Below are 55,398 nucleotides of genomic sequence, written 5' to 3' on the forward strand. Positions count from 1 at the left end.
AGGGCGACGTCGTCGGCAGCTTGCGCCCTTCCAGTCGCAAAGAAGGTGTCGCGGAACGCAGCGGAGAGGCAGCAGCCTAAGCAATTCAGCAAGCAGCAGCTTTACGAGATACTGGCTGAAGCGGTCAAAAATACCGGCTAAGAGGTCACCGCGAGCGCCGTTGCGCTGCGCTCAGTATTCGGCTCGGCTCGGCAGTTCGGGGGTCGTGCACCTTCCCAAGTTCGTCTGCTTCGGGTCACAAGCGGTCCTGCACCGGCTGCGCGCGGCAGGTCCGCTAGGGCCAAGATGCGACGTCCCCGGTTGATGAGCTTCCAGTATGAACGGCACAAAAAGCCCGGATCGTGCCGGAGCTTTGGAATGCACAATGATCAGTACTTCGCGATGGCGGAACCGCGGAACTCGTAGCTCAGACGCCCGGTTGCGGGTCTACACGGTTCCCCCTTTAACAAATGACCAGAGCGATCCTCACGCAGATCGGACACGTGTGTCTGGCGCGCTACAGCAAATCCGGTGAGGTGGGGTAGCGTTTGGCACACGTTCTTAAACCTGAGAGACTCGAAATGAAAAAGTTCCTTCTCGCTACTGTCGCTTTTGCCGCCCTAGCGGGTACAGCATCGGCAGCTGATATGGCCGCGCGTCCTTACACCAAAGCCCCACCGATGGAGGCCTCGCCGATCTACAACTGGACCGGCTTTTACATCGGCGGTCACGTCGGCGGCGCATTCGGCGGCAGCAACAACATTCTGGCCCCCGGCTTCACCGGCACCAGCAGCAACGATGGTGTGTTCATGGGCGGCGTGCAGGTCGGTTACGACCATCAGTTCTCACCGAACTGGGTGCTGGGCATCGAGGCGAACTACAGCTTCCTCGACACCAATGACAATGCCTTCGTCAACCGTGGGCTCGGTTCGGTCACCGGTCGCCTCGGCTACACCTGGGGTCCGGCGCTGCTGTACGTCAAAGGCGGCTACGCCTGGGCCGACTCCCGCCTTACGAACGGCTTCGGCGGCGGCACATTCACCAACAGCGGCGGTGGTCGCGACGGCTACACCGTGGGCGGTGGTCTCGAATACATGTTCGCCCAGAACTGGTCAGGCAAGGTCGAATACCAGTACTACGACTTTGGCACGCGGAACGCTCTCTTCACCAGCGCCGGTGGTGTTGTTACCGCCGTCGGCTTCCGCAATGACGAGCACACCATCAAGGGCGGCCTGAACTACCGGTTCAATTGGGGTGCCGCCTCGGCTTCTCGTTACTGACGGCTTACGTAATATACTCAAAGGGCCAGCCATACGGGCTGGCCCTTTCTCCTAAGCCGGAATGGCTGGCGCGAGTTGGCGCCTTGCGGTTTTGCCAAGCTCTCCAGCAACTACTCGAGGTCAGCTACGGGCAACAGCGGTCCGCGGCGGGGTGCGCGCGGCAAGCTGTGGACCAGAAGCGGACATATGAATTGAAAGAGAAGCCGGGCCCCAACGGGTACGCGGATGCACTTGCTTGCCGCTGGCGGCGGCAGTCCTGGCATTCACTTGGCTGCGAGCCAACTCCGCAGCGGAGCAGTTCGTCCGCTCCTTTGCCGCCCGAGCCAGAGAGCAGATGGCATCGCTTGCCGTCCAATGCGCCTTCGAGCACATCGAACACACTTGCATGTCTGATGCATGGTGGAGCAACCTGAAGCGCCCGATGCGAGCCGCACTTCCCGAGCGGGTCAGGCGCGCAAATTCCCTGGCTTACCGCCGCTCGCCCCGTTGCTTATCCTATCGCATACACTATGCAGACTGGCGTGTTGCGGACATCCGTGGTCACAGCATTCCCTGAGAGCGACCAAGGCCCTCCCCCTCACCTCTCCACCGGCACCCCCGCCCCGCGATGATACCGGCTGGAAAAGAACACCAGCGGCGTGGTGTCGCGATGGTCGCAGGTCGAGACTTCGGCGATGATCAGCGTGTGGTCGCCGACGTCGACGTGCTGGGTCACCTCGCAGCCGAACCAGGCGATGCATCCCCGAAGGCGTGGCAGGCCGTCCACGATGTCGTAATCCGGACTGGCGCCGGTGTGCGGCTGGCTCGCGAAATGCCGCGACAGGTCGCGGCCATGGTCGGGCAGGACGTTGACGCAATAGCGTCCGGTCGCGGAGATCGCCCGGTGCATCCGGCCGAGCATGATGGAGACCAGCACGGTCGGCGGCGACAGGCTGACAGTGACAAAGCTGTTTGCAGTCATGCCGCAGACACGGCCGTGCTCGTCCAGCGCAGTCAGTACTGCGACGCCGGTCGCAAAGCGCGACGCGGCTTCGCGGAACGACGCCGGATTGGCGCGTTGCATCTCAGTCTCCGCTCGCGAGGTGGAGGAGCGTTGCACTATCGATCGTCACGCACTGGCTCTGACGGGCTCAGGCGGCGCCGACATGCGTTCGATCCAGGCCTGGATGCGCTGCGGTGTCGAGATGCGGTCCCATTGACGGTCCGGGAAGTTGAAATTCTCGGTGAACTCGTTTGCCAGCGCGGGATTCTGGCTCATCGCGCCGATCAGCATACCGAGCGCGTCCGTCGGCGGCTGCAGCATCACGTTGGTCCAGCGCGACGCCGCCAGCACGCGATCCTGCCGCTTCAGATCGATCTTCTCGCAAAGACGCGCGTCGAGCGCGTCGGAATGGACAATTTCCTCGCCGAGCACGAAGGCGGCATAGGAGGCGATATTGGCGCCCTGGCCCATCATGGGATCGACAATGGCATGGACGTCGCCGAGCGCGATCGCGCATTTGCCGTCGTCGAACTCGACCACCGTGTGGCGCACCGTGGGGACCACACCGCCTTGCAGCAGATCCTGCGGCTGCGCCAGATCGAAGCGCGCCGTATCGATGCGGTCGTAGGTCGTCGGGTGATGCTTCTCCAGCTTGCCCAGCAGCACCTTCAAAAAGTGCTTCGGGTTATCGTCGTAGCTGAGCGTCGCCAGCTCTTCCATGTCGCCGCCCGGCACGTTTTCCATCAGCAGCGCGTTGGCAACACCGCCGAAGGTGACGGTCGGAATCACGATCATCTCGCCGTGGCCGGGTGACACCGAGAGCGTGACATTCATGGGATCGGGCTGCCGCACGCCGGTGTAGAGCCCGACGCACAGTCGCCGTTGCGGCTGCGAATAGGGCGTGTGCTCCGGACGGTAGGTGAAGAGCTGGCCCAGCGGCCCCTTGCCGGTCGAGACGACCAGCAGGTCGAAGCGCGCGACCAGCGGACGGATGTCGCGCTCTTCGATGCGGCGGTATTCGATCCTGCCGCCGCGGCTGACGAAGTCCTTCATCAACGCGGGAAGATAGATCCGATAGTCGACGGCGCGGCTCGGCTTCGAGAAGTCACCGCGAAAGCTCAGCGGCTGCGGAAAATTGAAGACGTGATCGTGGTAGTAATAATGATCCTTCGGATCGGTCCAGTGATTGACGCCGAGATAGTCCTCGCGCGCGATCGTCACGTGGTGATGCGCGACGGTGTTGAGCAACCGGATATTGCGATAATCATCAGGCGGCCGGTCGGTGATGACAGTGGCGTCCACGCCATGCTTCTGCAGGTAGAGCGCGAGATGCAGCCCGGCGATTCCGGCGCCGATGATGCCGATGTTGCGTGCCACCGTCGTGTCCTCCCCTGTGATTGTTCGTTTCGAGGAAGCCTAGCCGCCCGCTGTGTTGCACACTACGGAATAAATGGGATATAATTTATTCCGGATCGGAATGAATGATGGACCGGATCGATTGCCTGCGCGCGTTCGTTCGCACCCTCGAGGGCGGCAGCTTCTCGGCTGCGGCCAAGGAGCTCGGCATCGGTCAGCCCGCCATCAGCAAGCGCATCGCGATGCTGGAAGGCGAATTCGGCACGCAGCTGTTTTTGCGCACGACGCGCACGCTGAAACCGACGGCTGACGCGCACCGGATCTACGATCTCGCGCGGCAGATTCTCGACAGTTTCGACATGGCGCGATCGAGTGTCGAACAGGCAGCGCCCCGTCCCGCCGGCACGCTCCGGATTGGCGTGCCGTCTTCGTTCGGGCGACGCTACATGATGCCGGTCATCGCCGAGTATGTCCGGAATTATCCGGAGGTTCGGGTCGACATCCGCTTCAGCGAGCGCTTCGTCAATCTGGTGGAAGAAGGCATTGAGCTCGCGTTGAGGATCGGAAATCTGGAGGCGAGCACGCTGGTGGCCCGCCGGCTCGGCACCGTGCAGCGCTATCTGGTCGCGACACCCACCTATCTGCATGGCCGTCCGATGCCGCGGACGCCGGATGATCTCGGCTCACACCAGTGCATCGTCTATTCGCGCATGACGCCGGCGCAGCAATGGGTCTTCGAATCCGAGCATGGCCGTCACGTCGCATCCATCAACGGCCCCATCCACGTCGACGATGCCGACGCGATGCAGGAGGCAACGATGCATCATCTCGGCATCGCCATCCTGCCCGAGTGGAACGCGGCGGACGGCCTCCGCAGCGGCGAGCTCGAGCATCTGCTTCCGGACTACGCCATCGCCGCACTGCCCCTGCATGCGGTTTATCCGGAGACGCAGTGGATGTCGCTGCGCGCGCGAAGCTTTCTGAACCTCCTGGTCGAACGTGCCGAGCACTTCGCGCCGGCCTCTCCGCATACCCGTACCGCCAGCGCCGGCGGTTGACGCCATCCCGGCCATCATTAAATGACGCCCATGAAAAAGATCGGATTCCTCTCCTTCGGGCACTGGACGCCCTCGCCGCAATCGCAGACCCGCTCGGCCGCGGATACGCTGCTGCAATCGATCGAGCTTGCGGTTGCGGCGGAAGAACTCGGCGCCGACGGCGCCTATTTCCGTGTGCACCATTTCGCGCGGCAACTCGCCTCGCCCTTTCCGCTGCTTGCCGCCGTCGGCGCCAGGACCAGCAAGATCGAGATCGGCACGGCCGTGATCGACATGCGCTACGAGAATCCGCTCTACATGGTGGAGGATGCAGGCTCCGCCGATCTCATTGCCGGCGGCCGGCTCCAGCTCGGCATCAGCCGCGGCTCGCCCGAGCAGGTGATCGATGGCTGGCGTTATTTCGGTTATCAGCCGGCCGACGGCGAGAGCGACGCCGACATGGGCCGGCGTCATGCCGAGGTCTTTCTCGACATCTTGCGCGGCGAAGGTTTTGCAAAACCCAACCCGCAGCCGATGTTCCCAAATCCGCCGGGGCTGTTGCGGCTCGAGCCCCATGCGGAAGGCCTGCGCGAACGAATCTGGTGGGGTGCCGGCTCGAACGCGACGGCGGTCTGGGCCGCCAAGCACGGCATGAATCTGCAGAGCTCGACGCTGAAGAACGACGAGACCGGCGAAGCCTTCCATGTGCAGCAGGCCGCGCAGATCCGTACCTATCGCGCTGCCTGGAAAGAGGCCGGCCACGCCCGCGAGCCTCGCGTGTCCGTCAGCCGCAGCATCTTCGCGCTGATCGACGATCGCGACCGCGCCTATTTCGGCTCCGAGCGCGGCGGCGAAGACCAGATCGGCTTCATAGACCCGCGGACGCGGGCGATCTTCGGCCGGAGCTACGCGGCTGAACCGGATGCGCTGATTGAGCAGCTCCGGCAGGACGAGGCGATCGCGGAGGCGGATACGTTGCTGCTCACGATCCCGAACCAGCTGGGCGTGGACTATTGCGCGCATGCGATCGAGGCGATCTTGACGCATGTGGCGCCGGCGCTCGGGTGGAGGTGACGGGAAGGGCAAAGCCAGGCCCGTGTGACCCCGACGGGAGCCGCAGTCGCACGACCTGAAGTCGCGGTTGACTTCAGTCACTACCCTGACAATGATGCCGCCGGGGATTTGGAATTCATCAGGGGCGAAAATGCGGGGTGGTTATCTGGGGGCTCTGGTCGTGGCCGCGTGTCTTGCGGGCTGCGCATCGGGGCCGATGGGCAGTGCGGCTCTCACTGACAACGTCAAGTCAAATACTGCACGGCTTGTGGTCTATCGGACGTCGGCGCTGGGATTTGCGGTTCAGCCCAACTATGTGGTCGACGGGCGCGTGATTGGCGGCAGCCAGGCCGCAGGATTCGTGGCGTGCGAGCTGCCTCCGGGCCGCCACGAGGTCGCCGTCAACAATCTGCCGCTGAGTACCAATCTGTTCGGACAGGGCAGCGAGAAGATGAGCGTCGATCTGCGCGCCGGCAGCACGACCTATCTCTCCGCCCAGCCGCAGATGGGGATCGTGACACCAGGCGCGATCACGCTGATCCAGGTCACGGAGGACCAGGGTCGCGCGGACGTCGCCAGCCTGCATCAGAGCAACAGGTCGTGCGGCAAGGCGTGATTCGAATCGTTCCGCTCTCGAAGCGCTGATGAGACGCCTTGCCCTGACAATCATCCTGCGTCTTGGCCGCTACGCCGTTCTTCCGGTCGTGGCACTGGCCTGCGTGATGCTGGCTGTCTGGCTGATGGCAATGGATCGTTACACGGTCGCGACGCTGGCGACCGCACCAATCGTGTTCTCCATATTCACGGCCGCGGTGGCGGTCGCCATTGGCCTGCTGCTCCTGCCCACGCCGAAGCATCGGAGTTTCGAGGCGAGCGAGGAGACCGCCCCAGGCCTCTGGGCGGCGTGGAAGGAGCTCGACCATGGCTTCGTCCGATCCAACCGCAGCTTGCGGATCGACACCAATTTCAACGCATCGATCAGCGAGGTCAGCCGATACGCCGGGCTGTTCGGACGGCAGATCACGATGATCGTCGGCCTGCCACTGCTGATCATCCTGGATGAGCGTGCAGTTCGCGCGGTCGTCGCCCATGAAGTGGCCCATGCCCGGCTTCGCCATACCTCGGGAAGCATCAACCTTTCGGATTTCATCGCGGCCTCCGAGAACGTGCTGTTCTACGCCGATCCGGACCACACCATCACGGGACGCATTGCCCGAGCCCTGCTCCGCTCCATGCTCGAATGGCTCGACAGGGAATATCGCACCCTGTCGCGAGAGAACGAGCTTTACGCCGATCTCGGGGCCGCCGAACAAATTGGCCGCGCCGAGATGGCGCGGGCGCTGGTCCTGATGGAGGCGTGCGGAACGCGTCTCACCGATCTCATCTACGCCCCTTTGGAGAAAGAGGTGCTGGGCGCCATCCATGCACCCCGCCCGCCCTTCGAGCGCGTCTTGAACCAGCTCGGGGACATCAGGGCGCCTGAGCCGATGACCGCGGCTGCCGTCGCCGGCCTGACGCGCGAGCACGATCCGGACGCGGCGCACCCGCCCTTTGCCAAGCGGCTTGCCAATCTCGGATACACCGGCGTTCCCGATATTGGCGACATCGAGACATCCGCTATCGAGCAGCTTCTCTCGCAGGACGCGGCAAAGGACATCGCGGCCCGCTTCGACGACGAATGGCGGAAAAAGGCGCAGGCTTGGGTGACCGTCGGCTGGTGAGCTACGGGCTACGTCGCGGGCTGGTAGTGTGCCAGTCGCTCCGGGTCGTCATCCGGAACTGAGACCGTCTGCGCCCTGATGTGGCTGCCGATGACCAGCCCGGTGAGCGAGAGCGTGAGCCCAAGCGCCAGCGGCGCGAACAAGGCCTCTTCCTGAAACAATCCATTCAGCAGCACGACCATGACGCCGAAGCCTGCGAGCCCCTGCGTCAAATATCCGGAGAACGCATAAAGACGCCAGGCCTTCAGCGCCACCGCGAAATGAAACGCCAGCGGAACGAGGGCCGCGATGCCCATCTGGTACAGCAGGACGCCGATCGCACTCTCGACGGCGCCGTTGGTCGTTCCGGCGGCCTGCGCGGCGCTCCAGTCGATCGAGAAATAGTCGTCCGAGAGATTTCCGCCAACTCCCAGGCCGCGGCCAAACGGCTTTTCGAGAAATCCGTTCAAGCCGCCCATGAGGCCAAGAACGTGATAGTCGCCGATCTGCAAGCCAACGCGGATCGCGGCAATTGCAAACACGATCAACGCCACGAAGCCGAGCCATAGCGTCACCACGGCGCCGAGCAGACGGGTCGATATCCAGGCCGCAGCCACGAAAACCACCACGATGAGCGCGCCCTTGACGCTGCAAACGATCAGCAGCGGCAACGCCACAAGGGCCAGAACCGGACGCCCTACCGAAAACAGGAAAAGCCCGAAAAAAGCGATCCCGTACGCGAAGCTGATCGGGTGCATATTCGGTCCGTGGATGCGGAGGATCTTCGACAGGCCGAACCCTTCGAGCAGGGGCGTATTGAGGAAGTCGAAGCTGAAGCGATCCTTCAGATCGACCGGTACGTTGCCGGTAGCGCGCATCTCGGCTTCCCAAACGCCGGAACGGGCCGCCTTGAGCTCGTCGAAACCCCAGAACGTGTAGCCGTTGGTGATGGCCAGCCAGAAATCCCGAAACGCAAACTCGACGTATCCGCACAGGATCAGAATGGCTCCGAGCGTCACCAGGAATGGCGTGGCGCGAACCTCATAGGTCGCCGCCGTCAGCAGCGAGAGCTGAAAAAGGAACAGCGGCAGCACGATGTTGCGCAGATAGACCGTTGCCGCCTGGCCATCCTGCACGAAGCCGATCGCAAAATACAACGACACCACGGCGAGGGTCACGACACCCCAGCGCATGATTTGATTGACCTCCGTCGACCTGTTCCTTTGGCCGGCGACGTACAGCCCAAACGTCGTCAGCCACATCACGGAGCAGACGAGAAAATTGTAGCCTTTGATGAAGTCCAGGTCGGACGGCGCCGAAATCAGCGGCGACAGGATCGAGACGAAAAGGTTCTGGAAGAACAGGACGAAGATAGCGATGGCCGGCGCGTAGGCTGGAACCGCAACCACGATGGCGATGGCGACGAGAACTTCGACGGTCAGAGACAGGACCGGGCTCGCCACGTGCAGGACCGGCGCAAAGCCGATGGTTGCGATGGCGATGCACAGCGTCGGGATCAGCTCGCGCCAAGGCGAACGCGAAGACGAACGCGTTGGCTCGGGACAGCCCGCCTGCACGGCTTGAAGATGCGGTGAGGTCCCGCCACTCATGACTCGTCCTTTGGCGCAGCGCGGCGGCCACGATAGCGGCAGGAAGCGTAAGGATTCGTTAACGATGGCGGGCCGGGTTCAGCGCCGGCCGGGCCTGGTCGCGCCGAGCAGCGCGCGCATGACGTCGGGATCGGGCTTGCCTGTGCCGTTTTCGAGCAGGCCGAATCCCTGCGCCAGCTCCCAATGCGTCCAGCCCCAGCAATGCGCCCGCGCATATGCGGTCACGGCCGCGAGCCAGCGCACGCGGCTGTCCCGGGGCGCCGCGGCTTTCAACACGCCAAATTCGTTGATGATGATCGGTCGCCAAAATTGCTGCTGCCAAGCAATCGCGGGCTCGAGCCAGCGGCTGACATCCGGCTTGTCCCTGGCGACGGCAATCGCCGTGTCGAGCATGCCGAGCGCCTTCGTCGCGCCTCTGTCCAGCAAGTCCCGGCGGAGCGCCCGAACCCCGGGATCGCCGGCGCTGATCGGATAAGGCAGATCCGTGATGTCGTGCAGCGGATCCTGCACGTCCCAATGGCCCTGGTGTGTGAACACCATGGGATCGTAGAAATGGATGGCGTAGACGACGTTTGGATCCGGCAACGGGCGAAACCGCGGCAGCGAGTCGGCGCGTTGCCAGTCGACCGGGCCGACGATCAGCGTGGTCGCGGGAAGCAATTGCCGAACGAAGACAGCGAGCGTTTCGACCTGCTTTTGCCATCTATCGGCTTCGATGTCGGGCTCATTGAGCAGCTCGGCGAAGATGCGGTCGGCCGGAAACGATTGAATGACCTGGGCGAGCGTGCCCCATGCATCCTCCAGCTCGCGCAGCGACGCGTCGGCGTCGTCCTTGTGCAGGCGATTGAAACGATCGCCGGGATGAAGATCGACGGAGATTGAATAGCCGAGCGAGATGAGCTGCTTCAATGCCTTGTCGAGCGCCCGGAGCGTCTCATCCCTTTCCGCCTTCGGGGCGAAGCGCAGCATCACGCGCTCGGCCGGTACCGGCAAGCGGACATGACTCATCCCCGCCTTGCGGAGTTGCTGCAGCAACTCGCGAGTCGGAGGCGCGGATTTTTCGCCGTTGATCCAGCCGTCGGCATTGAACCCGCGCGACAGCGCGGCGAGCCTGTCCGGCGCGACGGTCTGCGGGACAGGCAGGCAAGTTTCGGCCGATGCCACTGATGCGAGCGACATTGGCATCAAGATCGTGGACAGCAAGATCGTGGAGAGGAGCAGACGACGGCACGTCGCCATCGTCAAATCGCCCTGCTAAGCGGGCCGCCGCCGGGGTGAGGCGCGGCAGAGCCCGCGGGCGCATGATTGACGACGAGGCCGGTCGGGATGGCGTCGTACTTCGATAGCGCGGCGGTCACCCGTCGCATCGCCGCCGAACCGAGCTCGCCGGCGCGCACCACCGGGATGATCAGGTCCGCGTGCGCGGCGAGCGCGATCGCATCTGGCTGCAAGGCAAGATTGTTCGCATGGACGATGATCAGGTCGAACTCCGAGCGAATGTCGTCCTCTGGCCGCGCATTGGCCTTCCTGCCGGCGCTCAGCAGCTCGTCGATCGACTGGAGCCCCGCAGTGGTGGAGCCGTCCTGCCATTCGGTCACCGGCGGCTGGGCGCCCGCGAATTCCGGCTGCAGCCTTATCAGCACGCTCATCATCCCGCGATCGACCGCCGCGCGGTTGAGGGAGCGCGCAACGGTGTTGCCGCCGGCGCTCTTGCCGACCGACAGCACGAGGGCGACCTTGCAGCCACGCGCCGGGGCACGATCGATACGCTCGAGCAGCGGACGCAAGTAAGTGCCGAGATCGAGTTCGGCTGTGGCGGCAATCGGTCGTTGCCAGACAGTGTTGGGCGCAGCTCCCGACATCAGTTCGGGAATGCGGGACCAGACCGGAAGGTTCGGCATCGCCTCGGGTTGCTGCACGGCCGGAGCCGGACGCTGGACTTGCCGCTTGAGCATCTCCCTCGCCTCCGCATGCGCCGGCGTTCGAGCCGGAGCCTCGGCAGGATCGGACTTGTCGGACATGCTCGTCATTGCCGCAACCGCAGCGGTTGACGTCAGCAGCGAGCCGATCGCGAGCGCGGCGAGCAGCAGCGCGAGCGGCGGACGCGTGGAGCGCAGCGGCGGGATCGCCGGCGAGGCGATCTTGGTCTGCGAGCTCTGAAGCTGACGCTGCTCGTTGGTCGTCTTGAACCGCGACAAGAACTGCTCGTAGATATTCTTGTTGGCATCGGCATCGCGCTGCAGTTCCTGCAGCTTCACGAGCGCCTGGCCGTCCACCAGCATCTGCGTCTCGACCGCCTTGAGCTGCTTCTCCAGCGCAGCCTGCTGCTCAAGCTGGGCCTCGTATTCGGATTTCGCGGTGTCGATGTTCTTCTTGCGCTCGACCTCGATCTGCCTGTTGATGTCAGCCAACTGGCTGTAGGAAATCGCAAGATCAGGATGGCGGTCGCCGTAGACCGCCTTCTTCTGTGCGATCTGGTCGTTCAGGGTCGAGCGCTGCGCGCGCAGCATGCTCAGGAGATCCTGCTTCACCGGACCTTCGACATTGGCCTTGAGATCGCGCTGCACCTGCTCGTAACGCGCCTTGGCTTCCTCGGTGCGCGCGCGAGCGGCGGAGACCTGCTGGTTCAGGTCAGTCACCCGCAATTGCTGGGTGGTGGAATCCTTGCCGGCATTGAGGATCTTGTGCTCGAGCCGGAAGGCTGCGACGGCGTCTTCCGAGACGCGCAGGCGCTCGTTCAGCGCCTTCAGCCGGTCTTTGAGCCAGTCGGCCGCCTCGTCCGTCGCATCGCTGCGGACGCGGCTCTGGGTCGCGACGAACGCCTCTGCGATGGCATTGGCATAATAAGCCGCCCGCTCCGCACTGTTCGAGGTGAACGAGATGGCGATGACGTAGGTCAGGCCACGACGCGAGATATCAAGACGGCTGCGGAGTTTTTCGAGCAGGCGCGTCATGTCGGTATGACCGCCTGCGATATCTTCGTCGTCGGCGATCTTGAGCTTCTCGATCAAGGGCCGGAGAAAACCGTCCGACTTGGCGATCTCGATCTGGCTCTGAAGCGCAGCGGCGTCCTGGCCGATGCCAGGCAGCACGTCCTGATCCGTGGTGACGCGCAGCTCGCGAGGATCGACCACGACGAGCGCCGTCGCGGCATACCGGACCGGCAGCACCATCAGCACGACGAGGCCGAGCGCGAAAAATGCCAGCGCCAGCATCAGGATGCGCCGGCCGTTCTCGCGCAGGAAAGAGAACGCGCCGGTGAGGGCCAGCGATCCCTTGATCAGCGCGGGTGCGGTGTTGTCGGGCGTCGCCGCCGTAGCCCGCGGCGCTTCCCACGAAGCCGCGGGCTCCGTCGGGGCGATGCTTCGCGGAGATGCGCTTCTACCGAACGCCATGGAATTGGACTCGAAATCAACTGACAGGCACAACCTAGAGACTTGCTACACCGTAAATATCCATGGTTAACCCGCGGTTACGGCGGCCGCGAAGCTCGGTAAACGGTTCGTTAAGAGACGACGCACGGCCCTGCGCGTAGAGCGGTCCCGCGCGTCCGGGCACCGGGCGACACCGAATGCACACGCTTGCGAATGAGTTTTCTTGTGCGCTTCGACGACCTGGCGCCGGATTATGCCGTGCCGGGTCTCAAAACAAAGCGGCGCTGGCAGCCTGTCCGTAGATCATTGCGGCCACGAGAGAGAGCAGCAAGCCCGCGCCCGAAAAGATCACGAGGACTTTCAGAGTTTCAACATCAACTTCGGTTCTCGTCGCCCGGGATATCGCCTTTGCCAGTGCAGCCATCATCGCCAGCTCCGAACAGGCCGCGTGGAGGCGCGCCTGATTCCCATCGAGTGTCATTGGGCGCGTTTGCGTGTGAAGCAGATTACAGGTGATGTTGCGTGCCGAACCTCACAGGGCAGCGATGCGCGAAGCAGATCCAACCGGATTGTCTCGCCTTCGCGCCATGATGCGACGGGCAAACAAACGCTGGATCCGGCCGTCAAATCCCGCCGGGTAGCTCAACGCCCGCTTCCGTGAGGTCACGGAGGAATTTCCGCACCAGGAGCATGTTGGTTCTCTGCAGCTCGTGATTATTGCCGAACTTGAACTGGTTGGCTTCGGTGACGATCAGTCCCTGGTCGGTCTCGCGGAAAATGCCCTGCTTCTTCAAGCGATCGGCGCGCCGCCGGACGGTTTCGATCGGCAGACCGAAAAAGCGGGACAGGGCGGCACGGGAAACGCCCTGCTTGATCTTGTCCGGCTCAACCGCCTGGATGCTGCCAAATTGCCGGTCCAGTTCGGGGTTCTTCATGATCTTGAGAACGTTGGCGTTCAAGACCGCATGAATGATCATCAAGTCGAGGGGATCGAAATCGTAGTGGCGGAACATTTCGCTGGCTGCGCACAGCATGTAGGCCAGCGAGTGGCGAGAGACGGTTCGGATCAAATCCGACGCGATTTCCTCGCTTTCAGTCGTACCAATCATGGCCAGTGCCCGCTTCTACGGATTTCCGGTTCGACGCCCACAAACCAGTTCTATGCATCCGGGGCGCACCGCGCGTGAGGCAGGACCGGTCTGCTGTTGACCCCATTATGGGTATGGTCGCAGTTCCATCGGGTCAATAGCTGGCTTGTCGGCAATATCATTTTCACCGATACGAGGTTGAATTGCCGGGCGCGCAATTGGCGCGTGCCAATTGTGGTCATGGGCCAAATGTCATTTATCATCGAAGCTATTAAAGACGACTGCCGCACCGTGGATTTCCGTGACAGCGCGATCGTTGCGGTGATCGTGGCCCGCAAGCACGCGGTGAATGGTTTTGTGGTTTCGATCACGGCTCCGGACGGGCAGCTTTTTTCCGCCGATCAGTTCAGCCGTTTGCTGACGAGCAAGGGGCTCGGTTCGGACCCGGCGGCGCAAGAAGTTGGGCGGCGCTAAAGCGGGCTTTGTCACGGCACGCGGAATCCTGGAAGCAGTGCAATTGATTGTCATCACAGGCGCGCCGGAAACGGGTGCGCCGCCTGCGGACTAAACGACCGGATGCGGGAGATCGGTGTTGATCGCGTATTCGAAATGGCGCGCCCGGAACGATTCGAACGTCCGACCCTCAGATTCGTAGTCTGATGCTCAAAACGGTGGGGGACGCACCAGAACGCTTGAACGCGGTCGGTTCTCGCTTTATTCTCTAGAAATGTCCCCCTCCGTTCCGGTCAGTCCTGCTGCATCCTGCCATTTTGCGTCCCCGCAGTGTCCCCGTGGGGACGCATGAAGAAGTTGCTGACCGACGCCTATTGCCGCGCCGTCGAGCCCCCTGCAAAAGGCAGGCTGGAGGTTGCTGACGTGCGCTGCGCCGGCCTCGTGCTGCGTGTGACGAAAGGCGGCGTTTCGTCGTGGGGGTTCCGCTTCCGCGATCCCCTCACCAGGCGCACGCTGCGGGCTACCCTCGGCAACTATCCCGACATCGGCCTTTCCAAGGCTCGGTCCGACGCCGACGACATGCGTAAGCAGGTAGCCAGCGGGATCAACCCCATTGAAGCGAAGCGAACTGCCAGAGCGGACGCCGGGTCTCGTGACTTCGCGGTACTCGCCGAACGCTACATGGTCGAGCACGCGGAGCGGCATAAGCGCCTCAGGTCTGTCGCCGAGGATCGGCGCAACCTCGATAAGCACGTTCTGCCGAAGTGGCGAAAGCGCGATTATAGGAAGATCCGGCGCGCCGACTGCATCGAGCTGCTTGAGGGCATGGTTGGGGCCGGGACGCCTACGGCGGCCAATCGCGTTCACTCGCTCCTTTCCAAAATCTTCTCGTTCGCGATCGATTGCGACCTGAGAGAAGACAATCCCATGGTCCGCCTGAAGAAACGGGGGGTGGAAAAGACCGGAAAGCGCGTGCTCGATGACAGCGAAATCCGAACCTTCTGGAGGAAGGCGGTCGAAAAGCCGATTTCCCGTCAGACCGGATTGGCCCTTAGGCTCGCTCTCCTCACCGCGGGCCGAGCAAACGAGGTTGCCGGCTGCAATCTGTCTGAGCTTCAGAACCTGAACCAGGCCAGTGCCGCCGGCTGGGCTGTGCCTGCCGAGCGTGTGAAGAACAAGCGGGACTTCTTCATGCCGCTATCTTCCTTAGCAGTGGAGACCATCAAGGAGGCGATATCGCTCTTACCCGAGGGCGCGAAAGTTCTATTCCCCTCCCCACGGTCAAAAGATAAATCGCAGTCGATTAGCGCTCACGCTCTCACGGTCGCGATGGCACGGCTTGCCGAGACTCTTGAGGGAAAATGGAGCGAGGATCCTCCCTCGCCTCACGACCTCCGCCGAACGGTCGAAACTCGAATGTCAGCTCTGGGCGTCAAGAAAGAGGATCGGGATGCCTGCTTGAATCACAAGGCACGCGACGTCGGGTCTGTGCATTACGACATGTATGAGCGACAGAAGGAAAAGCGGGCTGCGTTCAACCGGTATGCGCGGGAAATAGCGCGGGTTTTGGCGGAGGCGCCGAAGAACCGGCACGGCTAGGGTAGCTCCCGAAAAGCTGGTCCGCACCAGCCTGCCGTGTCGTCCTTTGCGGAGCACTAGCGGAGTGCCTATGGCAAGATTTTACCCGAAAGGTTTTGTTGGGTCGGAGAGGGCTCTCATAACCATTGCATCAACACGCGACCCTCAACGCTGGAAGCCCGACGCGATGGTTCCTGAGGAACAAGATGTTTGGGATAAGCTCGGGACTACGTTGAACGCAACGTGGATTTACAATCACCTGCCATATTACGTCGCAGAGACAAGACGCGACGGAACGATGGATCGCTATTGCGACTTCATGGCCGCGCTTCAGGAGCTACGGAAAAGTCTGTTTGCGGGAGAAATAACCGCCTATTTCACGCATGAGGACGGCAGGCTTGACCATATCTTCAAAGAAGGCTGGGGCGGCGACGATGCCGAAGACATCCTTTTAAGTGGCATCGTAGACCTTTCCGGTGGGGTTCTGCGCCGCGTCATCCTGTTCAAAGGAGACGATGTCGCAAAGTTGGCCCAATCGCTGCCGCCGGCATGGTCAGCAAAAGTCGAAACGCGAGATAACGGAAATCAATCTCAAACGATCAAGCGGCCCGCGTCAGAAAAGCGGGAAGCTTTCAAAAATTGGCGCGATTCGCTGAACGGCCGCATCCCAACGTTGGCTGAAGATATCGTGGCTATGAGGAACGTAGGAATAAACCGGGAAGACGCGCGAGAACTGAGAAGAGATCATCCCTCACTTCCTCGTGGTAAGCCAAAAACAAAATCGGCGGAGGCCTAAATAGGCCGCGATCTAAATAGGCGGGGTCTTCGCCTATATTGCCGGCCTATTTTGGGCCTTTTTAGTCTCAGTGCATCCCCGCCGCGTTGGTGGGACCAAGAGCAGGTGCACCGATGACAGGAATCAATCCGCCCCGAGGAAATGGCGTCCAAATCTCGGCAATCCAATTGCCGATTGCGTACACGCCTGAGCAGGCTGCAGCCGCTACCGGCCGAAGCCGTTCCCGAATTTTCAAAGCCATTAAGGACAAGGAGCTGACCGCCCGAAAGGACGGAAAGGCCACCATCCTCGAGGATGCAGAGTTGCGCCGTTGGGTGCACTCGCTGCCCCCGATCGGACGACAGCCCGTAGCCGCCTGAGCCCTGAAACGGAAAGCCCGGCGGCTCGGCTTCCTTGGCGGGATCAGCGAGCGCACCGGGCCTTTGAAAGGCTTTAACTGTGCCAACACATAGCAAGTCACATCACCCAATCCAAGACCTTTCCAGCTTGCCCCTATTTAGCTGGCGCCCGGCTGTAGTCCGCAAGCCGGCAACGAGGGCGGGGCAATTCCTCGCTTCCCGATACTCGCTCCCTCCGGGCCATGCCGATTTGATCGCGGCCCTTGCCGGCATCGGAGGGGCGACCGAGCGATGACCGATAAAATCAGGATCAAGCTGCCTGACGGGTCGCTGCAAACCTTCGCTGGCCGCGAGGCATGGACGCTTCGTCACCTCGTCAATGCAGGGCCTCAAGGCCTCACGACTATAGACCATCCGGCGCCCCGCTGGAGTCACTACGTCTACAAGCTGCGCCGCGCCGGTCTGAGCATTTCAACGGACTATGAAGCCCACAAAGGCGACTTTCCGGGCAGCCATGGCAGGTATCGGCTCGAGACCGCAATTGAGATTGTTCCGATGGAGGGCACGTCATGAGCCCTCCACTGATCTTGAGAACGCTGACTGTCTGCTGCGGTCGTGAGGTGCTCGGCTTCATCCGCGAAATCGGCCGCAAGAAATTCATGGCATCGCTTCAATCAGGCCACCAGTTGCGCGGCGTCTTCCTGTCCCGGGGAGACGCTGCCCAAGCCATCGACGACGCTCGAAAAAAAGAGCGCGCCTGCAAACGACTGGCCTCAAAACCCGAAGGACATTTCTAATGGGCGCGATCAACAACGCCTTCGCCGAGCATGCCGCAACGCGGCCCCAGCGGGTGGACTTCAGTGCGGTGAGCTCGGCCGCCCTTGGCGCGCTCGACTTCATCGTTCCGAAGCTGCTGCCGGGTGGCTACCGATCCGGCGCTGAATGGATAGCGCGAAATCCGACCCGTCCCGACGGCCGTCCTGGCAGCTTCAAGGTGAACATGAACAACGGGGTTTGGAGCGACTTCGCGACCGGGGACAAGGGCGGCGATGCGATCGACTTGGTCGCTTATGTGGAGGGCAAATCCAAGCTGGACGCAGCGCGCGACCTTCAGACACTGTTGAATGTGAGGCCGGCCCAGGGTTCATCAACCCTGACCGGCAACATGCGGTCAGCCCGGAAGCACGACAACAGGGGGGCGGACAAGGTTGCCGCTGAGCCGAGCGGCGCGCGCGGCGCTCCGGCCTCGTTTCCACCTCGCACTCAACCAGACCAGGATGGCAAGCCGCGCTTCGTTGTGGCCGGCGACGAAGGCCCGCGCATTCGCGACGATGAGAAGCGACGGCACAGCTATTGCCGGGGCGGTGTCCCCGTTCGGCTGAAAATCCTTCGCAAGGACGGCAACGCTTTCAATGTGTTTCGGGTGACCGACACGGACGGGCGGACGGGCTGGCAGTATCGCAAGCCGGAGGGCTTCGAGCATGTGCCTTACTTCTCCGGCTCGGATCCGTTCGGCGGCGAGGCGCCGCTGCTGTGGCCGGAGGGCGAAAAGGACGTGGACACGCTGGCGAAGGCGTCATTCAGCGCTTTCACGTTCGGCGGGACTGGCGACGGGTTGCCGGGCGGTTGCGCCGAATATGTGCGGGGACGCCACCTAGTCATCTTGGCCGACAACGACGACGCCGGCAGAAAGCACGCTGAAGAAAAGGCGGCCATGGCTCACGGCGTTGCCGCAAGCGTCCGTGTGCTGCACTTCCCGGACACTCCGAAGGGCGGTGACGTGTCGGACTGGCTCGCGACCGGCAAGACCAGCGCGGATCTTTCAGCTTTGATTGAGGCGGTTTCTCATTGGAAGGCCGAGGAGCCAGCCCAAGAAGAGAAGTCGAACGATGGGGCTTGGTTCGGCGCCGGCGAGGAAGCGAACGAGGAGCATATCGCCGGCCGTGCCGAGCAAAAGAAGCAGTTGCCGCTCGGCTACAGCTTCTCCGATCGCGGCCTCATGCATCAGAACCCCGATGACTTGGACAAGCCTGCAATCTTGATTGCCGGTCACTTCGACATTGTGGCCGAGACACGGGACGGTGACGGCTCCAATTGGGGCGTGCTGCTGCGGTGGAAGGATCACGACGACCGGGAACACCAATTTGCGTTGCCGCGCGCTACGCTTGCCGGTGACGGCTCGGAGGCTCGCCGGGCGTTGATGGAAGGCGGATTTTTTATTGCCCCAAGCCAGACCGCGCGCGGTCTCTTTAACTCGTTCCTGCTCCAGGTGCGCAGCCCAAATCGTGCGAGGGCAACTCAGCGCGTGGGCTGGCATAGCAATTCGTTCGTCCTGCCGGATGATTGCTTCGCAAACGACAAGCGTGACCAGTTGCTGTTGCAGAGCGTCACCGCTCACGAACATTCGTTCCGACAAGGCGGCACGCTCGAGAGCTGGCAGCAGAACGTGGCCCGCTATGCCAGTGGCAACAGTCGCCTGGTCGTCGCCATCTCAGCAGCCTTTGCCGGGCCGCTGGTAGGGCCGTGTTCCTCCGAGGGCGGCGGCCTTCATTTCAAAGGCGCGAGTTCAACAGGCAAGAGCACAGCCCTGCATGTCGCGGGGAGTGTCTGGGGTGGTGGTGATGCAAATGGCTTCGTTCGGTCGTGGCGAGCAACAGCCAACGGGCTGGAAGGCATTGCGCTCAGCCATTCGGATACCGTCCTTTGCCTGGACGAGCTCTCGCAGCTCGCGGCGAAGGATGCCGGAGAAGCCGCTTATATGTTGGCCAATGGCTCGGGCAAATCGCGAAGCACGCGCGATGGATCTGCGCGACGGGCCGCAAAGTGGCGCGTCCTGTTCCTCTCGTCCGGCGAAATCGGCCTCGCCGATAAGGTGGCGGAGGATGGACGGGGCAAGCGGATAGCAGCCGGTCAGCAGGTTCGCATTGTCGACATAGCCGCCGATGCTGGCGCCGGGATGGGCATGTTCGAAAACCTGCACGGGTTCGAGAGCGCCGAAGCACTCGCCCGCCATCTGCGAACGGCGACACAGCAACACTATGGTGTCGCGGCCCGGCATTACCTTGGGTCGATCGTGCCAGCGATTGAGGATCTTCGCCGGCAGATTATGCCGATCATGACGGCTTTCAGCAGCCAATACGTCCCGAAGGGCGCGGACGGCCAAATCGAGCGAGTGGCCCAGCGCTTCGCACTGGTCGCAGTTGGCGGCGAGTTGGCGCAGCAGCGCGGCATCGTGCCTTGGAAGCCCGGCGAGGCCATTGCTGCAGCGGGCAGATGTTTCAACGACTGGCTGGCTGCCCGTGGCGGTCATGATGCGGCAGAGGTTCAGGACGGTCTGGAGCAGGTGCGTTCATTCCTGCTCGCGAACGGTATGGCCCGTTTCATTCCCGCATGGGAGGCTGACCAGGACACGCGCATCCACCCACGCGATGTGGCCGGTTATCGCCAAAAGGTCGGAGACGGCTGGGACTACTTCGTCACAACCACTGCCTGGAAGGAAGAGGTTTGCCGCGGTCTCGATGCTCGCCGGCTGGCGGCCACACTGGCGACCAAGGGCTACATGGACGCTCCCGATCCAGCACGCCGCGCGAAGCACGTTCGAGTGCCCGGTCACGGTCAGTTGCGCCTCTATCACATCGTCTCGCAGCTCCTGGAGGACGGCGAATGACGCATAGCTTTCCGGACTTCACCTCTCACGTGCTCGACCTGCTGAAAAAGACTGGTCCCAGTGGTCCCACTGGTCCCACCCCGAGCAAGCCGTTCAACCGACAGGAAAAACCTGGGACCAGTCGGCGCAAAGAGATGGGACCAGTTGAAAACGACTGGTCCCATCACGGCGCAGTGAGTGGTCCCGGCAAATGTGCAATCGATCAATCACTTAACGCATGTGGGACCAGTGGGACCAGTGGGACCACTAGTTTTGCAGGGGGCGAGGATGACGGCGAGAGAGGCGGTACGCCAGCAGAATGGCATGCAATTTTGGGAGAACTAGAGCAGCGGAATTGTCCCGATTGGATGAGCCCGGAGCGGTGGGACATGCTCCTCGGTGACGCTGAAAACTTCCTCTCTAGATGGGGGCACGCGGCACACTCGATGGGCTGGACAGCCCTTGACCTGTTTGGCGTTCACCCCCTCGCGCCGGCCGCGCGCTTCGACGTGATGGGATTTCTGTTCCTGATCCAGGGCGGTGCCGTGCCAGTCATCACCGTGTCCTCGGCATCGATCCATCGTAGGACGGGCGCGCATCTGACCTACCGGCGACATGACGCGACGGGTGCCGTTCTGATTTCAAAGGTGCTCGCATGAGGGGGGCCGAAGAGACAAATTTTGTTGTCCTGATCCCCTATGATCCTCGCGAGGGGATCAGTCTAGCTGTGGCAGCCAAGCGGGCTGGAAAGTCTGAAACAACGATCCGGAACTGGTGCCCTCAGCATGGTCTTGGGCGTCGTGTCGGAGGCGGCGTTTGGGTCGTCAGCCAGGTTGCTCTTGCGATGTTCCTGGACGGCGACATGGTGGCGCTCGCGGCGTATCATTCCGGCAGCCATTCGATCCCGGCAGTTGCTCAGTACTTTGAACGGTTCGGCTTGCCTCTGCCAAAACCTTCCGCAAGCCGTGGCAGAGCGGACATGCGCCGGCAGATCCGCGAAAACAGCCTGTGACCCATGCAGAAGTCATCTGCTCGGCCTGACCAACGCCGCCCCTGCTTCGGCATGACGTAGGCCGGCAATCACGCCTCGGGTTGAAGGCGCGAATAGAGGCTGTGTTCAGGCCCTGCGTCACTGATGGTCATTCGTCGAACGGTTGATTGCTCCCTCGATCAACGGTGTCATCGGCACTTCACGAGCATGTGTCCGGCAACACAGCATGGACTCGAAAATTACGATTGAAGTACGATCGTAATTTAATATTATGACCGTAATGGCACTGAGCTTAGCCGCTGTTTGGCGGCAGCAGGATGCCGCCAAACAGCTCTTTGCGAGGATTTCATGGACGACACGACCGCCACTTCACGCCAGATTGCATCGCGAGACACCACAGATCTCACCTCGCTTGGGCTCGCAGCCGCTGCAGCAGCGGTTCGCAACGGCGACATCACCTCGGAGGCCTATACCGCAGCGCTTTTGCAGCGCGCCCGAGCGCTTGCCGAGCTGAACGCCTTCATCACCATCGACGAGGCCGGCGTGCTGGCGGCCGCGAGGGACGCGGACAAATCGCGAGCGGCCGGATCGACGGCCCCGCTCCTTGGCGTGCCGTTCGGGGTGAAGGACAGTTATTTGACGAAAGGGCTACCTACCAGCCTGGGCCTCGAAGGACTCGCTCATTTCGTGCCGCGCGAAGATGCCGACGGTGTCCGGGCCATCAAGGGTGCGGGCGCCTTGGTGTTCGGCAAGAACAACCTCGTCGAGATGTCGTACGGCTTGACCGGTCACAACGCACGTTACGGCCAAGTGAAGAATCCGCACGCACGGGATCGCGTGTCCGGAGGCTCCTCGAGCGGCTCGGCCGCATCCGTGGCCGCGGGCATCGTCCCCGCCGCGTTGGGCGGTGACACCGTCGGGTCGATCCGAGTGCCCGCGTCATTCTGCGGCGTCGTGGGCTTCAAACCCACCACCGGGCGCTGGCCGCGCAACGGCGTTGCTCCAATCTCTCACACGCTCGACACGACTGGCGTATTTGCCCGCAGTGTCGAGGACTGCAGTTTGGTGGATCAAATCGTGATTGGTGAACGGGATGCAAAGTTATCCGATCACGGCCACGGCCTGAAGGGAGCCCGGCTGGCCTTTGCGCCGCGACAGTTCCTGGATCTGGTGGATTCGGACGTCGAGACCCGCTTCCGCGAGGCGGTTCGGCAGTTGCAGGACGCCGGCGCCGAGGTCGTTGAAGTAGACCTTGGCGACGATTTCAATTCCCTCGTCCAAACCACGACGTGGGGCATCTTCGCTCATGAGACGATGGGCGCAATCTCGGACTTCCTGCGCCGCCATGACATTCCGACCACGTTCGAGGCGATCTATGAGGGTCTCAAGCCGCAACTTCGGCAGGCGTGGGGGCACATCGTACTGCCGAGTGGTGCAGGTGCGACTTCGGCAGAGGCTTATCAAACGGCACTCGACGTGAGCCGGCCGGAAATCCAGCGCCGGCTCGACACGGCGTTCATCTCTCATGGGGCGCAGGTCATTCTGCAGCCGACCACCCCCTGCACGGCGCCTCTGATCGAGGAGCAGGCGACCGTTCATATCGCGGGGCAGGAAGTCAGCTACCTCGCTTTGGCGAACCACACCGTGTCGGCAAGCAGCGTGGGGCTGCCCGGTATCAGCCTTCCTGTTGGCTTGTCTCACGCGGGGCTGCCGATTGGGCTCGAGCTGGATGCCCCCTTGGGGAGCGACCGGGGGCTTCTAAACCTTGCCCGCGGCATCGAAGGCATCTTGGGCGCCAGATCGAGGACGATCTAACGTCGTGGCCCCTTTGCTACGCGAAGCGAAGGGGCCACCTGCAAACAACGACAACCAATTAGAGGATCAACAGATGGCCAATGCGCTGTACTCAACGCGTGTCATTCCGGTCGAGCACGTCACCATCCGGTCAACAAAATCTTTCGAGGACGTTCGGGTCAGGCTCGCGACCTTGGCACCCCGCATCGATGACGGGATCTTCACTCTCCTGCGATATGGTGAAAGCACGCGGGCGTTTCGAGAGTTGGAGGCATGTCCGCCGCTCACCATTTTCGGTCAGCGTGACCACGGAGCGCTCCTGGCTATTGCTGGGCTGACGCGCCGATCCATCCAGTTCGATATCGGAAATCCGCTCACCGCATCCAAGATGACCCGCCACCAATTGTCGGCCGGCCTCTATGCACCCATCCGCGTCCTGCTGCGCGAGGATGACGATGGCGGCGTCGCATTTGAATATGATCGACCAGCATCCGTTTTCGGTCAGTTTGGCAGCGATGATGTCGATGCAGTGGCCCATAAGCTTGATCGCGACCTCCAGGCCTTGTTGGAAGCGGCTGCAGCGTAAGGTCTGCAGGACATTAATGGAGTGAAGAGAAGATGCGTTTCGAGAAAGGTCATAAGGCAGCGACGCGACGGCACATCGTCGATGTGGCGTCGAAGTGCGTGCGCCGAGACGGCATCTGCGCCGCCGGGATCGCCGGAATCATGGGCGAGGCTGGCCTGACCAAAGGGGCTTTCTCCCCGCACTTCGAGTCTAAGGAAGCGCTCGTCCGCGAGGCGCTGGCGAGCGCGCTCGGAGACCAGCAACATCGGCTCGATGAAGATCAGCAGAGGGGCCTGGCCCTCGAGGGGGCGATTCGGAGATACCTCAACCGCGCTCACCTCGAAGACCCGGCGGAAGGGTGCCCTTCGGCGGCGTTGCTCCCGGAAATCGCCCGACAGCCCCTGTCCACCAGGAAAGATTACGAGAAAGCGCTGCGAAGCTACGTTTCGTCTCTGGCCGCACTACTTCCGGATGCCGATTCTGCAGCGAGTCGCCGCCGCGCGACCGCCATCTTCGGCCTCATGGTAGGCACCCTCCAGTTCGCGCGGGCCGTCCCCGACACTGTCCAGGCGGAGCAGATCATGGAAGGCGGCGTTGAGGCCGCGTTGCACTTGGCGCGAGTTTGATCTTGCTAGATTAGGAAGGGCGGAGAGGTGCGGAAAGACTTTCCGCGCCACCGCAACGAGCCGTGACACTCCGGACTGACCGCTAACCGCGGGCCATGTCTCCTTCTGGCGCATCAGCGACGTCAGGGCGGCTGTGAGATACGTGAGCCTTAAGCTGATGAGCAGACCAGCTGCCCCCGGAAAGTTCGCAGCTTCCATTAAACGCGCAACCCCCGCAGCCTTGGAATGGTGCCGCTGATTCATCTCTCTTACTGACAATCTCATGCAGATTGCATGAGGACGAGAGATGGACGACGCCGTAAAATTCGAACAGTTGGTGCAATTTCGGGTGCCGACCGGCCTGTTGGAAGCGATCGACGCGGCAGCTCGACGAAAGTGCCAATCCAAATCGGAATATGTGCGCCAGTCCGTCATCGTGCGCCTTGGTGCTGATGGCGTTGACGTGCGGAAACTGGCTGGAGCGGCATGATGTACACGGGCCAAGTCGCGGTTATCTCCAACAAAGCAACGTGGCGAAGCGATGTCGTCGAGCTCGTGGATGAGAACGACGGCAGCACGACGGATCTTACAGCAGTAAGCCCTCTCGATATTGAGGTTATCATCTCGGATTATGACTACCGCTATCCGCGCGCCATGGCATCGATCGGCAACGGCAAAGTGACGGTGCCCGGCCCGGGCTTCCAGTGGCAGTTCGAGGATAGTGACTTGCGCAATCTTTGCCCCGGAACGTATCGGCTCGGCGCCAAGGTCACAATCGACGGCTTCATTGTCGATCTAATCGATGGGACGGTTGCCGTGGTGGAGGGAGTCTAAATTGGCATTCAAGCTTAAATTCCGGACGCAGTTTCCCGCACTCGTTCAAGTCGCTAGCCCCCTTACGCTCGTAAAAGATGGACTCTCCTACACGTTTGGTGTCGATCCAACTAAAGGCGCCTTAGGACCCACAGGACCCGGCTACGGTGGCACCTCCACAACATCGCTTGCTATCGCAACAGGGGCTAAGGCGTTTGCGACACAATCTGGGTACGCCTATCAGCCAGGCAACTACATCCGCGCTTTCGGGTCTGCGGCTACAATGACGAATGGCGTCATAACCAATGTGACGAGCAAAAGCGTTGCCGCAGGCCGCTGGCTTATCTGGGGCACTGTTATCTATTCAGCCCGGGGGACGACGGCGTATAGTGAGACTCACGCTTCAACCAGCCTGACATCCCAGGCGGTTGAATCTCTCAACTCAAACGCGTCTCATTTGACTTATGGCACGGGGCAGACGGCTATCATCCCAACCCCACCTCGTTTTCTCAATATCAGCAGCAGCACAACTGTCTACCTTACTGCGGCTTGTACGGTTACGGGCGGGTCCGCGATGCTGGTTTACGGCAGCTTGTTCGGAGTTAGGTTGCCCTAGGGCTTGAAAAACATGCAGAGGCCAATCTTCTCATCGCGAGAAGGCGGAGTTAGACCATGAGTGAGCTGACACAGGACGCCAGCGGCGTAATTAATTCATCCCCTAAAAGGACTGCTGCGCAGATGATCAATGTGCAGGCGGTCCGCATGGCCTCGGGGATTGGACAGACGCAGCAGACCTTCGCGGACGCCATTGGCGTGCCGGTCAAGGCACTTCGCAATTGGGAGCAAGGGCGCAGGAAGCCAACCGGTCCCGCGCTAGTCCTGCTTCGACTGATCCACCTGAACCCGAAAGCCGTAATCGGCGTGCTTGAGCGGAAATGAATGGGTGGAGCGCCAGCGGCGGTTTGAATTTAATCAACGGAAATCAAAGCTGCCGTCATTCGTCGCCGTGCGATTCAGCAGGGGCCCGATCCGCTAACCCTTGCGCAGCAGCAAAGTCCAAACAGGCGACGCACCGTCCCAGCTGCGAAGGCGCCCCGACAGCCGCACCTTCAGACCGGCTTCCGTGATACGCTCGACAACAAGATGCAGCGCGATCACGTCGCCCTCTGACAGCTCCACACAGCCGCGCTTCCGCGACCACACCGCGCCTGGGAAGCGAAACAAGTTCGCCTTCAGCCATCGGCCGCTGCGCTCCGACAGCGGTTGTAAGTCGACCTGAGCGCCGGCCCTAGGCCGCAGCCTGACATCTGCCCGTCGCAGCCAATTAGGAATCCAAACCATGCGAATGACTAGCCGTTACTTTCCACGTTTGTCTAGGCACGTCCGTCTGAATGGATTCGTCGCCCTAAGCGAGGGCGTCCGCTCTTCAAATTAGACTGGAAGTTTACAGCGCCGCGCCAAAGCGGCCCCTATTGGCCTCAGCTGGAGGTCGCTGAAAGACGTGTCTCGTCTGCTGTGAGTGCTAAAGCGGACGTCGATTAGGTTGGCGCCTACTGCCGGTTGTGAGCCGAAGCAGACGAACTTGGGATGGTGCACGACCCCCGAACTCCCGAGCCGAGCCGAATACTGAGCGCAGCGCAACGGCGTTCGCGTTGACCTCTTAGCCAGTATTTTTGACCGCTTCAGCCAGTATCTCGTAAAGCTGCTGCTTGCTGAATTGCTTAGGCTGCTGCCTCTCCGCCGCGTTCCGCGACACCTTCTTTGCGACTGGACCGGCGCAAGCTGCCGACGACGTAGCCCTCAGCTTCGGGGTCGGCCTTATTCTGGGCCTTGCCGTGGGCAGCTTGTGACCGCGCTTCAGGCCCTGACGGGTCAGCATGCCGCAGACCGTACGACTGCACCCGAGCCGCCGCGCTATCTGCGCCGCGCTATGTCCTGCGGACCAGAGCCTGGTGAGGAGCTCTATGTCTTTCGCATCCCAGCCCATGGGGGATATTATAGCACCGAGGGCCGAACACGCGTCAATCTAGTCTTCGTCCGGCTCGCGTACGGCCGCCGTTCGTCGGACTTGATCTCGGAGAAGGCGACGCGGGAATGGTCGTCTATGCAGACGTGGACGAAATCCCAGCGAGCGCTGCGTCTCTTGTTCGGACCACCGGGACAGGTCGACAAAACGTACGCCCTGCATCGCCGCGGAATTGCGCTCTCGACTGCACCTTCGCGTGGCGCCTGATGCACTCCGCCGAATTAGCTTCCAACAGCAACATACGATTCACATATGTAGCTGCTGGAACAACATCCGGGGATTTCAGTCTCCGTTGCATCATTTTCCCGATCGGTCCACCGGCGGGCCGTGATCCAAGCTTGTTAAGGCTTGGTTGGGGGTTACACGACATGCGTGAACATCCTGATCCAGCGGCTGACGCCACTGTGCGGCTGCATGAGCGTCTAGAACAGCTTACGTCTCAATTGTCCGAACTGGAGTGTCTTCGGGCCCGCGTGCGCGAAGCGGAGCGGAGCGTACTGATCACCGTCCAAACCGCTCCGTCCCGTTCGCGAGCGCCATCGCGGCATACGCCTTTTCCAGTTTCCCCAGCCCGTTCATCTGTTTGAAGTTGTGGCACGCCAACTTTAGCCGCCCGTCGGCTTCGTCGGAAGGCGACGGTGCGGCGTTTGGACACGCTTCGCCGATTACCGAGTGTTCCCGGCACGCGGCCCCAAAGTGGGTAACATCGTGCCCCAGCTTCCCCCAAACCCTCGGAGCTGGGGCCATTCTTGTTTGCGTTTCCAATCGACAGCTGGCGATGCCCGCGCTGCTCGCGGGCGCTTCTGACGAACCCGTTCTCTGAGGATCGGCTAGACGCAGCAATGTCGGCTGCTAGCCGTTACTGACTCGCAAGCAGAACTGGCCAAGTCCGGTCTTGAAGGCTGAACAGACAAAGACCTAAGTACCTTCGAGTTAGTTCACGCCTCAATCAATCAGAGAAAAACTAAAGCAAATGAAAGCATCTCCCCGGCGCCGGAGTGGGGTGGGGTAAAATCACTTCATGAAAGGAAATCAAAGGTTTCCCTTTCAGAACAACAGGCCGCTCTATCAAGAAATGTCAGGTTCTCCAGAGCCCTGCTCATCTTGAAAATGGAGCGATGGCAGTGCTGCTACGCGCCGCCGCTGGCGTACTTTCGGGACCAGTACGCGCACGCGCGCTAGGAGCGGGATGACAAGTAATGACAAGGTGCGTGTAAACAAATGTAGACAAATCTAAACCCTCGGGATGACAACAAATGAAAACATCGTCGCGGGACAAATTGCGCCTCTGGCGTAGTTTCTGTGCATTACGCGCGCCGGGGGCCTGGCAACAAATGGCAAGGTGCAATGGTAGGAAATGGTAGTTCAGCGGGCGGGGAGTCAGCTCTTGAAAGCCCTTTTTCATCAGCGGTGTAGGCAATAAAATACTGCTGTTCTCTCTAGTCCGCCTCGATCAGCGGATTTGCCACGACCGGCCGCTTGTGTCTCTTTCGAAGCAGATCGTTAAAGGCCTCAATTGCGAGCGCATTTAGCGTGGTGTCGGATTCCGCAGCCAAGATCCGCAGCGCTCGCCAGCCCTCGGGGTTCATCCTGACAATCAAGGCTTTAAATGCCCCAGGATCGCGGGACGAGGGGCGGTTGGCTTTCTTGCGGGGCATACGGCTGGCTCTGTGCGGGTGCCGATCCTAGCTCGGCATGGCCTGATGATACAGAAGATCAACAGACGCCGGCCGCTGAAATGAAATCAAACAATCAAAGGCAACGACGTCTTGGTGCTTGCGTGATAACACAATATCACATAGGTATTGATAATGTTTCTTCTCACTACCTATGGAACTCAAGCAATGACTTCCGTTCCCGTGCTTGCCGAGCCCGTCAGTCTGCCGGCCACCATCGCCCCCGACCTGGCCGCGGCCGTCTCTTATGCCAAGGCAGAGAAAGCGCCAGCTACGCGAAGGGCCTATGAGACCGACTTTCGGCTGTTCCGGTCCTACTGCCAGGAGAAGGGCGCCAGCGCCCTGCCGGCGCTTCCTGAAACTGTGGCGGCTTATCTGGCGCACGGCGTCCATGAAGGCGCAAAGGCATCCACGCTCGGCCGGCGCCTTGCCGCGATCCGGTACGCGCACAAGCTCGCGTCCCTGCCGACGCCTACGGACAGTGAGGCGGTCAAGGCGACGCTCCGCGGCATCCGGCGCACCATTGGCGCTGCGAAGGTCAAGAAGGCGCCGGCCGTGGCGAGCCGTATCAAGGCCATGGTTGCCGCGTGTCCCGCGACCATTGCCGGCAAGCGCGACCGCGCGCTGTTGCTCTTGGGGTTCGGCGGTGCATTTCGCCGCTCCGAGCTCGTCGCACTCGACGTTGAGCATCTCGAGGAGACGCCAGAAGGGCTGCTGGTCCTCATTGCAAAGTCCAAGACGGACCAGGACGCCGAGGGCGTCACCATCGCCGTGGCGCGCGGATCCGCCGAGACCTGTCCCGTGGTCGCCTTGCGCGACTGGCTAGACGCTGCCGGCATCGACGCGGGCCCGGTCTTCCGGCCGATCAATAAAGCGGGGGTGGTCAGCGCCGAGCGTCTGACCGATCAATCGGTTGCCCTTGTCGTGAAGGCCTACGCGCGCCGGGTCGGGCTTGATGCCGACGTGTTCTCCGGCCACTCGCTTCGCCGTGGCTTCCTCACTTCCTCCGCCGCGGCCGGCAAGTCCATCTTCCGAATGAAAGACGTGAGCCGCCACAAATCGGTGGACACGCTGGCCGGGTACATCCAGGAGGCGGAGCTATTCAAAGAACATGCTGGCGCCGGGCTGCTCTGAAGGCAAAGCGGTAAGGATTTACATGACCGAGACTCCCGAAGAATTAAGACAGCGTGTCCAGCAGATCGACAATGCCTTCTTCGAGGAAGTTGAGCGGCGCATCAAACCCCTTCGGGATAGATCCCTTGAGTATGAAAAGCTGGCGATAAGCTATTCGGAGAAGGGCTTTCAAACGCTCACTTATCTAAATGGCGGAGCGCTTGTCGCTATCCCAGCGGCCCTTTCTTTCTTCAAGGCCGAGGTGCCCGGCGCATCTGTGATGTGGACTGCCGCGGCCTTCATCTTGGGACTCTTATTTGTGGTGGCCGCTCAGGGTGCCGCCTTCTTCACGATGGCCCGCAGAGCGGAAGCGAATAGCTTCTTGATGAATGCGCAGTTTAATCGGATGGCGGCCCTTCGATATCCACCAGAGCACGACGATCACAAAGCCCGCTGGGCAAGCTCCACCTCAGACGACAATCGGGCAAATAAGAAGCTGGGGCATTCCGATGTCTGGCGGATCGTCGGCCTTGCTTTCTTTGTGTGTGCCCTTCTTGCGTTCATCGGCGGGTGTTTGCTAGGAGCGCACGCCGTGCTGGCAGTGAAGGGGTGACGGAGGGCGGCGTCCGCCGAGTTATCGCGCCGGTTCAAGCCGATTACTTGACATCCCTACTAGAGATGAGGCCGCTCTTGTCGAAGGGAAGACCGCCGGCCTGAACCGGCGGCCTCTTCGGTCTCCTCAGTTTACGCCCAGAGGCTCTCCGCGACAATCTCGACGCGCGACATGGTCCCGTCCAGATAGGCTGGCGCATCGAGAGGCAGCGGCGTGCGAATGTCGCCGTAACTCTTCATCGGATTTTCTTTGTTGTAGGCCGCGATCATGCGCTTCGCACAGGCCGGGACGCCGGCGCGATCCACGCGTTGCTCGGAAAGTTCAATCCACAGATCACCTACGATATCTTCGCGAGCACTTTTTTGGAGATAGCGCGGCGTGAGGCTGAACAACCACTCATAATCACGATCTTGCGGCACATAGAGCGGAATATCATTGCGCACGAAGTCAGATGGGATTTCGACTGGCAACCCACGGATTGGCGCTATTGAATGGACGCTGCTGAAGCTTCGGACGGTGCATGGATTGCGTGCCGCCATGGCCCAGCGCCTATTAACATCTGGCCGTGTCAACCTAAGGGTCCGCACTTGCAAGAAAGAGAGCGTCGACCGACGGCCAGCAGCCGGGGTTGTGAGTTGTTTAAAGCTCATTCCGGTTAAGAGACCGGATTCGACGGTTCTAATGGCCTCCTCCGTCACTGGAGCTCCGATAAAGGCTCGCCGGCAAGTAATACAGGCACGTGTACCATTCCTCGAGTCGACTTTGACATTGTCGTCTGTGAGGGCGTGTCCGTATTTGCAATGGGTTTGATGGCCTCGAGACCCCGCCGCCGTTGCGAGTCTGGAATTTCTCGTGATGACTGGCTTGAACTTAGCCTCCCATGCTGGATTGCTCTTGCGATAGAGCCTCAACCTAATCGTGTCATACTCACCAAGCAGTTTTCTCAACGAGGCACCCCGGTTGAGCCATTTTTCGATCAGGGCGACGTCATCGGGGTCTAAGGTGCACTGACCCCCTTAGACAAGGTTAGACGCGCTTCGATCTTCGGCGGCTCGGTGAAAGTCGTGTCCTCCGCCAAATAGCGGCCAACACCGCTCCAGTTGCGGACGCAGCTTTCGCACCACTTATGATCCCATTTCCGCTCAGTATGCATTCTTGCGGCGACTTCGACGGACAATGGGTGCCCTCGATTGCAGGCGGTGCGGCTGGCCACGGTGCGATTGTACACTCCTTCAAGAATCCGAGACTTGCCATTGCTTTTCACAAGAGCGCAGGCCTTCTCACCCCATTCGGGATTCAATTCGCAATGCCTGCGAAATGCGTCCCCCGAGCAAATCGGTGGTTCGCCGGCGCCGCCCGTGAGCATTCGAAGGGACTGGCCAGCTTCCAGCCTCGCCATGAACTTGGCTGCTTCGGTCGCATTCATGGTGAACACTTCGCCATTCACTATAGCGGAGAAGCAGCCGTGACAGAACTTACGGGGACGAGAGCGTCCTCCATAACCGAAGCTTGACAGCGGTAAGTTCTGCTCACATCGACGACACTGCTGCATCATGACTGTCTCCTTTTGAGGAAGCGCGGAATGCGCGTCGCGGAGCGGAATCCTGAATCGCGGCGGCGCGTGGGCGACCTCCGACATCAGGATTTCTCATTGAACGCGGACAGCTTTTGAGTCGGTGTTGCGTCTATCCAGCCCGGATCGTTGCCCTCAATGCGATGCAGGGATGAGCGCGCGACGCCCATCAACACGTCGTTGGCCGGACGATGTTCGCCTCTCTGATATAGAGCCCCGCTTCGTGTGTGCCGGATGCGCAACCGAGGGGCTCAGGTCCGGCCTGATTTCAGCAGCGGCAGGCCGCCGCAATTTGCGAGATCGAGCGCTCGCTGGAGGAACGAACGCGCAGAGGATAAATTGGAGGGTTTGCTAGCTCCCTCCTTCGAGCTGGCGGAGCGGCCCCGGCAGTAATCCCCAAGGCGCCCAAGCCGGGGCCGTCTCTAAGCCCTGAGGCGGCCTTACCTTCCTCCCGTTACGAAAACGAGGGGCCGCCAGTTTGTCAGGCGGGACGCGAAGCCGGAGTGAATTTCGTGTCGGTCCGTTGAGCGCGGTTGCAGTTTGGGCAGACGAAAAGGTGCGCCATGATCCCTTTCGGGGTATTTCGCACCAGCTCAGAGCGGACCAATCTCATATTGACGTGGCAATTCGGACAGTGCGGGGGGTCGAGTTGCCCCAGTGCTTTCTTGAGCTGGTCCATGTCGCCCCCGTCGTTGGGAAACAGTAGCAAACCACAACCGGGCGGGAGGTATCAACAAATACAAAAGGGCGAACGGGACACAGAGAACTTCTGACTCCAAAATAACAATTGTGATGGCTGGAACATAGGTGACCGGGAAAACTAGGCAAACGGGAAGCCTACCGATTGTGAAATAGATCATATTGCGAGCCAGAGATGCTGCAATACGATCATCGCACCGGAGCTGGCTGCATATTTCACCTATTTCCTTTTCACCCGGAATTTTTGACCGCGCAGGCCGCAGCAGCAGCCCCCCTGCTGCGGCCCTCGTGTTCACCGCGCTTAGTACCAATGAGTTCGGCGTCCTGTGCCATGGAGAAGGTATTGTGTCCAAAGAGAAAAATTGCCTGATCGTTCGTGCTGCGGGAAGACAACTGGACCTGTTACGCGGCGAAGCCTCCCGCATCGCGAAAGGCAGTAACGTCGATTGGTGGATCGATCAGGCGGAGGTCGGCACTCGCTTCTGCTTCGAGGATACAAAAGCAAAAGAGTCATTCGCTCTCGCTTGTGACGATTTCGGTATTCCCTGCCAAGACGGCTAGCCGGCGCTTTGGCATCTGACGAGTAGGCCCGCCAGCGGGAAGCAGCCGGCAAGCCTCTCTCGCTCAATGCCTATTGCGAAGGAGTGTTGTCGTCTCGGTTGAGAAACCCGAGCCGTCGCTCCAGCTCTTCTTTCTTGGCCACGAGCCTCACGGCAAGAACGTCATTGACTAGCGTGTGGAGTCGCCACAGCTCTTCAACCGACATGCTCTCATACGGCTTTCGTGCCATGAATCCCCCCGACTCACGAAATATCTATAGCTTGGGCCTACAAGGTGAAGCTGGCAACTAGTCGTCTGTGGATGCCGCAGACCTCCGGGGATTGATGAAAAAGCTCGGCCAGAGGCTGAACTCCTGAAAGGAGGCGCCTCAACAATCTTGGAATTGCAGCGGACGAACGGGCTTGGAACGACTTGCCGATTGCGTAGTTTTCCCGGCGCCCGTTGCCAAGGGTGGCTGCCTTCCCAAAGGGGCAGCCTAAAGACAGCCCCAGCTTCACCGCCCTGAAGCTGGGGTCCTCTTGCTATCTCAATCGCCTCAGGAGTGGACGGCGACGCATGCTGACCTGAAGGGAGCGAGCCGACATCCCTGAGGAGTGAACTTGAGGGTTAGGAACGAAGTCCACAACCTGGTGTTGTCGGACTCGAATCTCTCCTTGGAATGCCCTCTCCGCATGCGCCGCCTGCTCATAACTGCTCTGGAAAACCTATCGATCAAACTCGGCACGCTCGCTCTCCGCATGGTCTACACCCCGCCGCGAACCGAGCTCAGGAGCAGGTTTAGGCAGCGCGTAAACATCAGAAAGCTGGGGAAGCCCCACACGCACGACTCTGGAGCGATAACTTCCTTGAAGAAAAGCGGACGGGTTACAACGGGGGCCGAGGCCAAGCGAAGCCACTGAAGGGAATGGACGGACACGCCGCACTTGGTTCAAGATGCCGCTATGCGTGCCCATATCATTGCTATCCTAATTGCCGCTCTGCTCGGGACCGCGACATTGGCCGAGAGCATTCTTCCGACCGTCCGAACAGGCAAAGCGCGTCCAGACGGCGCCCTAGTTTGCCCCACCTTGGCCGCCGTAGCTTTCGCCACGGAACAGCTCCGGCGAGGCTCCTCCCCGCCTGACCTCAAAATCCTTCGTTGCGCTTTGCTTCCCGAAGGAACGTCCATGACGATCGAGGAAGGCGACCGCGGCGCGATCGTAACGGCCGAAACGATGTTCGGCACCGTCGTTCGCGGCGTGACAGACTTGACGACCGTTGATGTTGATTCACCAGGCCGCTGAAGTTATCGAGGCGCGTTGCTGTTCGGCACGACGAGGCCGACATCGATTTGTCGTCACTAGCATCTCCGCCCTTGCCACCATCCCTGGCTCAATTTCACTGCGCTCGCGGGCGATGGTTCGACGCCCCCCCGCCCACCCTGAGGGAGTGACTGAGAAAGGGACAATTTTAGAAAAAGTCGGAACGGCCCCTCAAAGCTTGCCCGATAGTGTGCGGGTCAGGACTTGGGGACATGCCATGAAATACCTGCTCTGTGCCGCCACGGCGGCCTTTCTGTGCCAGCCGGCAAGCGCAAGCTCGTTGTGCGTCAAGGACCGAACGCCATTTGCATTGGCATCCGACACTATGACCTGGAGCATGACCATTGCGCCCAGCCAGGACTGCATCCAGGGTCTCCGCTGGTCTTACATGCAGATTTATGACGTCTCGGTCGTGCAAGCTCCAAGCAAAGGACGGCTCGTTGTTGTCGGATCAGGCTTTCGATATTTCGCTGGCGGCTCAGATGATCAGAACAGTGTCGACAAGTTCACGCTGCTGATTTCAGGGAAGAACCGGCACGAAGTCGGTTCTTCGACCCTGGAAGTCGAGGTCCACCCTACTGCAATGACCTCCGGCCACGCTGCAACCGATCGCTCTGCCGCGGCCGCTACGGCCGCCGAACTTAGCCCCGCAGGGAGTTAGCACGCAGCCCTGAGGGAGTGAACGGCCGCGGTTTGGCCGCACTTCGGTTTGACAGATGATGGCTTCCTACAGGAGGCGTTCATGAAGATCATTTCTCAGGTGGCCGTCGCCGTCACACTGCTCATTCACACCGATGCGCTTGTCATGGTTCGCGATGCCTCAATCAATCATGATCTTGGTGGTGTAAGGGAGCAGTTCAAAGCAATGCTTCAATCGCACGAGGGTCAGGCGACAGATCGCGCGAATGCAGCTGCGGCTGTCCGGGACGCAGAGGCGCCTCGTTAAGCGCGTTGCCGCCTGCGGGAGGCTTGGCTGACCGCCGGGCGACAGGCTTGATGGGAGTGAACCGGGGCACCAGAGACCGTTGCTAGCCAGGTCATGCGGTCCTAAACTCTGGGTTGATGCAAAGAATTTGGGATAATTGCCATGCGAGCAATCTCGATCGTCGCTGTCGCCCTGATTTTACCTGCGTCCGTTCTGGCCCAGGAAAAGGAGAAACCGTCCGATCCGCCGCCATGCTCATACTCATTGATGACAGGTCAGTATGTTGAGGTGCCAGTTGGCTCAACTGTTTGCCGCCGCGCCCCGGCACCGTACCAAGATTTGTACGGGCTCCTGCAATGCATTCCACCGCTGAATGAGGTCGAACAAGTAAAGCGCGGCGATCCACGCTGTGAAAAATACGATGATCGGCCGTAGCGGGATCCTCGCGGCGATACTCGCAATTTTCGACTGGCGGGCTGCGACAGGCTACGCCATTCCATCTCCCGCGAGGCGTCAGCGCCTAAGGCGCTCCGCCCATTCAAGGGAGTGGACCTTATCACCCGATGACAACGAACCAACGTCCCTCAGTGAGCGGACAAGGCCATTAAGGTTGACTGGTCAGGTTAATTTCGCACACCTGAACATCAATCTAAGCCAACCGCTGGACGGCAATCCAAGGTTATAGCTATAGAGGATGCTTTGCTGTTGAGGTTCTGTTTTGAAGCCCTCGCTTGCTTGCGCTGCTATTATCTCGTTCTTTACTGTCAGTGCAGCGGCTGCTGACGACGGGATGACGCTTGACTTTTCGTTCAAGGGAACGAGAGGCTGCATCACTCTCTATGCCAATCCAGAAATTCGAATCCGGAACGTACCTCCGGGTGCCACAAGGGTCTTGCTTCGGTTGATAGGGCCAAACGGCAGGGACCTTGGAGGTCAGGAGACGGCGCTCCTATCAAGCGGCATCATTTCTGCAGGATCAATCCGCACGTTCGCTCCGTGCGATCCAGGTCTCTACATGTACCAGGCGATTGTCAAAGCAGATGATGGTCGCACGATTGCGGTAGGAGAGATGGAGCGTTTGTTCGGGCGTGAGTGAACGGCCATGCCGCCTTGGCATAGAGCGACGTCAGGATGGCGACGCGGGCGCAGAGCACGAAGGTCGACGGCACCGAGCCACCCGTGGGTTGATTGAAGAGGAGCACCATTTTTGGCGGCTGGCGACCTCATCACAGCGAGGCTCAAGGCCAGCAGGGCTGGATTCGAGGGGAGTTCGTCGAGGCGCACCAGCTACAGCCCAAGATGGTTAAAGCCATCCCGGAAAAGATGCTGGGGCGTGTTTTGGCCCCCGAGGAAGCGGCGCGGCTGCTGAGGAAGTTCTGAGTCCCTAAGCAGTGGACAAGGCCGTCACTGCTGGACACAACTCAGGGTTATGATACGGTCCCGCTTTCTGAGCTGGGGCTTGTTTTGAAACACATTCTTCTCAATTTGCGGTCAAAAGCCGCAAATGTGCTGACCGATGCGAGAATTCTGCCCTATTCCTTTGGGGTAGATGAATTCAGAGACATTCGGCGGAGACTCCCATCCATTAAGATCGCGGTCGTTTTTGACGTTGGAGCCAACGTTGGCGGGGCTGCCGCGCAGTTCAAGAGGCATTTTCCGCACGCCAGAATTTATTGCTTCGAGCCTAACAAGGATCTCGCTCAAGCAATCCAGAGAGCGGCGAACGGCGTGGTCGTCCACTCCATAGCTCTCGGAAGCGAGGCGGGCATTGCAGGATTCGACCGTTCGGCTGGCAGTCCCGAGAGATTCATGTTGGCCGGCGACATCTTGGGCGAGACTGTCCCAGTCGATACCGTTGATCGCTTCTGCAGAACTCACTCGATCGATTGTATCGATTTTTTAAAGATCGATACCGAGGGCCATGACCTTGAAGTCCTGCGCGGCGCTCAGTCCATGCTACGGGACAAAGCCATCAACATCGCCCAAGCTGAGGTTTCGATGAACCCGGATAATAATCTGCACGTCGGCCTCGGAGCAGTGCAATCCTTCATCGAACAGTTTGGCTATCGCCTGTTCGGGCTTTACGAACAGACTCCCGAGTGGATCACTGGCAAGCCGAGCTTGCGCCGAGTGAACGCGATTTTTATTTCACCGAACCTTGTTGGGAGCGATTCAAGATGATGATTGTCGTTTACAGTTTCGCAGGTTCGATCCTCGCCATCGCGGTCGCTGCTGGTCTCTTCTATTGGGCAGTCGGCCCGACCGAGGCTCCTCCCGACTAGCGAAGTCCCTGAAGGAAGTGGGCTTTAACGCCCGTTCCGAGACATTGAACACGCGCCTCAGCCGGATCGAACAAACTGGGGAACATCAATGCTGGACGATCATCGGCGCGCCCTGTGGATTGAACTAGAGCCGCACGTTCTCTCGGATCACACGAGCCGGCACGCCAGCAACAATACAATTTGGCGGGACGTTTTTGGTCACTACTGCGCCCGCGCCGACCACGGCGTTGTCGCCTATCATGATATCCCCGATCACCTTGGCGCCGGCCCTGATGCTAACGTTATCGCCGATCACCGGCATCTTGTTCGGACCGTTGTACCCGATCGTGACCTGCTGGTTGACGTGGAAGTTCCGGCCGATCGACCTCGCCTGGATGATGCTTGCAAACCCATGCTGGATAAAGAAGCCCGGCCCGATATTGTCAGTGTAGATGTAGAGCGCCGGAGAACCGGCCCCCATCAGCCAATTCGTCAATTTGCTCACCGGAATCCGATAAGCTAACAGGCTTCTGAACTCCGGCAGCTTCATCAGGGAGAAGAAGGCGCCGGCACCGCTCCGGCTCATGCGAAGCTTGATGCGCCATTGCTCGATGTCTTGTTCAACTACCGACCTCCGGTTTGAAAAACGGTACATCATGAAGCTGAGGGCAGAGGCGGCGATCCTGAGAAGTCTCATCGAGGCGGGCTTTCCTTTAACACCTCACCCTTGTTAATCCGATCTCGTCTTAGAGTCGAATACTGGGTGGCGCGGCGGCGCCTCACGGGACCGTCAAGAACGCGATCTCGCACCCAAAGTTTGTGAACGAGGTATAGGGGTGGCTCGGAGACGCCTTCATATACGTCAGTTGGCCGCCTGACGCCTTCTTCGGCCGGACCGAATCCTGAGACCCGGTCGTGAGCTGCGTGAATGTCCAGCTTACGCCACCGTTAGCAGTGACGCCCTTGAATAGCTGGAACCAGCCGCCATTGCGATGCGGGCCGCCCGAGCCAACTTCCCTCGAACAATAGATGGTGTTCACATCGTCAGGATCGATGCAGATGCCACCAGAGTAGTACGGTTGCGTGTCGTCTCCGGCCAGGTAGAGACACCCACCCGCCGCGCAAATCTGATTGACGACCCACGCTGACCCGTTCCACTTCCCATATTGGTATTGGTGGTCGGTCAGAATGGCCCCGGCCGTAAAGGTTGCAAAGACGCACACCGGCCCCGGCTGCACGTCCCACACCCACGACGACTTGCCTTGCGCGACAGCGTCCCACACCTTCGTCAACACGGACAATGGGCGATATGGAGGCGCGCCAAGGCTGGTCCCGTCTGTCTTTTTGAAGGTGCCTGCATCGTAGTAAAGGTGATAGGTCGAATTCTGGTTGAGCGTGAACTCGTCTGGATGGCCGTCGTTGCAGACCAGATCAAACATGTTAGCGGCGCGTTTGCAGACGCGAGTATAAGACCGCTGGTTTGTTTCGTTAAATAGCCGCGTGAAGGTCGACCAAGTCACGCCGTTATCGGTCGATTTGCTGTAGCCGAAATCGATGTACCCAACGCCGTCGTCTGCTCGCAGGATGTCGAAGATACCATCCGTGATCTCGACGGTATTCGAATATGTGTAGGCGGTCGCACCCATTGCGGCGCCGAAATTGCTTTCAACGCCCCAGCTCGAAACATCATCCGGGTTAGTCGAAATGCGTTGATAGAAATTGTTGTCGGTAGAATGATTGCAATAGCGCACGATGTATCGGCCGTCCGACGACCTTCGCAAAATCGAACCTTCGTTGTGATCATCGACACCCAAGCCCGTCTTGATCGGAATTGGGCCGCCGTGATCCCGACGAAGACCCACGGTCCCAAAATTGTTGATCTGCATGACGTAGGTCTTGCCTCCGACCACGGCCATGCTTGGCGAGTTGAAGAACGTTCGGGCTCCTATTATTACGTCGGTGCTTCTAACCGACAATCCGACGCGATCTTCAGCAACGACAGAGCGCGGAAAATAGGTCCATCGGTAGACCGTTCCTACCAGTTTGTTTGCGCCGTTGCGGTGACCGATCTGAGCAGCAACGCTGGTAATCCCGATCGGGACCGCCCCCGACACGTCCGTAGCCACAACCGCGCCATTGCGATAATGCGCAAAATCGTTTGCTTTCATCACGGCCAGAGTGCGGATACGAGCGCCGATGGCAGCCGCAACGGAATCGACGAGAACTGCAGTGATTAACGATGGCATGCGGGAGCGAGCGCTTCCAAACCGGCGGTGGCCCGATAATGACCACGCGGGATACGCCGGCACTGCGAAGCGCGGTGATTGTGCTCCTCAGTTTATTCAGGTCGTTGTGAAATCCCCACATCGCGTGCAGCACGACAATGTCAGCGTGAGACGCCTTGATGAACTCAAAAGCCGTGTCGTTGCTCTGCTCGCAGGACGGGTTCGGTCCGGCATTGAGAATTGGCGCGCAGCCCGGCGCAGTGAAGCGCCCCATTCGAAATGAAGCCTGGCTTGCTACGTCTCTCATGGCCGGATAGAGGGCTGCGGCATTCGAATCCCCCCAGAGCAGGATCAACGGCCTGTCGCCCTGCTCTATGCAGGTCTTATCAAGGCTGCTGCCCGGCGCCTCCAGGAAACAGTGATCTAAGAATGCAGGATTGTCATCGTTTCTGATGATCGCAATTTTTTGTAACGCATCAGGAAATCGCGAGACGAAGCCGTCGGACAAGATTGTAGCAATACCGATGGCGCCGATAGAACCTAGCACAATCGACAGGCCGGGCGCGACATTAGCGCGGCGGCGGACCGGCGTTTCGATGAATAGATAGGTTAGGATCGAGAGCACGATGGCCGCGAGTACCGCAGCCCATATTTCGAGAAAGTTCGGAACGCCATGACGCAGGACGCCCAGGTAGGCCAGCAGCGGCCAGTGCCATAGATAAAGCGGATAGCTGATCAGGCCAAGCAGCACGACAGGCCTGCTCGATAGCAGCATACGATTTATGGCGGCATTCGGCGCGACGATTACAAGCGCGGCGCCAACGACAGGGAGGAGCGCCAGCGCTCCTGGAAAATGCATTGATCGATCAAACAGCAATGCGGAAGTCAGGATTGCCCCCATGCCATCCGCGCTTAGAACGTTCCTACTTTCCTTCCTCACAAGGTAGGTCTCGGCGAGAAGCCCCCGATCAGCAACTCCCAGGCGCGCGGCAGGGGAGAATAGAATGCCCAATCCGGGCTGCTCCACGCCAGGATCAAACCGCAACCAATGACGTCAGAATAGCGCCGACGATTATACTGTCGGCGACGCGGTGAGTGTGCCAGAAAACCAAGTGCCAGCGGCCATAAAATATAAAACTGCTCCTCGACGCCAAGTGACTAGAGATGAAGAAGCGGGTTCTCGGCAGCTAGGGGCGCAAAGTAGCCGAGCTGTGTAAGCTGGAACAGGTTCGAGGCGAAGAGCACGCTAGCGGTAATGTTCTCTCCGAGCAGACGAAACTCTGCGGGCAGTAGGATGGCCCATCCAAGCGCAAAGGTACCCAGCAAAACGGCAATAAGCGCCGGAAAAATACGTTTAATCCGTCGAACGTAGAATGCCGCGAGCGAGATGCCGCCCGGCGCCAGCAATATCCGGGTGATCAGAAAACCTGAGATGACGAAGAAGATGTCTACGCCGACGAAGCCACCCGGCAGCATCCACGGGTGCGCGTGGTAGCTCACCACCAGCAGGATTGAGATAGCACGGAGCCCGTCAATATCTGGTCGATAGCCTGGATGCGCCCCCATGAACCCACGCTAACCGCGGATTGTCTATGGTCAAGCCGAATGCGAGCTCTCCAAAGTCTTGCTTGACGAACAGGTCGAATTTCAATTCGTGCAAGCCACAACCTAGCGGCTTGCGATTGAGCTGCATCCGAACGAGGAACGGTGACAATCAGCCGATGATAAAATTCGCCGAACAACGCCCTTTCGCCGACCCAGAAGCTGCAGCGCGCAAGCTGGTTGAGCTCGCAGCCAGCATCGAGCCGGTCCAGGACGGCAGGATCCACATTGAGAAGATCAACTATCCCTTCCTCTACAGGCTCAAGGGAAGCGCCACCGAGTTCGGCGGTGGCATCAGGTGCGCTGTCGAGAAGGGCTGGCTGGAGCTGCATGAGAGCGGCACCTATGTGCGGGTGCTCTCCCATGGCGGGGATTTGTTGACTGGCGAAGGAACCCCATAAGGGGCATCTGCTTGAATCCGCGCCGGCTCACCACCCGAGCTGGCGGAGCGGCCCCGGCCACCCTCAATAGCCCCCCTGAAGCCGGGGCCGTGTCTCCGCGATCCTAGTATCGGAGCAAGCGTATGCGTTCCTCGCCCTCGATCGTGCCGGCTGATCGCCTCGACCGTGACATCTACCTTGTTCTTGAAGACTTCGGCGCGCGGGCCGGCTGCGCATGGCGCGAGACTGACGAAGCGGAGACAGGCCTCGAAACCGTGCTGCAGGGCCTCCTCTCCGGCCAATACGTCTATCCAGTAAGGATCGTCTGCTTCAACGCGATCGAAGGATGGTCGCGCGACGCCACCTCGGACGTCGCCGACGCGCTGGCGCAGCGGGCGGACGACCTTGACGATGAAGTCTCGGCCGCCTTGGAGAGCTTCATCACCGCCAACACAACCAGGCGCTTTGACGTCCAGCTCGCGCTGCCGCTGAAAGGCGCTGCGTGATGTTTCGGGAGGGCAAGCCGGAAGGCCCTGCGCCGCAAAGCGAGCACGAGCACTTCATCCGCTGCACGATCTGCGGTAAAATGCTGGACATGCGCGACCTTGGCGACGTGCTAGACCATCTGCACGGCCAGGAGATCGAGGAAGAGCCACGGCCCATTGACGGAGTACTGACGTGGCCTGCGCCCGCTGTGACGGCACCCACTGGGTTTGCGAGAGCCATCCCGAACGACCATGGGATGGGCCAAACGCCTGCGGCTGCGGCGCCGCCGGCGACCCCTGCCCGGACTGCAACGATGCCTTCTCAGACGAGATGCCGTTGCTGCCAAAGGATCTTGACCACACTATCACCAGTATCGAAGCCATGCGGCCTCTGGTGAGGACCTCGGCAGGAAAGCCGCGCCGGAAGCCGCATTGACCGTGTACCGGGTACTCGCCTGGTGGCCACGACCAGCCGCCTTACAATGAGGCAGCCCAGTGGGGCGGCCTTAATGCATGAGAACCACGACTAGGCAGGCGACCATGATCGCCAGCCAGGCCAGCGAAAGCCGATAGTACAGGGTGTGCCGGTCCATGGCGTTCATTGAACGTTCGGCACGGGTCAATCCCCTTGAGATGGATCATGGGTCGGCACAAAACGAAAACAGACCAGCACCGATAGTTTTTAGGACCCGCCTCGCATGTGGTACGTTAGCTGCCATCGCCGGCCACGATTTCAGGGTGTCGGTTGAGTGAGAGACGCCACAGCGCTCCCGCCTCAAGCCGGAGCGCCTGTCGGCCAGAACAATTCAGCCCGGAAACTCAGGAACTCTTGGAGCGCGCGCAGCGCGCCATAGAAGACGCAATCTCCCTCCGCGAGGACACGCGGGATCAGTTGGCCGTAGCGCAGCAGCAAAGGCTCCTGCTTGAACTGCAATTGCCAAACCAATTCGCCCCCCCTGTACAGACGATAGCCGCCTCAGGGGGGACTGATGACTCGAAAAATCAGCGCCGCGCACTATCTGTCTGCCATGCTGAAAGCGTTCGAGTTCTGCCTCCCGACGCCTGCCAAGGGGGCCCGGTCGGCCCCGACTGGATCCACGAAGTCAAATATGACGGTTATCGCCTGCGCGTCGAGCGCCAGGGCAAGGCCGTGCGGTTGATCACCAAGAACGGCCACAACTGGACCAGCCGCTTCCCCTGGATGTCGACGCGGCACTGAAGAACCGCGAGCAGCAATTCGTGATCGACGGCGAGGCCGTGGTGCTCGGCGTCGACGGCGTCTCCGACTTCAACGCGCTGCATTCGCGCAAGCACGATGACGAGGTGCAGCTCTACGCCTTCGACATCATCGCAGTCGGTGGCGAGGACCTGCGCCAGTTGCCGCTATCGATGCGCAAGGCCAACTTGGCGCGGCTGCTGCGTGGTCGGCCAGACGGCATGTTCATTGCGCCGTTTGAGGCGGCAGAAATTGGGCAATATCTGTTCCGCCGCTTGCCGCATGGGCCTCGAAGGCATGGTCTCTATATTTGACGGCATCTAGCAGGCGGCTTGCTTAGAGCGGGCCAATCCTGATCCATTTGCCGTCTACGAGGCCATCTATCTGAGAGAGAATTTCCGGGTCGGAGCCTTCGGCGAAATAGACGTTATGCCCGTATAGAACCCCATCGGAGCTTTCGTGAGGCTCTATTCTCCAAACGAGCTCGTCGAGGTCGTCCATTGAAATACCTAAAGCGGCGGCCACTGCTTCGGCCTGTTCCTGCTCTTGCTGCTCTTCGAGCAATTCTTTCACTTCGTTCCTCCGATGGCTTTGCGGGTTTCCAATAGCATCTCACAGGTTCATGGGAGAACCAACGCAGCGGCGCCAGATCCGATCAAACTCCATGTGGAACAAATTATAGAAGCAGGATGGGTCTTCACTTGCGTCGAACCGGTAAACAGGTGTCGCTGCAACATGCTCACCGCCGGGAATGTAATATTGGACCCAAGCTGTTCTGCTTGTGATGATAAACTTCCAATTGGGCTGCCCCTCATAGAACCGGCCATCCACTGCGTGATGGCTCTTACGAAGATTCCGGAGACGGGTCTGTGATGTCAAAATTGACTTCCGGTAAGAGCGTACGGGTACCTTCACAGCCATCGCCCTCCCAGTAGTTTCTTGGCTACTGGGATGAAGCAAAATGACGCGCGTCGTGCCCGAGAACTTTTCCAGCGCCTCGTAAAGCGGGGAGCCAGGTTCTCCAAAAGTCTCGAGCCCATTTGCGCCAAGAATGTCGAGCACATTGTTTTCAGCCCGCAGGATCTCTTTGCAGAGTTCACCCCAAGGGGCTCCGCTACCGTCCTTAGCGGAATGCGACCAGCGCCCACCCACACCAATGGAAGAGGCCAAAGCGGCAGATGCCGCAACCTCCTGCAACCCGGCAGAGATGCTCTGCACCTTCAAATGCGCTCTTCGAATGAGAACGGCCGAAAGAACGACTACAATTGAGAACGCGAGCGACACGATCGACGCCAAGGGATTGGCCGTCATCACACCAATGGTGTTGTCGTACGGATGCGCAATGAAGTCTTTGAGTAGCCCGTACGCCTGGGGCCCTAAGGTGTCTGCGGTGAGAGGGGTGTCGAGCTGAAGGAGTTGCGAAAGCCTCGTCAGTATCCATGCCAGCAGAAGGCTGACGAGCGTCAGGAATACATACTTGAAGGCCTCCTTGAGCAGGAGGCCTTTGGCTTCAGTTGCAATCCAGTTGAAGGCGCCGGAGGCTTTCCCGCTCATGGGCGGCGGGTCACTGCTCAGGACTTAGCCCAAGATTCCCCAGACGGATGAGAGGGGCGGACAATCGGCTTGTCGCTCGAAGTATCGACCGCGCGATAGCGCAGCTTGTCGTCGATGAAGCGAGTGCCATAAACCATCCCAGCGGTCACAGCTCCGCCTGCGACGGCGACAAGTGACAGTCCTGTCAAAAGCTCGGTCATTTCGCTCCCCCCTGGTGCCCGATGGGGCCCGGAGTGACGTTTGCCACAATCGTGCGTGGGTCGTTAACGTTCCATTGAGATGGCGAAATGAAACGTTCCGAACAGCGTGAAAGTTTCACGCCGCGCACGCTATATGGAGTCCCCCAGTGCCCCGTCAAGGTTCATTCCCCTTGTGCTGATGTATCCCAGCGATGCAATGCTGCACCTGATTTGGTGTTCAAGCAATGGTTGCAGCAGCACACGTCAGGACATTCGGCGGATTAGGGCACATTTGCAATCTGCGTCCCCCGCGCGTCCCCAACATGCTTTCCGGGACGTCGCCGAACTGAAAACCCTAAAAATAGCGGGTAAAATGGCGCGCCCGGAACGATTCGAACGTCCGACCCTCAGATTCGTAGTCTGATGCTCTATCCAGCTGAGCTACGGGCGCGTTTTTCGCTGACAGTGCGGGCGTGGCCCGCAGGCAGCCCCCGGCGACGCCGGAGGGGTGCGAAAGAGCGCTCTGACTAACCGCTCTTGCCCCGATTGGCAAGGTCCGGATTGGGGAGATTTTGCCGGGAAATGACGGTTTCCGCGCTCGGCCGCCGGCCGACCTACGCCCGCGCCCGCTCGTTGCGGACGGAGAGCAGTTCCACGGGACGGTCGGGAATGACGATCCGGAAGGTGGCGCCGATGGTGCCTTCGACCAGATGGATGTCGCCGCCATGGGCGCGGACCAGCTCGGCGGCAATGGCAAGGCCGAGGCCGCTGCCGCCGGGGCGGCCGGAGGTCTGGAACGCCTCGAACAGGTGATCGCGGGTCCTCTGGGGCACGCCGGGGCCGGTGTCGGAGACCTCGAGGATGGCGACCGCGCCCTCGCGTTTTCCCGTGATCCGGATCTGCTGCGCGCCGCCCTCGGCCGACGCATGGCTTTCCAGCGCCTGGGCGGCGTTACGGACGAGGTTGAGCAGCACGCGGAAGAGCTGGTCGGGATCGGCGTCGACCGCGAGCCCGCGCTCGATCGCAGCGACCCAGGAGATCGACGCGTCGGAGGCAAGGCCGGCGGTCTCGCGCACCTCCAGCACCACCGGCTCGATCATGATCATGCGCCGGTCGGGCGCGGCTTCCTGGGCGCGGCCGTAAGACAAGGTCGACTGGCAGAAGGCGATGGCGCGCTCGAGCGAGCGCACGAGTTTTGGCGCAAAGCGCTGCACCCGCGGATCCGGCACGCTGGCGAGCTGGTCCGACAGGAGTTGCGCCGAGGCCAGCAGATTGCGCAGATCGTGATTGATCTTGGAGACGGCGAGGCCGAGGGCGGCGAGCCGGCTCTTCTGATGCAGCATCGACATCAGGTCGCGCTGCATGTCCGACAATTCGCGCTCGGCGACGCCGATCTCGTCGCTGCGCTGGCTCGGCACGATGATCCCCGCCGAACTTTCGGGGTTTTCGTGGAAGCCGACCAGGCTCGCCGTCAGCCGGCGCATCGGGCGCACGAAGAGATAATGCATGGCGAGATAGACGAGGCCCGCGGTCAGCACCGCGATGATCAGCGCGACCACCACGACGTTGCGGGAAAAGCGGTACATCGACTGCCGCAGCGGCAGCTCGTCGGTGACGATCTCCATGAACTGGGCATTGCCGACGCCCGGCCCGACGATCCGGATGGCCTGGTTGCCGGTCTCCAGCATCATCCGGAAGGAGCCGGTGATCGCCTCCCACGCCGTCATGTCGCGCAGGTCGATGTCGTGCTCGATGGCGGCGGGCAGATTGTCGCTGGCGAGCAGACGGCGCTGCTGGCCCATCTTGATGGCGACGGCGCGGGCATTGATGCTCTTCAGGATCTCGCGCGAGAGCGAATCGGGGACCATGCCGAGCGGCGCGGCATCGAGCACCAGCGCTGCCGTGTTCGCCGCGGCGACGCGGTCGTTGAGTCGGTTGACCCAGAAGTTGGCGATGGCCGGCACGTAGAGCAGGATGGCCGCGATCATCACCAGGGGAACGGTGAGCAGCAGCAGCTTGCCGGACAGCCCAAGCCCGCGCGTCCCACGCGGCAGCGCCGCCGGCGGGTCCCGCTGATCCCCATCCTGGATCGGCTGGAGGTCTGTCGCTGCCACGAAATTCGCCCTCGCTGCCTTTGCCGGATTAAAGATGTCGCCGGGTGAAGGGATTTGGCGCGTATGAAGATGCGGCCCGCCCTCAGCGCGGTCAAATTACAGATCGTCAATCTGCCAAGGTCGGATGTAAGCGCAGATCTGGCGAGTCGCTACCTCAAGGGTTAAAAACCCCGCACAAACAGCGATATTCGCCGGAATTGAGCGCTTGTGCGGCGTTGACGAAAAGAAGGCGCTCGCTTATAAGCCGGCCAATTGTCCGCGATGACCCGGTGTGAGGCCGGGAGCGGCTCTCTTGGGGCCGAAAAAGGCCCGTTTTGGGCAGCATCTTCCGGACTTTACCATCAATTCTACAGGCAAATTGCCCGGTCAGCGGAGAAAAACCCGTGAAGCGGACTTATCAACCCAGCAAACTGGTGCGCAAGCGCCGTCACGGCTTCCGTGCCCGTCTCGCCACGGCCGGCGGCCGAAAGGTGCTCGCCGCCCGCCGCGCCCGCGGCCGCAAGCGTCTGAGCGCCTGAGCCGGACCCCCTTTTTGGGATTTCATCATGGATCGGCTGAGGCAGCGAGCGGATTTCCTCGCCGTTGCCAATGGCGCGCGGGTGAATAGTCCCGCGTTCGTCCTGCAAAGCCTTGACCGCCAAAGCCTTGACCGCCAAAACCTTGGCCGTGACGACAGCGGCCCGATCCGGATCGGCTTCACCGTCACCAAAAAGAACGGCAACGCCCCCGAGCGCAATCGCATCCGGCGCCGGCTTCGCGAACTGGTGAAGCGGCTCGATCCGGTGTCGATGCAGCCCCATCATGATTATGTGCTGGTCGGCCGAAGGGACGCGCTCTCGCGCGACTTCGCCACCATGCTCGACGATCTGCGCATGGCGTTCGCGAAGCCCGCGCGGCATACGCACAAGGGACGCGGCCCAAAACCTGGCCAAAAAACCGACGGCCCAAGAACCGACGGCTTAAAGCCCGGCCCCGCTCCTGCGACCAGCCGCAAACCGGATTGATGACGAGAGAATGATGACCGACAACCGCAATACCATCCTCGCCGTCATTCTGTCGGGCTTCGTGCTGATCGCCTGGCAATATTTCTACAACATGCCGGCGATGGAGAAGCAGCGCGCCCAGCAACAGGCGCAGGCCGAGCTGCAGAAGACCACGCCGCAGCCGACGGCTCCCGGGACGCCGAGCGCCACGCCGCAGCCCGGCACCGCAGGCGCGCCCTCCGCTCCCCAGGCTGCCAATCAGCCGGGCCAGCCGACCGTCAGCCGCGAGGCGGCGATTGCGGCCTCTCCGCGCGTCAAGATCGATACGCCCCGCTTGACCGGCAGCATTGCCTTGAAGGGCGCGCGCATCGACGATCTTGCGCTGGTGCAGTATCGCGAAACGGTCGACCCGAAGTCGCCGCCGATCGTTCTCTATTCGCCGTCGGGCACCGCAGAGCCCTATTATGCAGAATTTGGCTGGGTGGCCGGGACAGGTGGCACAAAGGTGCCCGACCGGACCACCGATTGGCAGCAGGAGGGCACCAACAGCCTGACGCCGTCCACGCCGGTCATGCTGAAATACGACAATGGCGAAGGCCTCACCTTCCGCCGCACGGTCGCGATCGACGACCACTACCTCTTCAGCATCAAGGACGAGGTGACCAATGTCGGCAACGCGCCGGTCAAACTCTTTCCCTTCGCACTGATCTCGCGCCACGGCACGCCGCAGGTCTCGGGCTACTACATCCTGCATGAAGGCCTGATCGGTTACCTGGGCGAGCAGGGCTTGCAGGAGAAGGCCTATAAGGCCGTGGGCGAAGCACCCGCGATCGGCAACGGCGGACACGGGTTCGAATTCAACAACGTCACCAATGCCTGGCTAGGCATTACCGACAAATATTGGGCGTCTGCGCTCCTTCCCGACACGTCGGCAACGCTCAAGGCCCGTTTCGTCGCCGAACCGGGCACCCAGATCCGATACCAGACCGACTATCTGCAGAGCGAGCAGACGGTCCCGATCGGCGGCACGACGACGACGAACACGCGGCTGTTCGCGGGCGCCAAGGAAGCCGGCGTTGTCGGCATCAACTTCCCGCTCGCCGGCCATGGCGGCTACAACAAGGAGCTCGGCCTCAACCATTTCGACCTTTTGATCGACTGGGGCTGGTTCTACTTCATCACCAAGCCGATGTTCCTCGGCCTCGACTTCTTCTACCGCTTCTTCGGCAATTTCGGCATTTCGATCCTGCTCGTGACCGTGATCGTGAAGCTGTTGTTCTTCCCCTTGGCGAACAAGTCCTACGCCTCGATGGCGAAGATGAAGTCGGTCCAGCCGCAGCTTCAGGCGCTGAAGGAGCGCTACCCCGACGACAAGGTGAAGCAGCAGCAGGAGATGATGGAGATCTACCGCAAGGAGAAGATCAACCCGGTCGCCGGCTGTCTTCCCGTGGTGATCCAGATCCCAGTGTTCTTCTCGCTCTACAAGGTGCTGTTCGTCACCATCGAAATGCGGCACGCGCCGTTCTTCGGCTGGATCAAGGATCTGTCCGCGCCGGACCCGACCAATCTGTTCAACCTGTTCGGGCTGATCCCGTTCGACCCGACCACGATCCCGCTGTTCGGTCACTACCTCGCGCTCGGCATCTGGCCGATCATCATGGGCATCACGATGTGGTTCCAGATGAAGCTGAATCCGACGCCGCCGGATCCGACCCAGCAGATGATCTTCAACTGGATGCCGCTGATCTTCACCTTCATGCTGGCGGGCTTCCCGGCGGGACTCGTGATCTACTGGGCCTGGAACAACACGCTCTCGGTGCTCCAGCAGAGCTACATCATGCGCCGTAACGGGGTGAAGGTGGAGTTGTTCGACAACATTCGAAACTCCTTCAAAAAAAAACTGACGACTGAGGCGACGTAGCCGTCATTGCGAGGAGCGAAGCGACGAAGCAATCCAGAGTCCCTCCGCGGATGCATTTCTGGATTGCTTCGCTTCGCTCGCAATGACGCGGACAGACAGAAAGCTTTCGCATGAATGACGACAAGGATGCGAAGCTGATCGAGGTCGGGCGAAAGCTGTTCACGCGCGACTGGCAGTTCATCTGGGCTTCGCCCTCAACTGAAACGCTGCCGCCGATGGCGGGGCTGGAGATCGCCTTTGCCGGCCGCTCCAATGTCGGCAAGTCCAGCCTGATCAACGCGCTGACCGGCCGCAACGCGCTCGCGCGCACCTCCCATACGCCGGGTCGCACCCAGGAGCTGATCTTCTTCGAGGTCCCCGGCAAAACCGAGCTGCGCCTCGTCGACATGCCCGGCTATGGCTATGCCAAGGCGCCGAAGAGCCAGGTCGCGTCCTGGACCGAGTTGATCCACAAATTCCTGCTCGGACGCGCCAGCCTCGCGCGCGTCTACGTGCTGGTCGACGCGCGGCACGGCCTCAAGGACGTCGATCTCGAAGTCCTAAAGACGCTCGATCGCTCCGCGGTCAGCTACCAGCTCGTGCTGACCAAGGCCGACCAGATCAAGGCCACCGAGCTTCAATCGCGCATCGTCGAGACCGAGGCCGCGCTCGCCAAACGTCCGGCCGCGTTCCCCAACGTGCTCGCGACCTCGTCACGGAGCGCGACTGGGATGGCCGAGCTGCGCGCCGCGATCGCAAAGTTGCTGGAAGAGCGGACCTCGTGATGGCGGCATTCCGCTTGTTGATCGGGCTTGCCGGTCTGATGGGCGCCGCCGGCGTCGCGCTGGCCGCCGCCTCCGCGCATGGCGGCGAAGCGAGCCGGCTCGCCGCCGCAAGCGCCATGCTGCTGTTTCATGCAACTGCCATACTCGCGGCTGTCGCCCTGCTCGGGCGCGGCCTTCTGCACGGCGGAATTGGCATCATCGCCGCGTCCGGCTTCGCAGCCGGCGCCGCGCTGTTTGCGGGCGACCTGACCTTGCGGCAATATGTCGGCCATTCGCTGTTTCCATATGCGGCGCCGACCGGTGGATCGGTGATGATCTTGAGCTGGCTGGCGGTGACGCTCGCGGCCGCGGTGGTGGCGAAGAAATAAGTCTCGTGCCCCGGACGCAGCGCAGCGCTTCAGCGGTGCGCTGCTGAGCCGGGGCCCGTGCCGCTTCTGGATCCCGGCTCAGCGGCGCGGCACTGCGCGCCGCACCGCGTCCGGGACACGAGAGCGGCATGCCAGCCACACTTTGCGCGCCGCCCGCCAATCGGATAGAACGCGGCCCGAGTATCCCGCCAGCGAGATCCGCCTCATGACCGAAATCTCTCCGCTCGACCAGGCCCGCATCCTGTCCGAAGCGCTGCCGCACATGCAGCAGTATGACGAGGAAACCATCGTCATCAAGTATGGCGGCCATGCCATGGGCGACGAGGAGACCGCGAAGAATTTTGCCCGCGACATCGTGCTGCTCGAGCAGACCGCGATCAATCCGGTGGTGGTGCATGGCGGCGGCCCGCAGATCGCGACCATGCTCAAGCGTCTCGGCATCGTCTCCGAATTCGCCGCCGGCCTGCGCATCACCGATGCCGCGACCATCGAGATCGTCGAGATGGTGCTCGCCGGCTCCGTCAACAAGCAGATCGTCGGCTACATCAACGAGGCCGGCGGCAAGGCGGTGGGGCTGTCCGGCAAGGACGCCAACATGGTGAAGGCGTCCAAGACGACGCGCACCATCATGGATCCGGACTCGCACATCGAGAAGGCGGTCGATCTCGGCTTCGTCGGCGATCCCGAGAAAGTCGATCTCACGCTGCTCAACCAGCTGATCGGCTACGAGCTGATTCCGGTGCTCGCACCGCTCGCGACCTCGAAAGAGGGCCAGACGCTGAACGTCAACGCCGACACTTTCGCGGGCGCCGTGGCCGGCGCGCTGAAGGCAAAGCGGCTGCTGCTGCTCACCGACGTGCCGGGCGTGCTCGACAAGTCCAAGAAGCTGATCCCGCAGCTCTCGGTCAAGGACGCGCGAAAGCTGATCGCCGACGGCACCATTTCCGGCGGCATGATCCCGAAGGTCGAGACCTGCATCTACGCGCTTGAACAGGGCGTGGAGGGCGTCGTCATCATCGACGGCAAGATGCAGCATGCGGTGCTGCTCGAGCTCTTCACCAACACGGGCACGGGAACGCTGATCCACAAGTGAGAGATGAGGCGCCACGCATGAAAGCCGTCATGGCCGGGCAACAGCGCGAAGCGCGTCTTCGCGAAGATGTCCCGGCCATCCACGACCTTTCGTTCCGCGCCAAGAACGTGGATGCCCGGGACAAGCCCGGGCATGACGAGCGGAGAGCTCGGCGGCACGGTCGTTCCGCCTTCACACGCTTCCTGATGACGCTCCCCGCCGCGGCCGTCTCGTTTGTCTTCTCCTCCGCGCCGGCTGTCGCCGACCTCAAGATCTGCAATCGCATGTCCTATGTCGTCGAGGCCGCGATCGGCATCGACGACAAGGCGGCGACCGCGACGCGCGGCTGGTTCAGGATCGACCCCGCCACCTGCCGCGTAGTGGTGCAGGGCACGCTCTCCGCCGACCGCATCCTGCTAAACGCCCGCGCGCTCGGCGTCTACGGCGCATCCCCGATCCCGCAGAACGGCAGCGACACGCTGTGCGTCGCACAGGACAATTTCGTCATCGCGGCCGCGCGGCAGTGCCGCAGCGGCCAGACCCAGGCCGCCTTCACCCAGATCACGCCGACGCAAGGCGCGGATGGCAATTTCGTCGCCTATCTCGCCGAGGATTCCGAATATGACGACGAGCAGGCCCGCCTCGCCGGCATCCAGCGGCTTTTGGTGATCGCAGGCTACGACGCCGCGCCGATCGACGGCGTCGACGGGCCGAAGACGCAAGGCGCGCTGGCCGCTTTCCTGAAGAGCCGCGGATTGTCGTCCGACATCCTGTCGTCGCCGAACTTCTTCAAGACCATGGTCGATGCCGTGCAGACGCCGTCTGCGACCGGCCTCACCTGGTGCAACGACACCACGCACAAGGTGATGGCGGCGGTCGCCACCGACGACGGCAAGTCGGTGACGAGCCGCGGCTGGTATCGCATCGACCCCAAGACCTGCCTGCACCCTGATGTGAGCGGCCAGCCGAAGCAGATCTTCAGCTTCGCGGAAGCCATCGACGCCGACAACCGCATCGTCAAGCTGAAGGACAAGCCACTGAACTGGGGCGGCGACAAGCAGCTTTGCACGCGCGAGACCAAGTTTGAGACCAACGAGCAGACCGACTGCGGCGCGCGCGGTTTCGCGGCGACGGGCTTCGGCGCGGTGGACATGTCGAGCGGCGGCAAGACGCTGCGGTTTGCGATGCCGTGATTGCTTTTGTGATGACGCAACAAACACCATCGTCGTCCCGGCGAAGGCCGGGACCCATAATCCCAGGATTGGGTTTTACGAAGAACGACGATCAGCGTGCCCCATTGATAGATCACGCGGTATGGGTCCCGGCCTTCGCCGGGACGACGGCGGGAAGTTGGGGGCCCTCTCCGATAGCGAATAGAGAGCCGCAATGACCTCCCCTCGCGCCTTTGGCCATGTCGACACCTGGGTGTTCGACCTCGACAACACGCTCTATCCGCACCACGTCAATCTGTGGCAGCAGGTCGATGCGCGGATCACCGAGTTCGTTTGCAACTGGCTGAATCTGACGCCGGTGGAGGCGCGCAAGATCCAGAAGGATTATTACCAGCGCTTCGGCACCACGATGCGCGGCATGATGACCCTGCATAACGTACGCGCCGACGACTATCTCGCCTACGTCCACAAGATCGACCACTCCCCGCTGGAGCCGAACCCCGCGCTGGGCGAGGCCATCGCGAAACTGCCGGGACGAAAGCTGATCCTGACCAACGGCTCGGTCGATCATGTCGATGCGGTGCTGGCGCGGCTCGGCTTTGCCACGCATTTCGACGGCGTGTTCGACATCATCGCCGCCGAATTCGAGCCGAAGCCGGCGCCGCAGACCTACCGCAAGTTTCTCGCCGACCACGTGGTCGATCCGACCCGCGCCGCGATGTTCGAGGACCTCGCCCGCAACCTCACCGTCCCGCACGAGCTCGGCATGACCACCGTGCTGGTGATACCGGATGGGACGAAAGAGGTCGTGCGTGAGGACTGGGAGCTGGCGGGCCGTGATGCGGCCCATGTCGACCATGTCACGGATGATCTCGCGGGGTTTTTGGAGAGGCTGTCACCTGTCTCCCCAAGTCGTCCCGGCGAAGGCCGGGACCCATAACCCCAAGACGCGGTTGAAGCGCGCGACTGGCAACTCCGAGTCTTCGCAAAACTTGGCCCTGTGGGTATAGGCCCCGGCCCCCCGTGCGCAATTGCGCACTAGGCCGGGGCGACGCTGAGTATGCCTTGACTCCTCCCCGTCAAATCCCGAAAAAGCGCTCCAATCCGTTACAAATCCTAGCCTTCCCGAAGAGGAAATCCCGATGTCCCTGTCCGCCCTCGAATCCACCATCAACGGCGCCTTCGAGGCGCGCGACGGCGTCTCGACCTCGACCAAAGGCGAGGTCCGCGAGGCCGTGGATCACGCGCTGGAGATTCTGGACAAGGGTGAGGCCCGCGTTGCCGAGCGCGACGCCGACGGCAAGTGGAAGGTCAATCAATGGCTGAAGAAGGCGGTGCTGCTCTCGTTCCGCCTCAACGACATGGGCGCCATTCCCGGCGGCCCCGGCAAGGCGACCTGGTGGGACAAGGTGCCCTCGAAGTTCGACGGCTGGGGCGAGAACCGCTTTCGCGACGCCGGTTTCCGCGCCGTCCCCGGCTCCATCGTGCGCCGCTCGGCCTTCATTGCCCGCAACGTCGTGCTGATGCCGTCCTTCGTCAATCTCGGCGCCTATGTCGATGAATCCACCATGATCGAC

The 55,398-nt window shown here is 61.1% G+C and carries 60 protein-coding genes, 1 tRNA gene and 1 pseudogene (1 of these 62 only partly in view); 40 read left to right on the forward strand and 22 right to left on the reverse strand.

The genetic code is table 11. The features are described from left to right. Positions 1 to 560: 560 nt before the first annotated feature. A complete protein-coding gene (locus AC0L3P_RS29310) occupies positions 561 to 1,259 on the forward strand; it encodes an outer membrane protein (RefSeq protein WP_275172808.1) in 699 nt (232 codons plus the stop codon). Between the two features lie 577 nt (positions 1,260 to 1,836). Here AC0L3P_RS29310 and styB read toward each other — a convergent pair. Both styB and styA read right to left on the reverse strand, forming a co-directional pair. After that, positions 1,837 to 2,322 (reverse strand): styrene monooxygenase NADH-dependent flavin reductase subunit StyB, encoded by a 486-nt coding sequence (styB, locus tag AC0L3P_RS29315; RefSeq protein WP_275172809.1) that lies wholly within the window; start codon positions 2,320 to 2,322, stop codon positions 1,837 to 1,839. Between the two features lie 45 nt (positions 2,323 to 2,367). Beyond that, complete coding sequence (gene styA, locus AC0L3P_RS29320) at positions 2,368 to 3,618, reverse strand: styrene monooxygenase subunit StyA (protein ID WP_473307302.1); 1,251 nt, start codon at positions 3,616 to 3,618, stop codon at positions 2,368 to 2,370. Between the two features lie 107 nt (positions 3,619 to 3,725). On the opposite strand from styA, the gene AC0L3P_RS29325 reads away from it, so the two are divergent. From AC0L3P_RS29325 to AC0L3P_RS29340, 4 genes are all read left to right on the forward strand, one after another. Next, positions 3,726 to 4,655, forward strand: coding sequence for a LysR family transcriptional regulator (locus tag AC0L3P_RS29325; protein WP_473307463.1), 930 nt, complete (start codon positions 3,726 to 3,728; stop codon positions 4,653 to 4,655). A 30-nt stretch (positions 4,656 to 4,685) separates the two neighbouring features. Continuing rightward, entirely contained in the window at positions 4,686 to 5,708 is a 1,023-nt protein-coding gene (locus AC0L3P_RS29330; RefSeq protein ID WP_473307305.1) for an LLM class flavin-dependent oxidoreductase, read from the forward strand. A 130-nt stretch (positions 5,709 to 5,838) separates the two neighbouring features. After that, complete coding sequence (locus AC0L3P_RS29335; RefSeq protein ID WP_473307307.1) at positions 5,839 to 6,303, forward strand: DUF2846 domain-containing protein; 465 nt, start codon at positions 5,839 to 5,841, stop codon at positions 6,301 to 6,303. 28 nt (positions 6,304 to 6,331) lie between these two features. Beyond that, a complete protein-coding gene (locus tag AC0L3P_RS29340) occupies positions 6,332 to 7,408 on the forward strand; it encodes a M48 family metallopeptidase (protein WP_473307311.1) in 1,077 nt (358 codons plus the stop codon). An 8-nt stretch (positions 7,409 to 7,416) separates the two neighbouring features. On the opposite strand, the gene AC0L3P_RS29345 is transcribed toward AC0L3P_RS29340, so the two are convergent. From AC0L3P_RS29345 to AC0L3P_RS29365, 5 genes are all read right to left on the reverse strand, one after another. Then, positions 7,417 to 8,997: a hypothetical protein gene (locus tag AC0L3P_RS29345; protein WP_473307313.1), complete on the reverse strand. Its 1,581-nt coding sequence runs from the start codon at positions 8,995 to 8,997 to the stop codon at positions 7,417 to 7,419. 78 nt (positions 8,998 to 9,075) lie between these two features. Further along, the gene (locus AC0L3P_RS29350; protein ID WP_473307315.1) at positions 9,076 to 10,176 is read right to left on the reverse strand and encodes a glycoside hydrolase family 5 protein; all 1,101 of its coding nucleotides are present in this window, start codon (positions 10,174 to 10,176) and stop codon (positions 9,076 to 9,078) included. A gap of 62 nt (positions 10,177 to 10,238) precedes the next feature. Beyond that, positions 10,239 to 12,392, reverse strand: a complete 2,154-nt coding sequence (locus AC0L3P_RS29355) for a GumC family protein (protein ID WP_473307317.1) — start codon at positions 12,390 to 12,392, stop codon at positions 10,239 to 10,241. Positions 12,393 to 12,639: 247 nt separating this feature from the next. Further along, the gene (locus AC0L3P_RS29360) at positions 12,640 to 12,798 is read right to left on the reverse strand and encodes a hypothetical protein (protein ID WP_473307320.1); all 159 of its coding nucleotides are present in this window, start codon (positions 12,796 to 12,798) and stop codon (positions 12,640 to 12,642) included. 196 nt (positions 12,799 to 12,994) lie between these two features. After that, positions 12,995 to 13,480 (reverse strand): hypothetical protein, encoded by a 486-nt coding sequence (locus AC0L3P_RS29365; RefSeq protein ID WP_473307322.1) that lies wholly within the window; start codon positions 13,478 to 13,480, stop codon positions 12,995 to 12,997. A 96-nt stretch (positions 13,481 to 13,576) separates the two neighbouring features. On the opposite strand from AC0L3P_RS29365, the gene AC0L3P_RS29370 reads away from it, so the two are divergent. The 14 genes from AC0L3P_RS29370 (at position 13,577) to AC0L3P_RS29435 (ending at position 25,977) form a co-directional block, all read left to right on the forward strand. After that, entirely contained in the window at positions 13,577 to 13,933 is a 357-nt protein-coding gene (locus AC0L3P_RS29370) for a hypothetical protein (RefSeq protein ID WP_473307324.1), read from the forward strand. Positions 13,934 to 14,260: 327 nt separating this feature from the next. After that, positions 14,261 to 15,511 carry a tyrosine-type recombinase/integrase gene (locus AC0L3P_RS29375; RefSeq protein WP_473307327.1) on the forward strand — a complete coding sequence of 417 codons (1,251 nt, stop codon included), beginning with the start codon at positions 14,261 to 14,263 and terminating at the stop codon, positions 15,509 to 15,511. A 70-nt stretch (positions 15,512 to 15,581) separates the two neighbouring features. Next, positions 15,582 to 16,286, forward strand: a complete 705-nt coding sequence (locus tag AC0L3P_RS29380; protein ID WP_473307329.1) for a hypothetical protein — start codon at positions 15,582 to 15,584, stop codon at positions 16,284 to 16,286. 629 nt (positions 16,287 to 16,915) lie between these two features. Further along, positions 16,916 to 17,197 (forward strand): winged helix domain-containing protein, encoded by a 282-nt coding sequence (locus tag AC0L3P_RS29385; protein WP_473307331.1) that lies wholly within the window; start codon positions 16,916 to 16,918, stop codon positions 17,195 to 17,197. Further along, on the forward strand, positions 17,194 to 17,421 hold the full coding sequence (locus tag AC0L3P_RS29390) for a hypothetical protein (RefSeq protein WP_473307333.1): 228 nt from the start codon (positions 17,194 to 17,196) through the stop codon (positions 17,419 to 17,421). The genes AC0L3P_RS29385 and AC0L3P_RS29390 overlap by 4 nt, the downstream gene beginning before the upstream one ends. Further along, positions 17,421 to 20,291 (forward strand): DUF927 domain-containing protein, encoded by a 2,871-nt coding sequence (locus AC0L3P_RS29395; RefSeq protein ID WP_473307335.1) that lies wholly within the window; start codon positions 17,421 to 17,423, stop codon positions 20,289 to 20,291. The genes AC0L3P_RS29390 and AC0L3P_RS29395 overlap by 1 nt, the downstream gene beginning before the upstream one ends. Before the next feature lie 368 nt (positions 20,292 to 20,659). After that, positions 20,660 to 20,929 carry a hypothetical protein gene (locus tag AC0L3P_RS29400; protein WP_473307338.1) on the forward strand — a complete coding sequence of 90 codons (270 nt, stop codon included), beginning with the start codon at positions 20,660 to 20,662 and terminating at the stop codon, positions 20,927 to 20,929. After that, positions 20,926 to 21,282, forward strand: coding sequence for a hypothetical protein (locus tag AC0L3P_RS29405; protein ID WP_473307342.1), 357 nt, complete (start codon positions 20,926 to 20,928; stop codon positions 21,280 to 21,282). Before AC0L3P_RS29400 ends, AC0L3P_RS29405 begins: the two co-directional genes overlap by 4 nt. Before the next feature lie 327 nt (positions 21,283 to 21,609). Continuing rightward, the gene (locus tag AC0L3P_RS29410; RefSeq protein ID WP_473307346.1) at positions 21,610 to 23,076 is read left to right on the forward strand and encodes an amidase family protein; all 1,467 of its coding nucleotides are present in this window, start codon (positions 21,610 to 21,612) and stop codon (positions 23,074 to 23,076) included. A 73-nt stretch (positions 23,077 to 23,149) separates the two neighbouring features. Then, entirely contained in the window at positions 23,150 to 23,641 is a 492-nt protein-coding gene (locus AC0L3P_RS29415; RefSeq protein WP_473307350.1) for a DUF302 domain-containing protein, read from the forward strand. Between the two features lie 32 nt (positions 23,642 to 23,673). Next, positions 23,674 to 24,246 (forward strand): TetR/AcrR family transcriptional regulator, encoded by a 573-nt coding sequence (locus tag AC0L3P_RS29420; protein WP_473307352.1) that lies wholly within the window; start codon positions 23,674 to 23,676, stop codon positions 24,244 to 24,246. A gap of 286 nt (positions 24,247 to 24,532) precedes the next feature. Further along, positions 24,533 to 24,715: a hypothetical protein gene (locus tag AC0L3P_RS29425; protein WP_473307354.1), complete on the forward strand. Its 183-nt coding sequence runs from the start codon at positions 24,533 to 24,535 to the stop codon at positions 24,713 to 24,715. Continuing rightward, entirely contained in the window at positions 24,712 to 25,059 is a 348-nt protein-coding gene (locus AC0L3P_RS29430) for a hypothetical protein (protein ID WP_473307357.1), read from the forward strand. Before AC0L3P_RS29425 ends, AC0L3P_RS29430 begins: the two co-directional genes overlap by 4 nt. 651 nt (positions 25,060 to 25,710) lie before the next feature. Then, positions 25,711 to 25,977 (forward strand): helix-turn-helix domain-containing protein, encoded by a 267-nt coding sequence (locus tag AC0L3P_RS29435; protein ID WP_473307360.1) that lies wholly within the window; start codon positions 25,711 to 25,713, stop codon positions 25,975 to 25,977. Between the two features lie 93 nt (positions 25,978 to 26,070). Here AC0L3P_RS29435 and AC0L3P_RS29440 read toward each other — a convergent pair whose 3' ends face one another. The 4 genes and pseudogenes from AC0L3P_RS29440 to AC0L3P_RS29455 all read right to left on the reverse strand — a co-directional run bounded on the left by AC0L3P_RS29440 (position 26,071) and on the right by AC0L3P_RS29455 (position 28,722). Then, positions 26,071 to 26,262 carry a hypothetical protein gene (locus AC0L3P_RS29440; RefSeq protein WP_473307363.1) on the reverse strand — a complete coding sequence of 64 codons (192 nt, stop codon included), beginning with the start codon at positions 26,260 to 26,262 and terminating at the stop codon, positions 26,071 to 26,073. 436 nt (positions 26,263 to 26,698) lie between these two features. Further along, a complete protein-coding gene (locus AC0L3P_RS29445) occupies positions 26,699 to 27,025 on the reverse strand; it encodes a GcrA family cell cycle regulator (RefSeq protein ID WP_473307366.1) in 327 nt (108 codons plus the stop codon). Positions 27,026 to 27,093: 68 nt separating this feature from the next. Beyond that, a pseudogene (locus tag AC0L3P_RS29450) lies at positions 27,094 to 27,189 on the reverse strand (IS481 family transposase); the annotation flags it as partial. Positions 27,190 to 28,503: 1,314 nt separating this feature from the next. After that, a complete protein-coding gene (locus tag AC0L3P_RS29455; RefSeq protein ID WP_473307369.1) occupies positions 28,504 to 28,722 on the reverse strand; it encodes a ribbon-helix-helix domain-containing protein in 219 nt (72 codons plus the stop codon). Between the two features lie 186 nt (positions 28,723 to 28,908). On the opposite strand from AC0L3P_RS29455, the gene AC0L3P_RS29460 reads away from it, so the two are divergent. Continuing rightward, the gene (locus AC0L3P_RS29460) at positions 28,909 to 29,874 is read left to right on the forward strand and encodes a site-specific integrase (RefSeq protein WP_473307372.1); all 966 of its coding nucleotides are present in this window, start codon (positions 28,909 to 28,911) and stop codon (positions 29,872 to 29,874) included. 22 nt (positions 29,875 to 29,896) lie between these two features. After that, positions 29,897 to 30,466: a hypothetical protein gene (locus tag AC0L3P_RS29465; protein WP_473307375.1), complete on the forward strand. Its 570-nt coding sequence runs from the start codon at positions 29,897 to 29,899 to the stop codon at positions 30,464 to 30,466. A 131-nt stretch (positions 30,467 to 30,597) separates the two neighbouring features. Here the strand turns inward: AC0L3P_RS29465 and AC0L3P_RS29470 are convergent, their stop codons facing one another. Both AC0L3P_RS29470 and AC0L3P_RS29475 read right to left on the reverse strand, forming a co-directional pair. Next, the gene (locus tag AC0L3P_RS29470; RefSeq protein ID WP_473307377.1) at positions 30,598 to 31,005 is read right to left on the reverse strand and encodes a hypothetical protein; all 408 of its coding nucleotides are present in this window, start codon (positions 31,003 to 31,005) and stop codon (positions 30,598 to 30,600) included. 458 nt (positions 31,006 to 31,463) lie between these two features. Beyond that, complete coding sequence (locus tag AC0L3P_RS29475; protein WP_473307380.1) at positions 31,464 to 32,105, reverse strand: hypothetical protein; 642 nt, start codon at positions 32,103 to 32,105, stop codon at positions 31,464 to 31,466. Positions 32,106 to 33,083: 978 nt separating this feature from the next. Here AC0L3P_RS29475 and AC0L3P_RS29480 point away from each other — a divergent pair. The 6 genes from AC0L3P_RS29480 (at position 33,084) to AC0L3P_RS29505 (ending at position 37,706) form a co-directional block, all read left to right on the forward strand. Next, on the forward strand, positions 33,084 to 33,299 hold the full coding sequence (locus AC0L3P_RS29480) for a hypothetical protein (RefSeq protein ID WP_473307383.1): 216 nt from the start codon (positions 33,084 to 33,086) through the stop codon (positions 33,297 to 33,299). 1,518 nt (positions 33,300 to 34,817) lie between these two features. Next, positions 34,818 to 35,261: a hypothetical protein gene (locus AC0L3P_RS29485; RefSeq protein ID WP_354059317.1), complete on the forward strand. Its 444-nt coding sequence runs from the start codon at positions 34,818 to 34,820 to the stop codon at positions 35,259 to 35,261. Positions 35,262 to 35,342: 81 nt separating this feature from the next. Beyond that, positions 35,343 to 35,546, forward strand: coding sequence for a hypothetical protein (locus AC0L3P_RS29490; RefSeq protein ID WP_473307385.1), 204 nt, complete (start codon positions 35,343 to 35,345; stop codon positions 35,544 to 35,546). Positions 35,547 to 35,687: 141 nt separating this feature from the next. Continuing rightward, positions 35,688 to 35,960 carry a hypothetical protein gene (locus tag AC0L3P_RS29495; RefSeq protein ID WP_473307387.1) on the forward strand — a complete coding sequence of 91 codons (273 nt, stop codon included), beginning with the start codon at positions 35,688 to 35,690 and terminating at the stop codon, positions 35,958 to 35,960. 753 nt (positions 35,961 to 36,713) lie between these two features. Continuing rightward, positions 36,714 to 36,905: a hypothetical protein gene (locus tag AC0L3P_RS29500; protein ID WP_473307391.1), complete on the forward strand. Its 192-nt coding sequence runs from the start codon at positions 36,714 to 36,716 to the stop codon at positions 36,903 to 36,905. Between the two features lie 84 nt (positions 36,906 to 36,989). Beyond that, on the forward strand, positions 36,990 to 37,706 hold the full coding sequence (locus AC0L3P_RS29505; RefSeq protein WP_473307393.1) for an FkbM family methyltransferase: 717 nt from the start codon (positions 36,990 to 36,992) through the stop codon (positions 37,704 to 37,706). Between the two features lie 225 nt (positions 37,707 to 37,931). On the opposite strand, the gene AC0L3P_RS29510 is transcribed toward AC0L3P_RS29505, so the two are convergent. From AC0L3P_RS29510 to AC0L3P_RS29525, 4 genes are all read right to left on the reverse strand, one after another. Continuing rightward, the gene (locus AC0L3P_RS29510; RefSeq protein ID WP_473307396.1) at positions 37,932 to 38,483 is read right to left on the reverse strand and encodes a serine O-acetyltransferase; all 552 of its coding nucleotides are present in this window, start codon (positions 38,481 to 38,483) and stop codon (positions 37,932 to 37,934) included. 82 nt (positions 38,484 to 38,565) lie between these two features. Continuing rightward, positions 38,566 to 39,672, reverse strand: a complete 1,107-nt coding sequence (locus tag AC0L3P_RS29515) for a BNR-4 repeat-containing protein (RefSeq protein ID WP_473307398.1) — start codon at positions 39,670 to 39,672, stop codon at positions 38,566 to 38,568. A 103-nt stretch (positions 39,673 to 39,775) separates the two neighbouring features. Next, complete coding sequence (locus tag AC0L3P_RS29520) at positions 39,776 to 41,023, reverse strand: acyltransferase family protein (protein WP_473307401.1); 1,248 nt, start codon at positions 41,021 to 41,023, stop codon at positions 39,776 to 39,778. A 146-nt stretch (positions 41,024 to 41,169) separates the two neighbouring features. Continuing rightward, positions 41,170 to 41,577: an acyltransferase family protein gene (locus AC0L3P_RS29525; RefSeq protein ID WP_473307404.1), complete on the reverse strand. Its 408-nt coding sequence runs from the start codon at positions 41,575 to 41,577 to the stop codon at positions 41,170 to 41,172. Positions 41,578 to 41,732: 155 nt separating this feature from the next. On the opposite strand from AC0L3P_RS29525, the gene AC0L3P_RS29530 reads away from it, so the two are divergent. The 4 genes from AC0L3P_RS29530 (at position 41,733) to AC0L3P_RS29545 (ending at position 44,008) form a co-directional block, all read left to right on the forward strand. Beyond that, the gene (locus tag AC0L3P_RS29530) at positions 41,733 to 42,014 is read left to right on the forward strand and encodes a hypothetical protein (protein ID WP_473307408.1); all 282 of its coding nucleotides are present in this window, start codon (positions 41,733 to 41,735) and stop codon (positions 42,012 to 42,014) included. A gap of 122 nt (positions 42,015 to 42,136) precedes the next feature. Further along, positions 42,137 to 42,499, forward strand: a complete 363-nt coding sequence (locus AC0L3P_RS29535; RefSeq protein ID WP_473307410.1) for a hypothetical protein — start codon at positions 42,137 to 42,139, stop codon at positions 42,497 to 42,499. Between the two features lie 808 nt (positions 42,500 to 43,307). Continuing rightward, on the forward strand, positions 43,308 to 43,697 hold the full coding sequence (locus tag AC0L3P_RS29540) for a hypothetical protein (RefSeq protein ID WP_473307412.1): 390 nt from the start codon (positions 43,308 to 43,310) through the stop codon (positions 43,695 to 43,697). Positions 43,698 to 43,717: 20 nt separating this feature from the next. Continuing rightward, positions 43,718 to 44,008 (forward strand): DNA ligase-like domain-containing protein, encoded by a 291-nt coding sequence (locus AC0L3P_RS29545; RefSeq protein ID WP_473307414.1) that lies wholly within the window; start codon positions 43,718 to 43,720, stop codon positions 44,006 to 44,008. A 22-nt stretch (positions 44,009 to 44,030) separates the two neighbouring features. Here the strand turns inward: AC0L3P_RS29545 and AC0L3P_RS29550 are convergent, their stop codons facing one another. From AC0L3P_RS29550 to AC0L3P_RS29570, 5 genes are all read right to left on the reverse strand, one after another. Continuing rightward, positions 44,031 to 44,267 carry a hypothetical protein gene (locus tag AC0L3P_RS29550; protein WP_473307416.1) on the reverse strand — a complete coding sequence of 79 codons (237 nt, stop codon included), beginning with the start codon at positions 44,265 to 44,267 and terminating at the stop codon, positions 44,031 to 44,033. A gap of 39 nt (positions 44,268 to 44,306) precedes the next feature. Then, positions 44,307 to 45,248: a hypothetical protein gene (locus AC0L3P_RS29555; protein WP_473307418.1), complete on the reverse strand. Its 942-nt coding sequence runs from the start codon at positions 45,246 to 45,248 to the stop codon at positions 44,307 to 44,309. A 17-nt stretch (positions 45,249 to 45,265) separates the two neighbouring features. Next, complete coding sequence (locus tag AC0L3P_RS29560; RefSeq protein WP_473307420.1) at positions 45,266 to 45,448, reverse strand: hypothetical protein; 183 nt, start codon at positions 45,446 to 45,448, stop codon at positions 45,266 to 45,268. Positions 45,449 to 45,801: 353 nt separating this feature from the next. Next, positions 45,802 to 45,878 (reverse strand) — tRNA-Arg (locus tag AC0L3P_RS29565). A 163-nt stretch (positions 45,879 to 46,041) separates the two neighbouring features. Beyond that, positions 46,042 to 47,541 (reverse strand): HAMP domain-containing sensor histidine kinase, encoded by a 1,500-nt coding sequence (locus AC0L3P_RS29570; RefSeq protein WP_354206287.1) that lies wholly within the window; start codon positions 47,539 to 47,541, stop codon positions 46,042 to 46,044. A gap of 383 nt (positions 47,542 to 47,924) precedes the next feature. On the opposite strand from AC0L3P_RS29570, the gene rpmH reads away from it, so the two are divergent. The 9 genes from rpmH to dapD all read left to right on the forward strand — a co-directional run. Further along, entirely contained in the window at positions 47,925 to 48,059 is a 135-nt protein-coding gene (gene rpmH, locus AC0L3P_RS29575; protein ID WP_008542748.1) for a 50S ribosomal protein L34, read from the forward strand. A gap of 27 nt (positions 48,060 to 48,086) precedes the next feature. Then, positions 48,087 to 48,545, forward strand: coding sequence for a ribonuclease P protein component (gene rnpA / locus AC0L3P_RS29580; protein ID WP_275172864.1), 459 nt, complete (start codon positions 48,087 to 48,089; stop codon positions 48,543 to 48,545). Positions 48,546 to 48,558: 13 nt separating this feature from the next. Then, positions 48,559 to 50,445, forward strand: coding sequence for a membrane protein insertase YidC (yidC, locus tag AC0L3P_RS29585; protein WP_275172937.1), 1,887 nt, complete (start codon positions 48,559 to 48,561; stop codon positions 50,443 to 50,445). A 110-nt stretch (positions 50,446 to 50,555) separates the two neighbouring features. After that, complete coding sequence (gene yihA / locus AC0L3P_RS29590; RefSeq protein ID WP_275172865.1) at positions 50,556 to 51,209, forward strand: ribosome biogenesis GTP-binding protein YihA/YsxC; 654 nt, start codon at positions 50,556 to 50,558, stop codon at positions 51,207 to 51,209. Further along, positions 51,209 to 51,577, forward strand: coding sequence for a DUF423 domain-containing protein (locus tag AC0L3P_RS29595; RefSeq protein WP_473307424.1), 369 nt, complete (start codon positions 51,209 to 51,211; stop codon positions 51,575 to 51,577). Before yihA ends, AC0L3P_RS29595 begins: the two co-directional genes overlap by 1 nt. Before the next feature lie 205 nt (positions 51,578 to 51,782). Further along, positions 51,783 to 52,670: an acetylglutamate kinase gene (gene argB, locus AC0L3P_RS29600; protein ID WP_007597683.1), complete on the forward strand. Its 888-nt coding sequence runs from the start codon at positions 51,783 to 51,785 to the stop codon at positions 52,668 to 52,670. A 185-nt stretch (positions 52,671 to 52,855) separates the two neighbouring features. Beyond that, positions 52,856 to 53,842, forward strand: a complete 987-nt coding sequence (locus tag AC0L3P_RS29605) for a DUF1036 domain-containing protein (RefSeq protein ID WP_473307465.1) — start codon at positions 52,856 to 52,858, stop codon at positions 53,840 to 53,842. Positions 53,843 to 54,035: 193 nt separating this feature from the next. Further along, the gene (locus AC0L3P_RS29610) at positions 54,036 to 54,761 is read left to right on the forward strand and encodes a pyrimidine 5'-nucleotidase (protein ID WP_473307426.1); all 726 of its coding nucleotides are present in this window, start codon (positions 54,036 to 54,038) and stop codon (positions 54,759 to 54,761) included. Between the two features lie 202 nt (positions 54,762 to 54,963). Beyond that, on the forward strand, positions 54,964 to 55,398 hold the 5' portion of the coding sequence (gene dapD / locus AC0L3P_RS29615) for a 2,3,4,5-tetrahydropyridine-2,6-dicarboxylate N-succinyltransferase (RefSeq protein WP_275172868.1). Its footprint extends 411 nt past the window's final position; 435 of the gene's 846 nt are visible here — the first part of the coding sequence; it begins with the start codon at positions 54,964 to 54,966; the stop codon falls past the right edge of the window.

The sequence above is a fragment of the Bradyrhizobium sp. WSM4874 genome (assembly GCF_055811835.1).

Coding starts and splice junctions, on each gene's coding strand:
- AC0L3P_RS29605 (WP_473307465.1), top strand. CDS start 52,856: ATGACGCTCCCCGCCGCGGCCGTCTCGTTTGTCTTCTCCTCCGCGCCG.
- AC0L3P_RS29465 (WP_473307375.1), top strand. CDS start 29,897: ATGACCGAGACTCCCGAAGAATTAAGACAGCGTGTCCAGCAGATCGAC.
- AC0L3P_RS29360 (WP_473307320.1), bottom strand. CDS start 12,798: ATGATGGCTGCACTGGCAAAGGCGATATCCCGGGCGACGAGAACCGAA.
- AC0L3P_RS29510 (WP_473307396.1), bottom strand. CDS start 38,483: ATGAGACTTCTCAGGATCGCCGCCTCTGCCCTCAGCTTCATGATGTAC.
- AC0L3P_RS29475 (WP_473307380.1), bottom strand. CDS start 32,105: ATGTCGGAGGTCGCCCACGCGCCGCCGCGATTCAGGATTCCGCTCCGC.
- AC0L3P_RS29490 (WP_473307385.1), top strand. CDS start 35,343: ATGAAGATCATTTCTCAGGTGGCCGTCGCCGTCACACTGCTCATTCAC.
- AC0L3P_RS29535 (WP_473307410.1), top strand. CDS start 42,137: ATGCGTTCCTCGCCCTCGATCGTGCCGGCTGATCGCCTCGACCGTGAC.
- AC0L3P_RS29530 (WP_473307408.1), top strand. CDS start 41,733: ATGATAAAATTCGCCGAACAACGCCCTTTCGCCGACCCAGAAGCTGCA.
- AC0L3P_RS29445 (WP_473307366.1), bottom strand. CDS start 27,025: ATGGGCTGGGATGCGAAAGACATAGAGCTCCTCACCAGGCTCTGGTCC.
- AC0L3P_RS29515 (WP_473307398.1), bottom strand. CDS start 39,672: ATGCAGATCAACAATTTTGGGACCGTGGGTCTTCGTCGGGATCACGGC.
- AC0L3P_RS29325 (WP_473307463.1), top strand. CDS start 3,726: ATGGACCGGATCGATTGCCTGCGCGCGTTCGTTCGCACCCTCGAGGGC.
- AC0L3P_RS29555 (WP_473307418.1), bottom strand. CDS start 45,248: ATGAGCGGGAAAGCCTCCGGCGCCTTCAACTGGATTGCAACTGAAGCC.
- AC0L3P_RS29385 (WP_473307331.1), top strand. CDS start 16,916: ATGACCGATAAAATCAGGATCAAGCTGCCTGACGGGTCGCTGCAAACC.
- AC0L3P_RS29495 (WP_473307387.1), top strand. CDS start 35,688: ATGCGAGCAATCTCGATCGTCGCTGTCGCCCTGATTTTACCTGCGTCC.
- AC0L3P_RS29435 (WP_473307360.1), top strand. CDS start 25,711: ATGAGTGAGCTGACACAGGACGCCAGCGGCGTAATTAATTCATCCCCT.
- styB (WP_275172809.1), bottom strand. CDS start 2,322: ATGCAACGCGCCAATCCGGCGTCGTTCCGCGAAGCCGCGTCGCGCTTT.
- AC0L3P_RS29460 (WP_473307372.1), top strand. CDS start 28,909: ATGACTTCCGTTCCCGTGCTTGCCGAGCCCGTCAGTCTGCCGGCCACC.
- AC0L3P_RS29380 (WP_473307329.1), top strand. CDS start 15,582: ATGGCAAGATTTTACCCGAAAGGTTTTGTTGGGTCGGAGAGGGCTCTC.
- AC0L3P_RS29335 (WP_473307307.1), top strand. CDS start 5,839: ATGCGGGGTGGTTATCTGGGGGCTCTGGTCGTGGCCGCGTGTCTTGCG.
- AC0L3P_RS29340 (WP_473307311.1), top strand. CDS start 6,332: ATGAGACGCCTTGCCCTGACAATCATCCTGCGTCTTGGCCGCTACGCC.
- AC0L3P_RS29610 (WP_473307426.1), top strand. CDS start 54,036: ATGACCTCCCCTCGCGCCTTTGGCCATGTCGACACCTGGGTGTTCGAC.
- argB (WP_007597683.1), top strand. CDS start 51,783: ATGACCGAAATCTCTCCGCTCGACCAGGCCCGCATCCTGTCCGAAGCG.
- AC0L3P_RS29405 (WP_473307342.1), top strand. CDS start 20,926: ATGAGGGGGGCCGAAGAGACAAATTTTGTTGTCCTGATCCCCTATGAT.
- AC0L3P_RS29525 (WP_473307404.1), bottom strand. CDS start 41,577: ATGGGGGCGCATCCAGGCTATCGACCAGATATTGACGGGCTCCGTGCT.
- AC0L3P_RS29425 (WP_473307354.1), top strand. CDS start 24,533: ATGGACGACGCCGTAAAATTCGAACAGTTGGTGCAATTTCGGGTGCCG.
- AC0L3P_RS29310 (WP_275172808.1), top strand. CDS start 561: ATGAAAAAGTTCCTTCTCGCTACTGTCGCTTTTGCCGCCCTAGCGGGT.
- AC0L3P_RS29395 (WP_473307335.1), top strand. CDS start 17,421: ATGGGCGCGATCAACAACGCCTTCGCCGAGCATGCCGCAACGCGGCCC.
- AC0L3P_RS29560 (WP_473307420.1), bottom strand. CDS start 45,448: ATGACCGAGCTTTTGACAGGACTGTCACTTGTCGCCGTCGCAGGCGGA.
- yihA (WP_275172865.1), top strand. CDS start 50,556: ATGAATGACGACAAGGATGCGAAGCTGATCGAGGTCGGGCGAAAGCTG.
- AC0L3P_RS29330 (WP_473307305.1), top strand. CDS start 4,686: ATGAAAAAGATCGGATTCCTCTCCTTCGGGCACTGGACGCCCTCGCCG.
- AC0L3P_RS29345 (WP_473307313.1), bottom strand. CDS start 8,997: ATGAGTGGCGGGACCTCACCGCATCTTCAAGCCGTGCAGGCGGGCTGT.
- AC0L3P_RS29390 (WP_473307333.1), top strand. CDS start 17,194: ATGAGCCCTCCACTGATCTTGAGAACGCTGACTGTCTGCTGCGGTCGT.
- AC0L3P_RS29430 (WP_473307357.1), top strand. CDS start 24,712: ATGATGTACACGGGCCAAGTCGCGGTTATCTCCAACAAAGCAACGTGG.
- AC0L3P_RS29400 (WP_473307338.1), top strand. CDS start 20,660: ATGCTCCTCGGTGACGCTGAAAACTTCCTCTCTAGATGGGGGCACGCG.
- AC0L3P_RS29470 (WP_473307377.1), bottom strand. CDS start 31,005: ATGGCGGCACGCAATCCATGCACCGTCCGAAGCTTCAGCAGCGTCCAT.
- AC0L3P_RS29365 (WP_473307322.1), bottom strand. CDS start 13,480: ATGATTGGTACGACTGAAAGCGAGGAAATCGCGTCGGATTTGATCCGA.
- AC0L3P_RS29595 (WP_473307424.1), top strand. CDS start 51,209: ATGGCGGCATTCCGCTTGTTGATCGGGCTTGCCGGTCTGATGGGCGCC.
- rnpA (WP_275172864.1), top strand. CDS start 48,087: ATGGATCGGCTGAGGCAGCGAGCGGATTTCCTCGCCGTTGCCAATGGC.
- AC0L3P_RS29420 (WP_473307352.1), top strand. CDS start 23,674: ATGCGTTTCGAGAAAGGTCATAAGGCAGCGACGCGACGGCACATCGTC.
- AC0L3P_RS29485 (WP_354059317.1), top strand. CDS start 34,818: ATGAAATACCTGCTCTGTGCCGCCACGGCGGCCTTTCTGTGCCAGCCG.
- AC0L3P_RS29350 (WP_473307315.1), bottom strand. CDS start 10,176: ATGTCGCTCGCATCAGTGGCATCGGCCGAAACTTGCCTGCCTGTCCCG.
- AC0L3P_RS29410 (WP_473307346.1), top strand. CDS start 21,610: ATGGACGACACGACCGCCACTTCACGCCAGATTGCATCGCGAGACACC.
- AC0L3P_RS29455 (WP_473307369.1), bottom strand. CDS start 28,722: ATGCCCCGCAAGAAAGCCAACCGCCCCTCGTCCCGCGATCCTGGGGCA.
- AC0L3P_RS29415 (WP_473307350.1), top strand. CDS start 23,150: ATGGCCAATGCGCTGTACTCAACGCGTGTCATTCCGGTCGAGCACGTC.
- AC0L3P_RS29355 (WP_473307317.1), bottom strand. CDS start 12,392: ATGGCGTTCGGTAGAAGCGCATCTCCGCGAAGCATCGCCCCGACGGAG.
- yidC (WP_275172937.1), top strand. CDS start 48,559: ATGACCGACAACCGCAATACCATCCTCGCCGTCATTCTGTCGGGCTTC.
- AC0L3P_RS29375 (WP_473307327.1), top strand. CDS start 14,261: ATGAAGAAGTTGCTGACCGACGCCTATTGCCGCGCCGTCGAGCCCCCT.